A 55861-nucleotide genomic window follows, 5' to 3' on the forward strand; every position below is an offset into this window, starting at 1 on the left:
CACCCGGGAGCAGCTGGCCGTCATGCTCTACCGCTACGCCGGCTCCCCCGCCACTGAGGGCAGCCTGACCGGCTTTGCCGATGCCGCCTCCGTGTCCGCCTGGGCGCAGGACGCCATGGAGTGGGCGGTGGCCGAGGGCATCCTCACCGGCAAGAACGGCTCTGCTCTGGATCCCCAGGGCACTGCCAGCCGCGCCGAGGTAGCCACCATGCTCATGCGCTTTACTCAGGAACAGGCTGAGTAAACAAGTTCCCTTCTCTACCTTTCCTTTTGCCGGACCCCGGAGCAGTGCTCCGGGGTCCGGCTCATTTATGCAAAAAAACTCCGGGGCAATGCATTCGCATTGCCCCGGAGGAAATCCGGCGGCTTACTTGGCGTCATCCACCACTTCGCCGGTAAGGACGGTATTGGCATTGACGGTCAGTTGGCCGTCCGCGCAATCCACCGTGAGGGTATCGCCGCTCTGGACCTCGTCGCCGATGATCTTGCGGCTGATGAGGGTCTCAACCGAGTGCTGCACGAACCGGCGCAAAGGACGGGCACCGAAGGCCGGGTCATAGGCGCTGTCGATAATGAAGTGCTTGGCCGCGTCGGTGAGTACCACTTTGAGCTGCTTTTCGCTCAGGCGGCTGTTGAGCTCGGCCACCAGCAGGTCGATGATGTGGGTGATGTTGTCCTTGGTCAGCGGCTTGTAGAACACGATCTCGTCCAGACGGTTGAGGAACTCCGGCCGGAAGGAGTGGCGCAGCAGCTCCTGGACCTGGCTCTTGGCCTGCTCGGTGATCTCGCCGCTGGGGTCAATGCCATCCAGCAGGTACTGGGAGCCCAGGTTGGAGGTCAGAATGATGATGGTGTTCTTGAAGTCCACGGTGCGGCCTTGACTATCCGTAATACGGCCGTCGTCCAATACTTGTAGTAAAATGTTGAACACATCGGGGTGGGCCTTCTCCACCTCGTCGAACAGCACCACGCAGTAGGGGTGGCGGCGGACGGCCTCGGTGAGCTGGCCGCCCTCCTCATAGCCCACGTATCCCGGAGGCGCGCCGATGAGACGGGACACGGAGAATTTCTCCATATACTCGCTCATGTCGATGCGCACCATGTTCTTCTCGGAGTCGAACAGGGCTTCGGCCAGGGTTTTGGCCAGTTCGGTCTTGCCCACGCCGGTGGGGCCCAGGAAGAGGAAGGAGCCGATGGGCCGGTCGGGGTCGGCAATACCGGCCCGGCTGCGGAGGATGGCTTCGCTGACCAGGCGCACGGCCTCGTCCTGACCCACCACCCGCTGATGGAGGATGTCCTCCAGGTGGAGCAGCTTTTCACGCTCGCCCTCCATCAGCTTGGCCACCGGGATGCCGGTCCAGCGCTCGATGATGCGGGCGATCTCCTCCTCGGTGACCTTGTCCCGCAGCAGGGAACGGGCCTTGCTTTCGTTGGCGATGGCCTCCTCGGCCTCCAGCTGACGGCGCAGCTCGGGGATCTTGCCATACTGGAGCTCAGCGGCCTTGTTCAGGTCGTACTCCCGCTGGGCCTTCTCCAGCTCGGCGTTGGCGGCCTCCAGGTCCTCGCGGAGCTTCTGCACCTTGCCGATGGCGTTCTTCTCATTTTCCCACTGGGCCTTCTTGGCGTTGAACTCGTCCCGCATCTCGGCCAGCTCCTTCTGGATCTCGGCCAGATGCTCGCGGGAGATGGCGTCGTCCTCCTTCTTGAGGGCGGCCTCCTCAATCTCGTGCTGGATGATTTTGCGCTGGATGACGTCCAGCTCGGTGGGCATGGAGTCGATCTCGGTGCGGATCATGGCGCAGGCCTCGTCGATGAGGTCGATGGCCTTGTCGGGCAGGAAGCGGTCGGTGATATAGCGGTCGGAGAGGGTGGCGGCGGCGATGATGGCGCCGTCCTGGATCTTCACGCCGTGGAACACCTCATAGCGCTCCTTCAGGCCGCGGAGGATGGCGATGGTGTCCTCCACCGTGGGCTCGTTGACCATGACGGGCTGGAACCGCCGCTCCAGGGCGGCGTCCTTCTCGATATACTGGCGGTACTCGTTCAGCGTGGTGGCGCCGATGCAGTGCAGCTCGCCCCGGGCCAGCATGGGCTTTAAGAGGTTGCCGGCGTCCATGGCGCCCTCGGTCTTGCCGGCGCCCACGATGGTGTGCAGCTCGTCGATGAAGAGGATGATGCGGCCCTCGGACTTCTTGACCTCGTTGAGGACGGCCTTCAGCCGCTCCTCAAATTCGCCCCGGTACTTGGCGCCCGCGATGAGGGAGCCCATATCCAGAGCAAAGATGGTCTTGTCCTTCAGGCTGGCGGGTACGTCGCCCTTGACGATCCGCTGGGCCAGCCCCTCGGCGATGGCGGTCTTGCCTACGCCGGGCTCGCCGATCAAAACGGGGTTGTTTTTGCTCTTGCGGCTCAGGATGCGGATGACGTTGCGGATCTCATCGTCACGGCCGATGACCGGGTCCAGCTTGTTCTGGCGGGCCCGCTCCACCAGGTCGGAGCCGTACTTCTTCAGGGCGTTGTAGGTCTCCTCCGGGTTGTCGGAGGTCACCCGCTGGTTGCCCCGGACGGCGGTGAGAGCCTGGAGCACGCCCTCCTTGGTGATGTTATAAGTGCGGAACAGCTCTTTCAGGGCGCTGTTTGCCGTGTCGATGAGGGAGAGCAGCAGGTGCTCCACCGAGACATACTCGTCCTTCATGGAGGAAGCGATGGACTCGGCGGTGTTCAGGCACTTGTCCACGTCCTGGGCTACATAGATCTTGCCCTGCTCCCGGCCGGAGCCGGATACCCGGGGCAGCTTTTCCACTTCCGCCTTGGTGGCGGCGGCGAAGGAGGGCACGGTGATGCCCATGTTCCCCAGCAGCTGGGGGATCAGTCCGGCCTCGTCGCTCAGCAGGGCCAGCAGCAGGTGGGGCTGCTCGATCTGCTGGTTGCCGTACTCGGTGGCCAGACTCTGGGCGGTCTGCACCGCCTCCAGGGATTTTTGCGTATATTTCTGCGCGTTCATGTCGCGTCACACTCCCTTGTAAAGAGAATCAGGATTTTTCCCGCCCCAGCAGATAGTCCACGGAGACCTGATAAAAATCGGCCAGCGTAATCAGATGATGGGCAGGGATCTCCTGAATCCCTTTTTCGTACTTATAGTATTGCTGCTGCGTGGTGCCAAGCAGCTTTCCAATGGTTTCCTGGGTCAAATCGCGGTCCTCCCGCAGGTCCCGCAGTCTGGGGTAGCAATACATATCATCACCTCGGGGAAACCATAGCATAAATCTGATTGGGTGTATTGACTTTAAACCTTATCAGATGTATGCTCTCTGCGAGGTGATTTTATGTCATTGCCCCGGAAGTACATGGTGGAGCAGCGAGTCTGCGGAACCTGCGTTCATTACCGCCAGCATTATGTCCGCAGCCGGGAGGGATATTACTTCCCTCTGTGGTACGGTCACTGCGTCCTGCCCTGGTCCAGGCATCCCTCGCCGGAGCAGGGGTGTGACCGCTGGGAGGAAAACGGAAAGGAGCCGGTCAGCCAAGGCTGACCGGCTCCCGCATATCCAGGTCAATCAATGGCGATCCGACGGGTCTCAGGAACCACGGGGACGGCCTTGGGCAGATTCAGCTCCAGAATGCCGTTCTGGTAGGCGGCGGTGATGCCGCTCTCATCAATACCGGTGATGTCGAAGGAACGGGTGAAGGAGCCATATCTCCGCTCTCTGCGGATGTAGTTGCCCTTGTCATCCTTCTGATCCTGATGCTCCTTGTGCTCGGCGGAGATGGTCAGGATACCGTCCTTCACGTCCAGCTTGATGTCCTCTTTGTTAAAGCCGGGCAGCTCCGCTTCTAAAACGAACTTGTCGCCGGCGTCCCGGATATCGGTGCGGAACGCGGGCAGGTTGGCGTTGCTGCTCTGGAAGAAGTTGCGGGTAAAGTTATCAAATGTATCAAACACGTTGTCGTTGTTGCGCTCAAAAGGAAGCATACCAAACATAATGATCTCTCCTTAGTCTATGGAATTTGATGGATGAAATACGTTAGCAGTCAACGGAATAAAATGCTAATCTTTGCGATTTTCCATGGCGCTCATCCTCTTTCCACCCCATTGATCCGGGGCTCATCTCGTTTTCTGAGACAAATTATAGGGCGGATCTATGAACAAATATAGTGCAAGATATGTCTAAATTGTAAACATTAGCACTCTATTATTGAGAGTGCTAAAACGAACGTAACCCTTTACGGAAGGGGGAAAAAGAGGTATAATGCCAGCGTGTGTCTGAAAAGGAGTGTGTTTATGAGAAGGACCAACGACCTTGGCCGGGACCCGGTGTTCCGGCTGGTGTGCCGCCTGGCGATTCCCACCATGCTGGCCCAACTGGTCAGCGTGCTCTACAGCATCGTGGACCGCATCTATATCGGAAACATCCCGGAGATCGGGGACCTGGCTCTGGCGGGGGTGGGGGTGTGCGGCCCCATCGTTACGCTGCTGAGTTCCTTTGCCTCCCTGGTAGGGCTGGGGGGATCCCCCATCCTGGCCATGCGCATGGGGGAGGGGAAGCCCAAAGAGGCGGCCCGGGTGCTGTCCAACAGCTTTTTGATGCTGCTGGTGCTCTCCGGCGCGCTGACCGCCCTGTTCCTGCTGAGCAAGGAGCAGCTGCTCATGTGGTTTGGCGCCAGTGAGGCCACCTTTGGCTACGCCGATACCTATCTCACTATTTATACCGTGGGCACCTTTTTTGCCCTGATGTCCACAGGAATGAACAGTTTCCTCATCGCCCAGGGCTTTTCCGGGCTGGGTATGGCCACGGTGATGCTGGGAGCGGTGCTCAACATCATTCTGGACCCCGTCTTTATTTTCGCTCTGGACATGGGAGTGGCCGGGGCGGCAGTGGCCACGGTGCTCTCCCAGATGGCCTCGTGCGCGTTTGTACTCAGCTCCCTGCTGCGCCGGAAGATGCCGGTGCGCCTGGGCTGGGGCGGGTTTGACTGGGCCGTGATGCGCCGGGTGCTTCTGTTCGGCCTGTCTCCCTTTTTGATCATCGCCAGCGACAGCGTGCTGCTCATCGTGCTCAATACGGTGCTCCAGCGCTACGGCGGGCCTGAGCTGGGAGACACCCTGGTCACCTGCGCTACCATCGTGCAGAGCTATCTGCTGCTCATCACCATGCCCATGGGTGGGCTCACCCTCGGGACCCAGCCGGTGATCAGCTTCAACTATGGCGCGGGCAACGCCGGGCGCATCAAAACCGCCATGAAGTCCATTGTGGGATTGTGCCTGACCTTCTGCGCACTGATGACCGTGGTGACCTACACCCTCTCGCCGGTCTTTGTGCGCCTGTTTACCCAAAACCCGGAGCTGATCGAACGCTCGGTGCGCTACATCAAGGTCTTTACCGCCATGATCCTGCCCCTGGCCGTCCAGTATCCCCTGGTGGACGAGACCACCGCTCTGGGGCATGTGCGCCTGGCCCTGTTTTGTTCCATGTTCCGCAAGGGCATTTTCCTGGCCTGTCTGCTGCTGCTGCCCGCCCTGGTTTCCGCTGAGGCCACCTTCCTGTCCGAGCCGATTGCCGACGCCGTGGCCGCAACTGTTACCACTTGTCTGTTTTGTTATTTTTTTCCAAAGATTTTGGCACGCCGAGCGGCAGAAGATACAAAAAGTACAACACATTTGTGCGAATAAAATGATTTGTTACCAACTTCTCTGTGGAATCTGCAAATACCATGCAGACAGCATACCTCTTTATATTGATTTCTCAGCAGACCGGTGTTACAATAAAGAAAATTGACCCCGGAGGGAAGAAAGGGGAATGTCCATGTGTGAGCATGGGGGAGCATGGGATCTGCTGGAGTGGCTGACACAGGAGACGAACTGTCCGTATTTGTCCGACCTGAAGCAGCAGACGTACTGGCCCGCATTGCTCCGTGCGTTGCACAGGGCGCCCAGGGACAGGTGGCCTCTGCGGGAGTGGCAGGATGCGTGTCAGTATCTGGTGGGCGCCTGCGCCTGCGCGGAGAACGAGGAGCAGGCCCGCGCCTGTTTGGAAGAAAAGCTGAGCCACCCGCGGACATAGCACGATCAAGTCAGTCATATAAAAAACGCCCGGCGCATCTGCGCCGGGCGTTTTTTTATGTTGTCTCAGGGTTCCTTGCGCTGGCACTTCTTGGGCGTTACGCAGGTGCCCTCCGCAATGGCCACCACGATGGGCTCATCCAGGAAATCAGCGGCAGAATCGCTGATGTCGGGCCGGGGAATGGCCACCTTGCGGGCTTCAAAGCGCATCTTGCGGGACGTGTTGCCAATATGGGTGATCTCGCCATACGCCTCGATGAAGTCGCCCGCGTAGACGGGGGCCTTGAACTCGATGTTGTTGTAGGCGCAGAACAGCCCCTCATCCCCGTCGCACTTGATCAGCAGTTCGGTGGCCACATCGCCGAAAAGATGTACCATGTGGGCGCCGTCGACCAGGTTGCCGCCATAGTGGGCGTCCTTGGCGGACATACGCAGGCGGATCATAGAGGTGTACTTTTTCTCTTCCATTTGGATTCACTCCTGTTAAAAATTTGTAGAAGCCAGACAAAAAACGGGCAGAAATCCTGTCATTATTGTACGTCTCTTTCAACAGCTTGTCAACAGGAGAAATAGTGGCGGTGCAAAATGCCCGGTCCCGGCGGTAGAGCGGGACCGGGCATGCCGGAGATCAGGCCAGCTTCAGGTGGGCCCGTTTGAGAGCCGAGCGGATGGCCATGCACAGGATGGGGGCGGCCACCAGAGCCACGGCGGCGTTGAAGATGGAGGCGGGCACCTTCAGAGGCAGCGTGGCCAGGGCTGCGGCAGGCTGCAGGCCCTCCACAAGCAGGCCGTTGTAGAAATAGCTCTTGGTGAAGTAGAGGATGTAGTAGGCAATGCATCCCACCACGGCACCGCTGACGCAGCGGGGATAGGTGGGCTCCTCCCGGTGGGCGGCGTTGTGCATCACCAGACCGGCGGCCAGACCCATGGCGCCCTTGGTCAGGAAGGTGAGCCAGCACTCCGAGGCGAACAGCGGGTTGGTCAGGTCATACAGCGCCGAGCCCAGGCCCGCAGCCAGGCCGCCCACAGGCCCCAGCAGAAGCCCGGAGAGCACACACATGATGTTGGCCAGTGTGAACGAGGTGTTTCCGCCAATGGCGATGGGCATGGTGACGCGCAGATAATTGCTGACGAACACCAGGGCGGTCATCATGGCCAGGACCGCCAGCTGCAGGACGGTAAAGCGATTCTTTTGCATAAAACTCACTTCTTTCTTCCATCTTTGATCTTTGGTGGCTTTATTATAGGACCTATCTGACCCTAATTCAAACATCAGATTTAGAAAATCTAATAAGGTCAGATTGAGGAAAGAACCGCCGCAGACCAACCGGTCTGCGGCGGAGTGGTTACAGCATGCGTTTGAGGTATTGTCCGGTGTAGGAGCCGGGGCATTGCGCGACTTCCTCGGGGGTGCCGGTGACCACGATCTGGCCGCCGCCGTCCCCGCCCTCGGGGCCCAGGTCGATGATATGGTCGGCGGTCTTGATCACATCCAGATTGTGCTCGATGACCACCACCGTGTTGCCCACGTCCACCAGCTTCTGGAGCACTTCGGTAAGCTTGTGCACGTCGGCGGTGTGCAGGCCGGTGGTGGGCTCGTCCAGGATATAAATGGTCTGGCCGGTGGAGCGCTTGGCCAGCTCGGTGGCCAGCTTCACCCGCTGGGCCTCGCCGCCGGAGAGGGTGGTGGAGGGCTGGCCAAGCTTCACATAGCTCAGTCCCACCTCATAAAGGGTCTGGAGCTTGTTGTACAGCTTGGGCAGGTTCTCGAAGAAGGGCAGGGCCTCCTCCACCGTCATGTCCAGCACCTCATAGATGTTCTTGCCCTTGTATTTGACCTCCAGGGTCTCCCGGTTGTAGCGCTTGCCCTTGCACACCTCGCAGGGAACGTAGATGTCGGGCAGGAAGTGCATCTCGATCTTGATGAGGCCGTCTCCCTGGCAGGCCTCGCACCGTCCGCCCCGGACGTTGAAGGAGAACCGGCCGGGCCCGTAGCCCCGGGCCTTGGCGTCCTGGGTGGAGGCGAACAGGTCCCGGATGTCGTTGAACAGCCCCGTGTAGGTGGCCGGGTTGGAGCGGGGCGTGCGGCCGATGGGGGACTGGTCGATGTCGATGACCTTGTCCAGGAATTCCTCCCCCTCGATGCCGGCGTGCTTGCCCGGCCGGGTCTTGGCCCGGTTCAGGTCGGCGGCCAGGCGCTTGTAGAGGATCTCGTTGACCAGGGAGGACTTGCCCGAACCGGACACGCCGGTGACGCAGGTGAAGGTGCCCAGGGGGATGGAGACGTCGATGTTGTGCAGGTTGTTCTCCGTGGCCCCACGGATGGTGAGGAAATGGCCGTTGCCCGTCCGCCGCTGGGCGGGCACGGGGATCTTTTTCCGGCCGGACAGATAGTCGCCGGTGATGGAGCCGGGGGTGTTCATCACCTCTTCCGCGGTGCCCGCGGCCACCACCTGGCCGCCGTGGACTCCGGCGCCGGGGCCGATGTCCACGATGTAGTCGGCCGCGCGCATGGTGTCCTCATCGTGCTCCACCACCAGCAGGGTGTTGCCCAGATCCCGCAGGTGCTTCAGGGTGTCCAGCAGCTTGTCGTTGTCCCGCTGGTGCAGGCCGATGGAGGGCTCGTCCAGAATATAGAGTACCCCCATGAGGGAGGAGCCGATCTGGGTGGCCAGGCGGATGCGCTGGCTCTCGCCGCCGGAGAGGGTGGCGGCTGCCCGGCTCAGGGTCAGGTACTGCAGGCCCACGCTCTGGAGGAAGCCCAGCCGGCTGCGGATCTCCTTGAGGATACGCCCGGCGATGAGCAGCTTCTGCTCCGAGAGCTCCAGATGGTCGATGAAGTCCAGCGCCTCGGTCACCGACTTGCGGCAGAACGCGTCGATGTTGATGCCACCCACGGTGACGGCCAGCGCCTCTTTCCGCAGGCGCTTGCCGCCGCAGTCGGGGCAGGGCCGCTCGCCCATGCACTCCTCCAGGTCCCGGCGCATGGCGTCGCTCTGGGTCTCCCGGTAGCGCCGCTCCAGGTTGTTGATGACCCCTTCAAAGGCCTGCATCAGCGTGCCCTTGCCGTTGGCCCGGTCGTAGGTGAGCTTGAGCTTCTCCCCCTTGGTGCCGTAGAGGATGATGTCCATGACCTCCTCCGGCAGATCCTTCACCGGAGTGGTCAGCTTGAATTTATACTGCTTGGCCAGAGCGTCGAAATACATCCGGGAGATGGAGTCCCCCTTGATGTTGTTCCAGCCGGAGGCGGTGATGGCCCCGTCCAGGATGGACAGCTCCTTGTTGGGGATGATAAGGTCCGGGTCCACCTTCAGCTGGGAGCCCAGACCGGTGCAGGTGGGGCAGGCGCCGAAGGGGTTGTTGAAGGAGAACATGCGGGGGGAGAGCTCCTCAATGGAGATGCCGCAGTCCTCACAGGCGTAGTTCTGAGAGAAGAGGATATCCCGGTCCTCTCCCACGATGTTGATGACCACCAGGCCGCCGGCCAGATTGGAGGCCACCTCCACGCTGTCGGTGAGGCGGCGGGCAATGTCCGGCTTGATGACCAGCCGGTCCACCACGATCTCCACGTTGTGCTTTTTGTTCTTGTCCAGGGGGATCTCCTCGGTCAGATCATAGAGGGAGCCGTCAGCCCGGCAGCGGACGTAGCCCGATTTGCGGGCGTCCTCCAGCAGCTTCTGGTGGGTGCCCTTCTTGCCCCGTACCACCGGGGCCATGACCTGGATGCGGGTGGCCTCGGGCAGGGCCATGACCTGGTCGATGATCTGGTCGATGGTCTGCTGTTTGATCTCCTTGCCGCACTTGGGGCAGTGGGGAGTGCCCACCCGGGCCCACAGCAGGCGCAGATAGTCGTAGATCTCCGTGACAGTGCCCACGGTGGAGCGGGGGTTCTTGGAGGTGGTCTTCTGGTCGATGGAGATGGCGGGGGACAGACCGTCGATATAGTCCACATCGGGCTTTTCCATCTGTCCCAGGAACATCCGGGCATAGGAGGACAGGGACTCCACGTACCGGCGCTGTCCCTCGGCGTAGATGGTATCAAAGGCCAGGGAGGACTTGCCGGAGCCGGACAGGCCGGTCAGTACCACCAGCTTGTCCCGTGGAATATCCACGTCGATGTTTTTCAGGTTGTTCTCCCGGGCGCCTTTGACGAAAATATGGTCGAGCATAGGTCTGTTTTCTCCTTCTTCGGGTTTCAGGGAAGTTCCCCTGGCCGGGGCGGGCGGGTATAGCGGGCGAGATCCTCCCGCACAGCGCCCCATTTCCGGTAGTTTTCCCGCCCCTCCCGCAGGGTCATGCCATGGTTCTCATCACTGGGGTCATCCTCCCCCGGGGCGAATACGTCGTTCTCCCAGAAGCACACCGGGCAGATGGAGGCGATGGCCTCCGCCCTGGGAACAGGAAGGGTAAGATAACCGCAGCAGGGACAGGGGTAGATTCCGGCCGGGGCCTCCGACACCGGAGGCGGGACGGATGCCAGCGGCTCCGGGGTGCACGAGACCGACTCGGCCGGCTCAGCATCATCGGCCGCTTTAGGCAAATAGAGCACTTTTTTTCGTGGATGCATAGCGGTCCCGCCTCCTAACTTCAGATGCAGAGCCGGTGGCGCAACAGGATCAATATCCGAACACCTGGGCCACGCCGGCCAGCATGTCCCGGATGGGCAGGTTGTAGGGGCAGCGCCGCTCGCAGGCGCCGCACTGCACGCAGGAGCCGGCGTGGTACTGCATAGCCTCATACCGGGCCCGGGCCCAGTCGCCCAGGCCGTACTTGCGGGCGTAGTTGGCCAGGGTAAAGGTGGAGGGGATGTCGATGCCGGTGGAGCAGGGGGCGCAGTAGCCGCAGCGGCGGCAGAACTGGGTGCCCAGCTCCTTCCGGATGGCCTGGCAGCGCTCCAGCTCCTCCTCGGTCAGGGGGGAGAAGCCCTCAGCGGCCTCGGCGTTGCGGATCACCTCTTCCACCGAGCCCATGCCGGGGATGGAGATGTCGATGACGCCGGAGGCGGCGATGTACCGCAGGGCCAGGTTCCAGTCGTCCAGGTTGCCGCCGGCCATGGGCTTCATGGCGATGGTGCCGATGCCCTTCTCCCGGGCCTGCGCCAGAATCTCCCGGCCCTGGTCCTCCACGATGTTGTAGGGGAACATGATGGTCTCGAACCGGTCGGCGTACTGCTCCACCAGGATCTTCATGGCGTCGGCGCTGTGGCAGGTGATGCCGATGTGGCCGATCTTGCCGGCGGCCTTGGCCTCGACCAGAGCCTCATAGGCGCCGCCCGGGCCGAAGACCTTCTCGATGTCCTTCTCGGGCAGGTTGTGGATCTGGTAGACGTCGATGTAGTCGGTGCGCAGGTTCTTGAGGCTGGTCTCAATGTCCTTGCACATACCGGCATAGTCACGGGACATGGCTTTGGTGGCCAGGATGAACTTGTCCCGACGGCCCTCCAGGGCGGCACCCAGATACTCCTCGGACACGGTGTAGCCCCGGGCGGTGTCGATGTAGTTCATGCCGTACTCCTCCAGCTTGTCCACCACGGCCACGGTGTTGGCCGCGTCGGCGCGCTGGATGGGGATGCCGCCAAAGGAGACCACGGCGGCCTTGAGACCAGTTTTACCCAGAGTAGCGTATTTCATGACAAATACCTCTTTTTTCTACCCGGCAAGGGCCGGATTTATTATAAAATAAGGGGACGAGAGCTCATCCCTGCCCCCGCAGCTCGATGATGCGGTCGCGGAGGACGGCGGCGTACTCGAACTCCAGCCGCTTGCTGGCCTCCCTCATTGTCCCACACGGCAGGAGCCGTGTGGGAGCCCTGAATGGATTTTACATGCTCGGGCCAAGTGAATTGGCCCTGCGCCAAGGTTTTGCCTGCGGCAAAACGCTTGTACGACGCAGGCGCCGCCCCGCCGTTGGCGGGGCCCCGAAAGAAATGGGGAGGCTATTGGCCCCGCAGCTCGATGATACGGTCCCGCAGCACGGCGGCGTACTCAAACTCCAGCCGCTTGGAGGCCTCCCGCATTTCCTTCTCCAGCTTGGCGATGGCGGCCTCCTTCTCCTTCTTGGACAGAGCCTTTTTGGAGTGGGGCAGCTCGTCCTTGTCGTCGGACAGGTCGATGACGTCCCGCACCGACTTAATGACCGTCTTGGGCACGATGCCGTGGGCCTGGTTGAAGGCGTCCTGCTTGGCCCGGCGGCGCTCGGTCTCGTCGATGGCCCGGCGCATGGAGGGCGTGATGGAGTCGGCGTACATGACCACCAGGCCCTGGGCGTTGCGGGCGGCCCGGCCGATGGTCTGGATGAGGGAGGTCTCCGAGCGGAGGAAGCCCTCCTTGTCGGCGTCCAGAATGGCCACCAGGCTGACCTCCGGCAGGTCCAGGCCCTCACGCAGCAGGTTGATGCCCACCAGCACGTCGAAAATGCCCAGCCGCAGGTCCCGGATGATCTCCATGCGCTCGATGGTGTCGATGTCGTGGTGCATATAGCGCACCTTGATGCCCGCGTTGGTGAGGTAGGCGGTGAGATCCTCCGCCATCTTCTTGGTCAGGGTGGTGACCAGCACCCGCTCTTTCCGGGCGGTGCGCTCGTTGATCTCTCCGATGAGGTCGTCGATCTGGCCCTCTACCGGCCGCACCTCGATCTTGGGGTCCAGCAGGCCGGTGGGGCGGATGACCTGCTCCACGATCTGGCCCGACCGCTCCCGTTCGTACTCGCCGGGGGTGGCGGAGACATACACCACCTGGTTGAGCCGCTTCTGGAATTCCTCGAATTTCAGCGGCCGGTTGTCGAAGGCACAGGGGAGGCGGAAGCCATAGTCCACCAGGCTGGTCTTGCGGGCCCGGTCGCCGTTGTACATGGCCCGCACCTGGGGGAGGGTCACGTGGCTCTCGTCGATGAACAGAACAAAGTCCTTGGGGAAATAGTCCAGCAAGGTGTGAGGGGGCGACCCGGCGGGCCGGCCCTCGATGACCCGGGAATAGTTTTCGATGCCGGTGCAGTAGCCCAGCTCCTGCATCATCTCCACATCGTACATGGTGCGCTGCTTGATGCGCTGGGCCTCAATGAGCTTGCCCTCCTTCTCGAAAAAGGCCACCCGCTCCTCCAGCTCCTTGTAGATCTCCTGGATGGCGGCGTCCATTTTCTCCTTGGGGGTGACGTAGTGGGTGGCGGGCCAGACGGGGATGGTATTGAGTTTGCGGATGACCGTGCCGGTGACCACGTTGATCTCGCTGATGCGGTCGATCTCGTCCCCAAAGAACTCCACCCGGATGGCGGAATCCTTCCAGTAGGCGGGGAAGATCTCCACCGTGTCACCCCGGACCCGGAACATGTTGCGCTCAAAGGCGATGTCGTTGCGCTCGTAGCGGATGGCCACCAGTTTTTTCAGCAGCTCATCCCGCTCCATGACGGCCCCCACCCGCAGGGAGACCATCATCTTGGCAAAGTCCTCCGGCTCACCCAGACCGTAAATGCAGGACACCGAGGACACCACGATCACGTCCCGCCGCTCCATCAGGGAGGCGGTGGCCGCCAGGCGCAGCCGGTCGATCTCCTCGTTGACCGCCGAGTCCTTTTCGATAAAGGTGTCGGTGTGGGGGATATAGGCCTCAGGCTGATAGTAGTCGTAGTAGGACACGAAGTATTCCACCGCGTTGTGGGGAAAAAACTCCTTGAACTCGGCGCACAGCTGGGCGGCCAGAGTCTTGTTGTGGGCCAGCACCAGGGTGGGCCGCTGCACCGCCTCGATGACCTTGGCCATGGTGAAGGTCTTGCCCGAGCCGGTGACCCCCAGCAGGGTCTGCTCGTCCAGCCCGTTCTCAATGCCGGCGGCCAGGGCGGCGATAGCCTCCGGCTGGTCGCCGGCGGGCTGGTAGCTGCTGACTACTTCAAATTTGGGCATACCATCCCCTCCTGCCTGTATCATAACAAAACAAATGTTCTATTGCAAGCCTTTCTTTTGCCGGGCGGTACCCTCAGGGCTGAAAGAAACGGCTGTCCCGCAGGGAGACCATATCGTCGTCCACGAAGATCAGGTGGTCCACCAGCTCCACGCCCATCCGGGCCAGCAGCGGGGCCAGGCTGTTGGTGGTGGCGATGTCGTCCTCCGACGGGAAGGCAATGCCCGAGACATGGTTGTGGGCCAGCACCACCGCTGAGGCGTTGAGGGCCAAAGCGGCCTCCACGATGAGGCGGGTGGTGATGGCCACGGCGTTCACGTTGCCCTCGGTCAGCCTGCGGATACCCAGTACCTTGCGCTTGCCATCCATGCACAGCAGACACAGGATCTCATTGCGGGCGCCGAAGAAATAGGGGCGCAGCAGCTGATAATAGTCCCGGGAGGTGCGGGCAATGTGGTCCATCTGCGTGCGGGAGGTGAGGTAGCGGCCGGAGAACTCCTTCACCGCCTTGAGCAGCACGGCGGCGTGCTCCCCCACGCCCCGGAGCTTCATCAGCTCGTCGGGGATGGCGTCCAGCACCCCGGCCAGGGAGCCGAACTGGTCGATCAGCTCGTGGGCCAGGGGATTGGTGTCGCTGCGGGGGTTGGCGTAGAAGAGCAGCAGCTCCAGCAGCTTGTGGTCGGGAAAGGAGTCCGGCCGGGCCAGAAATTCACTTTTGAGCCGCTGACGGTGCCCGTCGTGAGCGCCCATGCCGGACCCCTCCTCCTATAAGATACCCGCTCAGCGGGCGCCGTACTCAGCCAGATAGGCCTCCATGCGGGCTTTCATGGCGTCGTCAATGTAGACCTTGCCGTCGATCTCCTTGTTGTGCAGGAAGGAGATGATCTCCCGCACGGTGACGATGGGGTACACGGCGATGCCGTAATCCTCCCGCAGCTCGTCCAGGGTGGAGCAGTCCCGGGTGCCCCGCTCCATGCGGTCCACCGAGACGATGAGGGCCTTCATGTTCACCTTGGCCACGTGCTTGAACAGCTCGATGGTCTCCCGCACGGCGGTGCCGGCGGTGACCACGTCCTCCACGATGACCACGTTGTCCCCGTCCTGGGGCTTGTAGCCCACCATGGAACCGCCCTCGCCGTGGTCCTTGACCTCCTTGCGGTTGAAGCAGTAGGGCAGGTCCCGCTCATAGTTGCGGTAGAGGGAGGCGGCGGCGGACACGGCCAGAGGGATGCCCTTGTAGGCCGGCCCGAACAGGCAGTCTACCCCGTCGGGCAGATGGTTCTGGATACAGGCGGCGTAGTAGTCGCCCAGCTTGGCGGCCTGGGCGCCGGTCTTGTAGTTGCCGGTGTTGATGAAGTAGGGGGTCTTGCGGCCGGACTTGGTGACGAAGTCGCCGAAGGTGAGCACGCCGGAGCGCACCATAAAGGTAATGAATTCTTCCTGATAGGTCATGGTTGCAAACCTCTCTTCTTCAAAAATAGTCGAATTATTATACCACCGTTTGAAAGGGGGGGCAAGGGAGACAGTGGGAAAATCCACCGGGGTCCTCTGTGGATTTTTTAGGAAAACTTAATGTGCACAAGGGAAAAGGTATGATAGAATACCAGCATAGAGAAGAAGAGGTGACTCGTTTGGAACTGCTGGACTGGTTGACAAACAACGATATGGGTGAGCTGCTGTTCACCATGCTGGTGTCCATGGTGCCGGTGATCGAGCTGCGGGGGGGCGTGCCCTTCGGCACCGCCCTGGGGCTGGCGCCCGGAGAGGCCCTGGTGGCGGCCATTGTGGGCAATATGCTCCCCATTCCGTTTATCATCGTGTATATCCGCCGCATCTTCAAGTGGATGCGCCGCAAGTCGCCCCGGCTGAACCGCCTGGTGGACCGGCTGGAGAAAAAGGCCCATCTGAAGGGGCGGGTAGTGAACCGCTACAAATATCTGGGGCTGTGGCTGTTTGTGGCCATCCCCCTGCCGGGCACGGGGGCATGGACCGGCGCGCTGGCGGCGGCCTTCCTGGATATGCCCCTGCGCAAAGCCCTGCCTTCCATTTTCCTGGGCGTGGTGACCGCCGGGCTCATCATGACCTTTGCCACCGGGCTGGTGGTGGCCACGGTAGGGGGCTGACGGGGACCAAACACCGCCAAAGGGCATAGGATAGCCCGGAGGTGAGCGGATTTGAACGCGATTTTGCAGGTGATCCTGGCCCTGCTGGCGGCCGTTGGGCTGCTGGCGCTGGGGTGGATGCTCTATGGAAAACTGGTGACTCCGGTGGGGGAGCTGGGGCCGGTATATGCGGTGCTGCCCGCCGACGGAGACGGAGCGCGGCTGGAGCAGGAGGTAAAGGGTCTTCTGTGGCTGCGCAGCGGGGCGCTGGCCCGGGCCATTATCATCATTGCCGACACCGGCCTGACCCCCGAGGGGCGGGCGGTGGCTGCCGCGCTGATGAAGGACGCCACCGGCGTGGTGCTCTGCCCGGCGGAGCGGCTGGGGGAGTATCTAGCCCAGGTCGGGGCGAAAACCATTCGACAAACGCCGCCGGGGGTGATATGATATCTCCCGAAGAAAAGGGAGGGAACAGCACCCATGCAGCAGGAAGAGCTGACTTACATCGAGGGCACCGTGGACGCCGTGATCTATCAGAACGAGGACAACGGCTACACGGTGCTCCGCCTGGACGCGGGAGACGGCAGCGGCCTCACGGTGGTGGGGTGCATGCCCGGCGTGGCCCCGGGGGAGAGCATTTCGGTCCAGGGCAGCTGGGTGCGCCATGCCTCCTACGGAGAGCAGTTCAAGGCAGAGACGGTGGAGCGGCGAATGCCCGCGGGCACCAAAGCCATCTATGAGTACCTGGCCTCGGGCGCGGTGCGGGGCATCGGCGCGGCCACGGCCCGGCGCATGGTGGAGGAGTTCGGGGAGGACGCCCTCACCGTGCTGGAGGAGCACCCCGAGCAGCTCACCCGCATTCGGGGCATCACCCGCAAGCGGGCCCTGTCCATGGGGGAGAACTTCCGCATGCAGATGGGCATGCGCCGGCTGCTGGAGTTTCTGGGGGAGCACGCCGTGCCCCTCCAGCTGGCCATGCCCCTCTACCGCAAATACGGGGACCGGGCCCTGCCGGCCATCCGGAACAACCCTTATCTGCTGGTGGATGAGGAGCTGGGGGTGGAGTTCTCCACCGCTGACGAGCTGGCCCTGTCCATGGGCATGGAGGGGGACGACCCCCAGCGCATCGAGGCGGGGCTGCTCTTTGAGCTGAGCCACAATCTGGACAACGGCCATACCTTTCTGCCCCGGCGCAAGCTGCTGGCCGCCACGGCCCAGCTCATCGGCGTGGAGGGGGAGGCCCTGGAGGACGCGCTGGAGACCCTGCTGGAGCGGGGGGAGGTCATCCAGGAGGCGGTGGCTGGGGAGGAGGCGGTATACCTCCAGGACCTGTGCGAGGCCGAGCAGTATGTGGCCTTCCGCCTGGTGGAGATGGCCCGTGGAGAGCTGACGGCCCCCCACGGACTGGACCGGCTCATCGACGGCATCCAGGCCCGGCAGGGCATCACCTACGCCCCCCAGCAGCGCCAGGCGGTGGAGCTGGCCGCCGTGCGCCAGGTGATGCTGCTCACCGGCGGGCCGGGCACCGGCAAGACCACCTCCCTGCGGGGGGTGCTGGCCCTGTTTGAGGAGCTGGGGCTGGAGACCGCCCTGGCCGCCCCCACCGGCCGGGCGGCCAAGCGGCTGGGGGAGCTGTGCGGCATGGAGGCGGCCACCATCCACCGCCTGCTGGAGACCCAGTATGACCCCCATTCGGGCCGGCTCATCTTCGCCCACGATGAGAGCGAGCCGCTGAAGGCGGACGCCGTCATCGTGGACGAGACCTCCATGGTGGATATTTTGCTGATGCGGGGGCTGCTCTCCGCCCTGCGGGAGGACTGCCGCCTCATTCTGGTGGGGGACCCGGACCAGCTGCCCAGCGTGGGGCCGGGCAACCTGTTTTCCGACCTCATCCGCAGCGGCGTCATCCCCACGGTGCGCCTGACCGAGATTTTCCGCCAGGCCGCCGAGAGCGCCATCATCCGCAACGCCCACGCCGTCAACCGGGGGGAGCTGCCCGAGCTGCGGGACAACAAGAGCGACTTTTTCTTCCTCCGGCGCAAGGACCCGGCCCGGGCGGCCGAGACCATTGTGGAGCTGGTCAAGACCCGCCTGCCCCAGAACATGGGCATTCCGCCCGAGCAGATCCAGGTCCTCTCCCCCACCCGCAAGCGGGGCACCGGCACCGCCGCCCTCAACCGGGCCATTCAGGAGGCGGTCAATCCCTCCGGGGAGGACCGGCCGGAGCGGCGCTTCGGCGAATACGTCTTCCGGCAGGGGGACCGGGTCATGCAGGTGCGCAACAATTACGACGTGGTGTGGAGGGACGGGCTGACCTCCGGCATGGGGGTGTTCAACGGCGATATCGGCCAGATCCGCTCGGTGGACAACCGGGCCGAGGTGATCACGGTGGACTTTGAGGGCCGGGTGGTGGAGTACACCCCCGACATGCTCCTGGAGCTGGAGCCGGCCTATGCCATCACCGTCCACAAGGCCCAGGGCAGCGAGTACCGGGCGGTGATCCTGGCCGTGTGCGACGGCTCGCCCATGCTGCTCACCCGGGGGGTACTCTACACCGCCATCACCCGGGCCCGGGAGCTGCTGATCCTGGTGGGAGACGAGGAAGTGGTGGCCCGCATGACGGCCAACGACCGCCAGCAGCGCCGCTATTCCGGCCTGCGCTGGCGGCTGGTCCAGATCGACCGGGCATAAGGGGACGAGCGGGAAATATCGTGGACTTGACATGCACGCACAAGTGCAAAGTGCGTGTGCGAACCGATACCATCACCCTGAAAGGTGGTGTAAGCATGAAGCGAGACAAACACCTTGGCATCCGCATGGACAGCCAGCTGCACAAAAAGCTGGTCTACATCGCGGAATACGAGGGGCGCTCCCTGAACTGGCAAGTCATCCACCTCATTCAAGAATGCGTGCGCGACTTTGAGCGCAAGCACGGGCCCATCCCGGAGGAGGAGCTGTCATGAGCGGGGCGGCGGGCTGGCTGCTGGATCTGCTTTTCCCGCCCAAGTGCGTCTTTTGCGGGGCGGTGCTGGCCGCCGGCGAGCGGGATCTGTGCGCCCGCTGTCAGCGGGAGCTGCCCTGGCTGGAGGGGGCGGCCGCAGAACAGCAGGGGGAATTTTTCACGCTGTGCGTCTCGCCCCTGGCCTACCGGGACCAGGTGCGCGCGTCCATCCAGCGGTATAAATTCAAGGGGCGGCAGGGCTACCACAAGGCCTATGGCAGGCTGGTGGCCCAGTGTGTCCACGACCATTTGGCCGGGCGGTACGATCTCATCAGCTGGGTGCCTCTGTCCCAGCGGCGAAAGAAGGAGCGGGGGTACGACCAGGCCTTTCTGCTGGCCGGCGCGGCGGCGCTGGAGCTGGGGGAGGTGGCGGTGGAGACCCTGCGCAAGCCCCGCAACACCGACGCCCAGTCCGGGCTGCAGGGAGAGGCCGAGCGCCGGGCCAACGTGCTGGGGGCCTACACTCCGGTGGACCCCGAGCTGGTGGAGGGCAAGCGGGTGCTGCTCATTGACGACGTGGTGACCACCGGCTCCACCCTGTCCGAATGTGCCCGTATCCTGCGCACGGCGGGCGCGAAAGAGGTATTTTGTGCCACTTTAGCCCGGGCAAGAGGGTAAAATACGTCCGTTTTTGTAGAAAATGGTGTTGAAATGCAAGTTACGCTTCTGTATAATATAGAGGATTATCAATGAAACTGATGGATAAAATAAAACAAAAGCTTTCAAGACTTCGAGGTGCGGGTATGTTCAGTAAGGATATCGGAATCGACCTGGGTACGGCTTCTATCCTGGTCTATGTAAAGGGTAAGGGCGTGGTCCTGCGGGAGCCTTCCGTGGTGGCCATCGATAAGAATACGGGCAAGCTGCTGAAGGTGGGCACCGAGGCCCAGCAGATGCTGGGGCGCACCCCCGGCAACATCGTCGCCATCCGTCCGCTGCGGGAGGGCGTCATCTCCGACTACGACATGACCGAGCGGATGCTCAAGGAGTTCATCCGCAAGGTGACCTCGTTCCGGCTGTTCAAGCCCCGCATCGTCATCTGCGTTCCCTCGGGCATCACCGAGGTGGAGGAGCGCGCGGTGATCGACGCGGGCATCCAGGCGGGCGCACGCAAGGTCTACCTCATTGAGGAGCCTGTGGCCGCCGCCATCGGCGCGGGCATCGACATCGCCAAGCCCGACGGCCACATGATCGTGGACATCGGCGGCGGCACCACCGACATCGCCGTCATCTCCCTGTCCGGCATCGTGGAGTCTACCTCCATCAAGATCGCCGGCGACCAGTTTGACGAGGCCATTGTCAAATACATCCGCCGCAAGCACAACGTGCTCATCGGCGAGCGTACTGCTGAGGAGCTGAAGATGCAGATCGGCTGCGTCTTCCCCCGTCCTGAGGAGCAGACGGTGGAGATCAAGGGGCGCTGCCTGATGACCGGCCTGCCCCGTGTGTTCTCCGTGTCCTCCAGCGAGATGATCGAGGCCTTTGAAGAGGTCTCCACCCGCATTCTGGAGGCCATCCACGGCGTGCTGGAGCGTACGCCCCCCGAGCTGGTGGCCGATATCTCTACCAACGGTATCTGCATGACCGGCGGCGGCAGCCTGGTCTGGGGCTTTGACAAGCTCATCGAATCCCACACCGGCATCGAGACCCACGTGGCCGACGATGCCATCTCCTGTGTGGCCTACGGCACCGGCAAGAGCCTGGAGGACGTGGACACCATGCAGGACGGCACCATCAATCTCTCCCGCCGCAAGCAGATGAACTGATCCGACATAAAAAGAGGTCCGGGCGCAGGCCCGGACCTCTTTTTTACCTCTTATTCGCTTTTGACCAGGGCCTCGCCGGCGGTGTAGATGTCGCCGGCACCCACGGTGAGGATCAGATCCCCCGGCCGGGCCAGCTCCCGCAGGCGGGCGGTGACCTCGGGCAGGGTGGCGTAGTATTCGCTGCCGGGGATCCGGTCGGCCAGGTCCTTGGAGGAGATGCCGATGTCGTTGGTCTCCCGGGCGGCGAAGATCTCGGCCAGAAGGGTGATGTCCGGCTCCTTCAGCACCTGCACGAAGTCGTCGAACAGGGCCTTGGTGCGGGAGTAGGTGTGGGGCTGGAAGGCGCAGATGACCCGCTCATACCCCAGCTTCTTCACCGCGTCCATCAGGGCCTGCAGCTCCCCGGGGTGGTGGGCGTAGTCGTCGTAGACCTGGGCCCCGTGGTAGCTGCCCTTGTGCTCAAACCGGCGGCCTGCACCCCGGAAGCCGGCCAGGCCCGTGCGCACCGCCTCGGGCGGAATCGCCAGGGCGATGGAGGCCGCCGCCGCAGCCAGGGCGTTTTTCACGTTGTGGATACCGGGCACGTTGAGCTCCACGTGGGTGAACAACTCCCCGCGCAGGAGCACGTCGAAGCTGGCCAGGCCGTTGTGCCAGGTCAGATTGGCGGCATGGACGTCCCCCTGCTCCAGACCGAAGGTGAGCATAGGACGGCTCTCCCCGGCCAGGGTGTGCATGGTGTTGGCGTCGTCGGCGTTGGCCACGACGAGGCCGTTTTCTGGCACCCGGTCGGCGAAGGCACGGAAGGAGTGCTCCACATCCTCCAGATCCTTGAAGAAGTCCAGGTGGTCGGCCTCGATGTTCAGAATGACCGCCACGGTGGGATAGAAGGAGAGGAAGGAGTTGCAGTACTCGCAGCTCTCCAGAATGATGGTGTCTCCGTGGCCCACCCGGTAGCCCGAGCCCAGCAGGGGCAGCGTGCCGCCGATCATGACGGTGGGGTCCGCTCCGGCGGCCATGGCGATGTGGGTGCACATGGAGGTGGTGGTGGTTTTGCCGTGGGTGCCGGCGATGCACAGGGCGTTTTTGTACCCCCGCATGATGGAGCCCCAGGCCTGGGCCCGCTCAAAGACGGGGATGCCCTGAGCCCGGGCGGCGGCGATCTCGGGGTTATCGTCGTGGGCGGCGGCGGTGCGGATGATGAGCTCGGTGCCCTGGATGTTCTCCGCCCGGTGGCCGATGGCCACGGGGATGCCCAGGGAGCGCAGATGCTCCACCGTGGCGCTCTCATGCATGTCAGAGCCGGTGATGACCATGCCGGCTTTATGAAGGACCTCGGCCAGCGGGGACATGGATACGCCCCCGATGCCCACCAGATGGGCCCGGCGGCCGGGGGCGATGAAGGTATGAATATCGGCGTTTGCCATGGGTTTACACACCCTTTTCTATAGATTATAATCGTTTTACGGTCAATCTATTATAAACCATTATAGGCAAATAGCAAGCAGAAGATACCAAAGGCGGTGGAGAAAAATGGGCGCATGGACCCTTCCGGACGGGGTGTCCGGCTGTCTGAATACCCTGTGGGCGGCGGGGCACGAGGCCTACCCGGTGGGAGGCTGTGTGCGGGATCTGCTGCTGGGGCGGACGCCGGGGGACTTTGATGTGTGCACCTCCGCCCGGCCGGAGCAGACCCTGGCCCTGTTTGCGCAGGCCCGGCCCACCGGCCTGCGCCACGGGACGGTCACCGTGCTCACCGGGGACGGAGCCATAGAGGTGACCACCTTCCGCCGGGAAGGGGGGTACGCCGACGGGCGGCACCCGGACGCGGTGAGTTTTGAGGCGGGGCTGGAGGAGGACCTGGCCCGGCGGGACTTTACCGTCAACGCCATGGCCCTGGCCCCCGACGGGGGTGTGATCGACCGCTTCGGCGGCCGGGCCGACCTGGCGGCGGGGATCATCCGCTGCGTGGGGGAGCCGGAGCGGCGCTTTACCGAGGACGCGCTGCGGATGTTCCGGGCGGTGCGCTTTGCCGCCCAGCTGGGTTTTGCCCTTGCGCCGGAGACCCGGGCGGCCCTGGAGCGGTGCGCCGGACGGGCGGCGCTGTTGTCGGGGGAGCGCATCCGCGCCGAGCTGGAAAAGATCCTGCTCTCACCCCGGCCGGAGGCGGCGGGGGAGCTGATACGCCTGGGCCTTCTGGCCCACCTGTGGCCGGTGCGGGACTGCCCGGCGCTGACGGAGCTGCGGGAGACGCCCAGTGCCCCGGTGCCCCGGTGGCGGGCCTTCTGCGCCGCCACCGGCTTTCCCATCCAGGTCCTGCCGGTGGAGCGGGCGCTGCGCCGGGCGGTGCTCCACCCGGAGGAGGAGGCCCTGCGTACGCTGGCCCTCACCGGGGGCGAGCTGGCGGCGCTGGGTCTGCGGGGCGGGGAGATCGGCGCGGCCCAGCGGCGGTTGGCCGCCCATATCCTGGCCCACCCGGAGGACAACCGGAGGGAGCGTCTGCTGGAGCTGTTGGGCCCGATTTCACATGGACAGGCAAGATTGCCCCACTCGTCTCATAAGCATGGAGGACGAGGAGGGGAACGCCATGGATCGGAACCGGAAACGGGAAACACTGCTGGAAAAGACGGCGGAGGTCTTTGATCTGCCGGGAGACCTGGTGGCGGGCCTGCCTCACATCGAACTGACCGGGGACCGGGAACTGCGGATGGAAAACCATAAGGGGATCCTGGCCTACGGAAGTGAGGAGATCCACATCTCGGGCGGACAGCTGGTGGTGAAGGTGCGGGGCAGCGGTCTGGAGCTGCGCTCCATGAACGCCAGCCAACTGCTCATCACCGGCCGGATCGCGGGCGTGGAGCTGGAATAGGGGGGCGGGCGGAATGCTGAAGCGTGTCATCAACTGCCTGCGGGGGAGCGTCCGGCTGGAGGTATCCGGGGCGTTTCCCGAGCGCTTTCTCAACCTCTGCGCCCAGAACGGGGTGCTCTTCTGGAATGTGGAGTGGCTGGAATCCACCCGCCTGCGCCTCACCCTCACCCGGCAGAGCAGCCGCCGGGTGGAGCCGCTGGCCCAGCGGGTACAGTGTACCGTCACCCCGGCGGGACGCAGCGGTATACCGTTTTTCCTGGCCCGGTTCCGGCGGCGGTACGCGCTGCTGGTGGGGCTGGCCCTGTCGCTGGCGGCGGTGTGTGTGTGCTCCCAGTTCATCCTCACCGTGGAGGTGGAGGGCAACGTCAATGTCTCCACGGCGACCATTCTCTCCGAGCTGCGGCGGCAGGGCCTGCGGCCGGGGGCCTACGGGCCGGGACTCAATGAGTCGGCCATCCGCCATGAGGCCCTCATCCACCTGCCCGAGCTGGCGTGGATGTCGGTCAATCTCCACGGCACCCGGGCCGAGGTGATGGTGCGGGAGGCGGTACAGGCGCCCGAGCTGGTGGATGAGGAACAGCTGGGAGATATCGTGGCCCGCTCCTCGGGGATCATCACCCGCATGGAGGTGCTGGAGGGAGAGGCCCGCTTCCGCACGGGGGACACCGTGGTGGAGGGGGAGGTGCTCATCTCCGGCCAGGTCCAGCTGGACGCACCCCAGTACAGCGAGCTGGAAAATCTGGGATACCTGCAGGTGCGGGCCTCCGGCCAGGTGTGGGCCCGGACCTGGCGCACCCTGACGGCAGTCATCCCACTCCAGGCCCAGGTCAAGACCTACACCGGCGAGCAGACCAGCCGCTGGTCCCTCACCGTGCTGGGGCAGCGGATCGAAATTTTCGGAAAGAGTGGAATTCCATTCCCCGGATATGATAAAATAAATGATACGTGGACGCTGACCCTGCCGGGGGAGCGGGAGATGCCCCTTGCTCTCAACCGGGAGACGTACCGCGCCTATACCACCACCGCCGTGTCCGTGGACCAGGCGGCGGCCCGGCAGCTGCTGGAGCAGCGGCTGCTGGACGCGCTGGAGCAGGAACTGGACGGCGGCGAGGTGGTGAACACGCAATACTCCTCCACCCAGCGGGACGGCCTGCTGGAGGTGACGCTCCAGGCGGAGTGCCGGGAGGAGATCGGGCGGTTCCGGCCAGCCCAATCACAGGAAAAATGAGGCGTACAAATGACGGAACAGACCATCAACATTGAGCGGATCGAAGACGCCATCGACCTCTTCGGGTCCTTTGACGAAAATATCAAGCTCATCGAGCGGGAGCTGGGGGTTTCGGTGGTGAACCGGGACTCCGAGCTCAAGATCAGCGGCGAGGCCGAGCAGGTCCTCTACGCCGTAAAGGCGGTGGAGGGACTGCTGGCCCTGGCCGGGCGGAAGGAGACCATCACCGAGCAGAACGTCCGCTACATCATCAATCTGGTGAAGGCGGGCAATGAGGAGCACATCAACGACATCGCCCGGGACGTTTTGTGCGTCACAGCCAAGGGCAAGCCGATCAAGCCCAAGACCCTGGGGCAGAAGCGGTATGTGGACGCCATCCGCAAGAACACCATCACCCTGGGCATCGGCCCGGCGGGCACCGGCAAGACCTATCTGGCCGTGGCGGCCGCCGTGGCCGCCTTCCGGGACAAGCAGGTCAACCGCATCATCCTCACCCGCCCGGCGGTGGAGGCCGGGGAGCGGCTGGGCTTTCTGCCCGGGGATCTGCAGAGCAAGGTAGACCCCTACCTGCGGCCCCTCTACGACGCCCTCTTCGACATGCTGGGGGCGGAGACCTACAACAAGTATCTGGAGCGGGGCGCCATCGAGGTGGCACCCCTGGCCTATATGCGCGGGCGCACCCTGGACGACAGCTTTATCATCCTGGACGAGGCCCAGAACACCTCCCGGGAGCAGATGAAGATGTTCCTGACCCGCCTGGGCTTCGGCTCCAAGATCGTCATCACCGGCGACATCACCCAGATCGACCTGCCCCGGGACACGGTCTCCGGCCTGAAGGAGGCCATGCGCGTGCTGGACGGGGTGGAGGACATCGCCATCTGCAAGCTGAACGAGACCGACGTGGTGCGCCACGTCATCGTCCAGCGGATCATCAAGGCCTACGAGGCCGATGAGAACCGGAGGGCCAAAAAATGAACCATGAAATTCTCGTTGAGACCGAGGTGGACGGGGCGGAGGAATACGCCGACCTGCTGCGCTGGGTGATCCCCGCCGCCCTGGATGCCCAGGGGGTGGACGTGCCCTGCGAGGTGGACGTGCTGTTCACCGACGACACGGGCATCCACGCCATCAATCTGGAGCAGCGGCAGGTGGACCGGCCCACCGACGTGCTCAGCTTCCCCATGTTCGACCTGCAGCCGGGGGAAAACCCCACCGAGGAGGACGCCGACCCAGGCACCGGTCTGGTGCCCCTGGGGGACATGGTGATCTCCCTGGAGCGGGCGAAGGCCCAGGGGGAGGAGTTCGGCCACGGCACCCGCCGGGAGGTGGCCTATCTGGCCGTCCACTCGGTGCTCCACCTGCTGGGCTACGACCACATGGACGAGGGACCCATGAAGCGGCAGATGAGAGAGCGGGAGGAGGCCATCCTGTCCGCGCTTGGCATCGGCCGGGATTAAAACATAAAACGCTCAAGAAAGTTGAGGATCACCTATGGAAATTAAAAAATCCGGTATGATAAGCATTGTGGGCCGGCCCAACGTGGGCAAGTCCACCCTGACCAACGCTCTGGTGGGGGAGAAGATCGCCATCGTCTCCAACAAGCCCCAGACCACCCGCAACCGCATCTGCGCGGTAGTCAACCGCAACGACTGCCAGTATGTCTTTCTGGACACCCCGGGCCTGCACCGGGCCCGCACCAAGCTGGGGGACTACATGGTGAACGTGGTCAAGCAGAGCGTGGCCGACGTGGACGCCATTCTGCTGCTGGTGGAGCCCATCCCCCACATCGGCGGCCCTGAGGCCGAGCTGATCGGGCGCATCAAGCAGCTGGGTGTGCCCTCGGTGCTGGTCATCAACAAGATCGACACCGTGGAGAAGGAGCAGCTGCTCGCCGTCATGCAGGCCTACGGACAGGCCCACGACTTCAATGCCATCCTGCCCATCTCCGCCAAGAACGGCGAGGGGGTGGACGAGCTGCTGGACCTGCTGGCGGAGTTTTTGCCGGAAGGCCCCCAGCTCTTCCCCGAGGACATGATCACCGACCAGCCCGAGCGGCAGGTGTGCGCCGAGATTATCCGGGAGAAGCTGCTTTTGTGCCTGGACAAGGAGATCCCCCACGGCACCGCCGTGGAGGTCACCCGCTTCTCCGAGCGGGACAACGAGATCATCGACCTGGACGCCACCATTTACTGTGAGAAGGCCAGCCACAAGGGCATCATCATCGGCAAGGGGGGCGCCATGCTGAAAAAGGTCTCCACCCTGGCCCGCACCGATATCGAGGCCTTCATGGGCACCAAGGTATTTTTGCAGACCTGGGTGAAGGTGAAGGAGAACTGGAGAGACAATATCAATCTCATCCACAATTTCGGCTATAAGGACGAATGAGCACATTTTACCGCTGATAAATGACGCCGATCCGGCCAAGCTAAGTCGGGAAGGAGTGGCTGGACGTGGAACGGACGGAACTTCTTTGGCGGCTTTTTGTGCGCACCGGCCTGCCGGAGGTGTACAGCCTGTACCGGCGGCTCGCCCCGGAAGAGCGGGAGAAAAAAGCGGCGGACGGACGCCCGGCGGGCGGTTGACCGCCCGCCTACATATTTGGGAGGAGAGAGCATGCACATCACCACCCAGGGGCTGGTGCTCCGGGAGGTCAACTACAGGGATTCGGACAAGCTGCTCAGCGTACTCACCGCCGAGGGGGGGCTACGCACCGTCCGGGCCAGGGGCTGCCGGAAGCGGAACAGCCCGCTGGCGGCGGCGGCCCAGCTGCTGGTGTATTCCGAGATGACCCTCTTCGAATACCGGGACCACGTGAGCCTGAATGAGGCCGAGTCCCTCCAGCAGTTCCGCCGGGTCCGCTCCGACCCGGAGCTGCTGAGCCTGGGGTCCTATTTCGCCCAGGTGATGGAGACCGTCTCGGTGGAGGGGCGGGCCGATCCGGCGGCCCTGTCGCTCATCCTCAATTCCCTCTACGCCCTGGACAAGCTGAACAAGCCCCAGGCCCTGGTGAAGGCGGCCTATGAGCTGCGCCTGATGTGCGTGGAGGGGTATGAGCCGCTGGTGGACGCCTGCGCCGTCTGCGGCCGGAGCGAGCCCGACCAGCCCCGGCTGAACCTGAGTGCGGGGGTGCTCCACTGCGCCGCCTGCGGGCAGGGCGTGGGGGAGGGGACCGCCCTGCCCCTGACGGAAAGCGCCCTGGCGGCCATGCGGCACATCGTCTACGGGGACCCCAAGCGCCTGTTCTCCTTTTCGGTGGATGAGGCGGGGCTGGCCTGCCTGAGCCAGGTGTGCGAACGCTTTTTGCTGACCCAACTGGACCGGGGGTTTCACACCCTGGACTATTACAAACAATGGAAAGCGGGGATGTAAGATGCAACTGTACGTAGCGGACGCCTTTACCACCGTGCGCTTTTCCGGCAATCAGGCCGGTGTGGCCCTGCTGGGCTCTGGGGATTTTCCGCCGGAAGAGCTCATGCGGGCCCTGGCGGGGGAGCTGAAGCACTCCGAGACCGCCTTTGTGCGGCAGACCGGGGACAAGGCCTTCCACATCCGCTACTTTACCCCGGCGGAGGAGGTGGACCTGTGCGGCCACGCCACCATCGCCGCCTTTACCGTCCTGCGGGATACCGGGGCCATCGCCCCCGGGGATTACGCCCTGCACACCCGCTCCGGTGACCTGGAGATCGGGGTGGGGACGGACGCGGTGTGGATGGACATGGCCGCCCCTCAGGACGGGCGCAGCTTTTCCGAGGGAGAACAGCGGGAGCTCTACGCCGCCTACGGCCTGACCCTGGCCGACCGCCCCGATGGGCTGGAGCCCCAGGCGGTGAGCACCGGGCTCATGGACATCCTGCTGCCGGTCAGAGACCGGGAGACTCTGGACAAGGCGGTGCAGAACGAGGCGGAGGTCACCCGCCTGTCGGAGCACTACGGCGTGGTGGGGGTCCACATGTTCTGCCCCCACACCCCGGATGCCGCCGCCCACTGCCGCAACTTCGCCCCCCTGTACGCCATCCCCGAGGAGGCGGCCACCGGCACCTCCAACGGGGCCCTGACCTACTATCTGTACCGCCGCGGCCTCATTTCGGCCGGGGCGGACAACCGCTTTGTCCAGGGGGAGAAGATGGGCAAGCCCTCCGAGATTTTGAGCCGCATCACCGGGGATGAGGGCGGCGTCAAAGTCCGGGTAGGAGGCCGCGCCCTCCTTACCCTGAAATGTGAATTGATAACGGGAGAACCTACATGACCGATTTGTTTGAAAAATCCATACAGACGCTGGAACTGCCGAAGGTGCTGGAGAAGCTGGCCGACCAGGCGGTGACGGCGGAGGGCAAGGAGCGCTGCCTCCAGCTGCGGCCCTTGACCGACGCTGACGATGTGCAGCGGGCCCTGGACGAGACCACCGCCGCGGTGAATATGACCGCTCTGCGGGGCTCCCCCTCTTTCTCCGGGGTGCGGCCCGTCCGGGCCTCCCTCCAGCGGGCCGACATGGGGGGTGCGCTGAACACGCGGGAGCTGCTGGACATCGCCGCCGTCCTCCGCTCCGCCCGCTCCGCCAAGGAGTACGGCGAGGGGGAGGGAGACCGGAGCAGTACCTGCATCGATCATCTGTTCCGCTCCCTGACGGCCAACCGCTTTCTGGAGGAGAAGATCACCGGGGCCATTGTGGGCGAGGATGAGATCGCCGACGCCGCCAGCCCCGAGCTGGCCGCCATCCGGCGGCACATCCGTGCCACCGCCGCCAAGGTGCGTGACATCCTCAACAAGCTCATCTCCTCCAACCAGGCCAAGTACCTCCAGGACGCCATCATCACCCAGCGCAACGACCGCTTTGTGGTGCCGGTCAAGTCGGAGCACAAGAACGACGTGCCCGGCCTGGTCCACGACGTATCCTCCTCCGGCTCCACCTTCTTCATCGAGCCCATGGGGGTGGTGAAGGCCAACAACGAGCTCAAGGAGCTCCAGTCCCGGGAGGAGAAGGAGATCGAGCGCATTCTGGCGGAGCTGTCCGCCGAGTGCGCCCAGTTCAAGGAGGACATCGCCCAGGACTATGATCTGCTCATCTTCCTGGACGTGATCTTTGCCCGGGCCAAGCTGGCCTACCGCATGCGGGCCTGCGCCCCCCGGCTGGATGCCAAGGGGCTCTATCTCCGAAAAGCCCGCCATCCCCTGCTGGACCCGGACAAGGCGGTGCCCAACGACCTGATGCTGGGGGAGAACTTCGACACCCTGGTCATCACCGGCCCCAACACCGGCGGCAAGACGGTGACCCTCAAGACCATCGGCTTGTTGACCCTGATGGCCCAGTGCGGACTCCACATTCCCGTGGGGGACGGCAGCTGTGTAAAAGTATTCAGCCGGGTGCTCTCCGACATCGGCGACGAGCAGTCCATTGCCCAGAATTTGTCCACATTTTCCTCCCATATGGTGAATATTGTTGGCATTCTGAAAGAGGCGGACGACGAGACCCTGATTTTGTTCGATGAGCTGGGGGCGGGTACCGACCCCGTTGAGGGCGCGGCTCTGGCCGCCGCCATCATCGACTCTGCCCGGGGGATGGGGGCTCTGGTGGCCGCCACCACCCACTATGCCGAGCTGAAGGTGTACGCCATGACCACCCCGGGGGTGGAAAACGCCTCCTGCGAGTTCAATGTGGACTCCCTGGCCCCCACCTACCGGCTGCTCATCGGCATCCCGGGCAAGTCCAACGCCTTTGCCATCTCCCAGCGGCTGGGCCTGCCCAAGACCATCATCCAGAAAGCTGCCGAGCGCATCGACGCGGAGAATGTCCGCTTTGAGGACGTGCTCACCCGGCTGGACGAGCAGCGCCAGGAGATGGAGCGGGAGAAGGAGGCCGCCGCCAGGCTCCGCCGGGAGATGGAGGAGACCGCCAAGGCCTCCCGGGAGTACAAGGCCCAGATGGAGGCCCAGCGGCTCAAAGCGGTGGAGAAGGCCCAGGCGGAGGCCCGGGCCATCCTGGATGAGGCCAGGGACACCGCCGACCAGGTGTTCAAGGAACTCAACGACATGCGCCGCCGCCAGCGTAAGGAAGAGGACTGGCAGAAGATCAACGACGAGCGGGCCGGCCTGCGCCACCGTTTGAATGAGGCCGAGGGCAAGCTGGGGGCACGGCCGGAGGAACCCGCTCCGCCGCCCACCCGGCCCGCAAAGGCGGGGGATACGGTGGAGCTCATCAAGATGGGCACCCAGGCCACCGTTATTTCGGTCAACAAGGATGGCTCCCTCCAGCTCCAGGCGGGCATCCTGAAGATCAACGCCAAGCAGGATGAGGTCCGCGTGGTGGAAGGGGAGAGCGTCAAGTCCGCCAAAAAGGTGGTGGCCCGGGCCGAGCACAAGCTGCGCTCCCTGGGGGCCTCCCCGGAGGTGGACCTGCGGGGCATGATGACCGACGAGGCCATCGGAGCCCTGGACCTGTTCCTGGACAACGCGGTGCTGGGCAAGCTCAATGAGGTGCGCATCATCCACGGCAAGGGCACCGGCGCGGTGCGCAAGGCGGTGCGGGAGCACCTCAAGCGCAGCCGGTATATCAAGTCCTTCCGCCCGGGCCGCTACGGCGAGGGCGAGGATGGCGTGACCATCGCCGAACTGAAGTAAGACAGCCCTGCGTCCCCTCCGAGCGCGGAGGTTTTCCGCAGAAACTCGCCGCGCCGTGACCATTGCGGAGCGGAAAGGGTGGGGCGGTCTGATTCGTCAATCAAACCAGTTTCTTGTTTGGAATTTGTGCATTTTGTCATTGACGGCGTGGGTTAAATTTGGTATCCTAATATACGAAGTATGCGAATGCATCTCTGGGGGGAAACGTTATGTATATGAAAGAGGCAGTCGTGAACAACCAGGTTGGCCTGCATGCCAGACCGGCGACCTTCTTTATTCAGAAGGCCAATGAGTTCAAAAGCTCCATCTGGGTGGAGAAGGATGAGCGGCGCGTCAACGCCAAGAGCCTGCTGGGCGTGCTTTCTCTGGGGATCGTGAAGGGGACTTCCATCAACCTTATCGCCGACGGTCCTGACGAGAAGGAAGCGGTCGAGGCTCTGATTGAGCTGATCTCCTCCAATTTCTCTGAGTAAGTCAAAACCGAGAGAAAAAAGCGCCGCATCCGCGGCGCTTTTTTTGATCATGGGGGTACAATATGGAGACGAAAAAGAGTGCGGGGCTGGAACCATACCTGTTCTGGATCTTGTTGGGCGGCCTGCTGTTTCTGCGGTTTCCGTGGCTGGTCCTTGGAGGCATTTTGGCCCCTGGGAACAATGTGGTGATCGTTGTCTATGAATTGGGTACCTGCCTGCTGACATTTCTTTTGGTTTTTTTGGAGCGGGAGCGGCTGGCGGAATACCACATGGACCGCCTGGCCCTGGTGCTGCTGGTGTGCGCGCCGGTTGCCATACTCATTGGGAGCAAGACCGGGGGCTATGCTCTGCCCGGGCAGGCGGTCAAGGCCGTCCTTGCTGTTGTGCTCCTGGCCGCGCTGTTCATCCGGCGGCCGGTATTGCCCCGGCGGGGAGCGGGCTGGACGGCGGGCTGCATCGGCGCGGCGGTGCTGGCCGGCGCGGTGCTGGCGGTTGTGACAGGCTTCGTGCTGTCCTTTCAGACTTCGGAGGCGATTGACTTGTCGGCGCTTCCTTCTGTGGGGAAGCTGCTGTACGGGTCGCTCTATCAGCTGGATTATGCCGCTGCGGCAGAGGAGCCACTGTTCCGCGGTTTTCTGTGGGGACGGCTGCGCAAGTGCGGCTGGAAGGACCACTGGATCTGGCTGTTCCAGGCGCTTCTGTTTGCGATAGGACACGCCTACTATGTGGGGAGCCGCAACATCTCTGCTTTCCTCGCGGTGCCGCTGGGCGCGCTGGCCCTCGGCCTCATTGCCTGGAAGACCAGAAGTGTGGGCGCCAGCATGATTGCCCACGGGATCACAAACGGATTTGGGTATACCCTGTCCCGGGTGTTTTATACGGTGATGGGATAACAGCCGTGTTTTGTGGAAAGGAGGGCGTGTAGCTCTTACCATGACCTTTGATGAACTGAAAGAAAAAGCCCATGCCCATCCCCCAAAACGCGCAGGGCGCTTTTGGGGCCCCCCAAGGGGATGATTTGACATCCTCGGCGGAAGTGAATTCCGCCTGCGGCGAGGTTTGGCCAATGGCCAAACGCTCGGACGGCGCAGAGCGCCGGGCCGCTGGCGCGCCCAGCGGCAGGGCATGACAAGTCCCGGCAGAAAGGAGGGCGTGTTGCCCCTACTATGACTTTCGACGAGTTAAAAGAAAAAGCCCATGCCCTGCCGCTGAAGCCGGGCGTGTATATCATGCAGGACAAGAAGAACACGGTCATCTATGTGGGCAAGGCCAAGGCCCTGAAAAACCGGGTGAGCCAGTACTTTGCCAACCTGGCCTCCCACACGGAGAAGACCCGGGCCATGGTGAGCCAGATCGACCACTTCGACGTGATCGTGGCCGACTCGGAGTTCGAGGCCCTGGTGTTGGAGAACTCCCTCATCAAGCGCCATCAGCCCCGGTATAACATCCTGCTCAAGGATGACAAGGGCTATCCTTACATCCGCCTGACGGTGAAGGAGGAGTACCCCCGCTTCTCCCTGGCCAACCGGGCGGCGGAGGATGGGGCCCGGTACTTTGGCCCCTACGGCAGCCGGGGGAACACCCAGAACATCATCGACGCCCTGCGCATCGCCCTGAAACTGCCCTCCTGCAACCGGAAGTTCCCCCGGGACATCGGTAGGGAGCGGCCCTGCCTCAATTACCACATGGGCCAGTGCGACGGCTACTGCCGGCGCGAGATGGACCAGAGCCGCTACCGGGAGGCCATTGACCAGGCCGTCCGCCTGCTGGAGGGCAAGTTCCAGGAGGTGGGGGACGAGCTGAAGGCGGAGATGGAGCTGGCGGCGGAGGAGCTGCGGTTCGAGAAGGCCGCCGAGCTGCGGGACCGGTACCGGGCCATCGAGCTGCTGGGCAAGCGGCAGAAGGTGGTGGCGGGCTCCCTGGCGGATACCGACGTGGTGGGCTTCCACAAGGGGGAGGCCACCCGCAGCTGCTTTGTGGTGCTCCACTTTGTGGAGGGAGAGCTGGCCGCCAAGGACTGGGACCTCATCGAGACCCCCATGGAGGAAGACCGGGCGGACATTCTCTCCGCCCTGGTGCGGCAGTATTACGGCGCCCGTGGAAACCTGCCCCGGCACATCCTGTTGCCCTGTGAGCTGGAGGACGAGGTGCCCCTCATGCGGCTGTTCTCTGAGCAGGCGGGGCGGAAAGTGGAGCTGGTGACCCCACAGCGGGGGGCCAAAATGGACCTGATCCGCCTGGCCAACAAGAATGCGGTGGAGGAAGTGGAGCGCTGGACCACCCGGGAGGAGCGGCAGAGCAAACTCATGGAGCTGCTGGGCGGCATGCTGAGTCTGCCGTCGGCGCCCCGGCGGATCGAGTCCTACGACATCTCCAACCAGGGTGCCGACGACATCGTGGCCTCCATGGTGGTGTATGTCAACGCCCGGCCCCTGAAGCGGGACTACCGCCACTTCAAGCTGAAGGACATGGACGGCCCCAACGACTACGCCTCCATGGACCAGGTGCTGCGGCGGCGGTTCCAGCGGTACCTGGACGGGGACGAGAAGTTTGCCGACAAGCCCGATGTGCTGCTCATCGACGGCGGAGAGAACCACGCCAAGGTGGCGGTGAAGGTGCTGGAGGAGCTGGGCCTTTCCATCCCGGTGTTCGGCATGGTGAAGGACGACCGCCACCGCACCCGTGCCCTGGTGACCCCGGAGGGACGGGAGATCGGCATCCAGGGCAACCAGGCCATCTTCTCCCTCATCGGCCAGATCCAGGAGGAGACCCACCGCTTTGCCATCGAGTTCCACCGCCAGCAGCAGAACCAGCGGGTCAAAGGCTCGGTGCTGGACCAGATCCCCGGCGTGGGGGAGAAGCGGCGGAGCGAATTGCTCAAGCACTTCAAGAGCATCAAACATATCAGGGCCGCCACCCTGGAACAGCTCCAGGCTGTGGTACCCAGAAATACCGCCCGGGCGGTGTACGACTTTTTCCGGGAGAAGGAGGGGGAGCCGTCATGAGGACCCGACGACGTCTACTGTCTCTGTTGCTGGCCGCCTGCCTGTTGGCGGCCCTGTGTGCCTGCGGCGCCCCGGCGGAAGGCCCCTCTTCCCCACCGGCGGGCTATGTGAGCGCGGACCAGGTGGCTCAGGCGGTACTGGACAGTCAGGACAATGCGGAAGGGCTGAGCGCCCTCACCGGGGATGGGCTGACCGACTACCTCACCGCCGTGTGCGGTGTGGAGGAAGGGCTGTGGACTGAGGCGGCGGCGTATACCGCTTCGGGTGTGGATGCCCGGGAGATCGTGGTGCTCCGCCTGAGCCAGGAGGACGACGGGGAGACCGTGACCCAGGCTCTGGAGGCGTACCGGCAGGCCCGGCTGGGGGATTTTTATGGCTATGCCCCGGACCAGGCCGCTCTGCTGGAGGAGGCGGTGGTCACCGCCCGGGACGGATATGCCGCTCTGCTGGTGTGTGAAGCGCCCCAGGAGGCTCTGGCGGCCTTTGAGGACGCGCTGGGCGGAGCGGTATCGGAGGTGCTGGCGGCCGATCCTACGCCGGTGTCCACCCTGGATGTCAGCGGCTTTGAGCCCTTCGATCCTCCCAACGAATATGACATGACTCTTTACGATACCTCCGCCATCCTGGCGGCCTGGGAGAGCGGGGAGGAGGACGGCCTGAGCGAAACGGACGCCGCCATCCTGGCCCGCTGCCGGGAGATTTTCGCGGAACATATCACCGAGGACATGACCGACTTTGAGAAGGAGCTGGCCCTCCACGACGCCCTGATCCGGCTGGGGAGCTACGACCAGTCGGTATACGATCCGGACACGCCCCAGGGCCAGCCGGACAGCGGGAATCCCTACGGCCTGCTGGTGGAGGGACAGGGCATCTGCCTTGGGTATGCCACCAGCTTCCAGCTGCTGATGGACCTGGCCGGGGTGGAGTGCATCACGGTGGTGGGGGCCTCCTTCGGCTCCACCAGCGACCACGCCTGGAACCTGGTGAAGCTGGAGGGGGAGTGGTACTGTGTGGACCCCACCTGGAACGACCCCACCGGCTGGGAATCGCTGCCGCGGAAGGACCAGTGGCAGCGTATCCACCACGCTTATTTCAATGTGACCAGCGATTACATGCGCCAGAGCGACCACCAGTGGGACTATGCCGCTGTGCCGGAGGCCACCGCCACCCGGTTTTTCTGGAACGGCGACGGCGCGCTGCCGCAGTGACGGCGAATTTACAACAGGAAAGCGAGGAAGCGCCATGCGCGTGATTACCGGAACCGCCCGTGGGCGGAAGCTGAAGGAACTGCCGGGTCTGGAGACCCGGCCCACCACCGACAAGGTGAAGGAGTCGGTGTTCAACATCATCCAGTTCGATATCGAGGGCCGGCGGGCGCTGGACCTGTTCGGCGGCACGGGCCAGATGGGCATCGAGGCCCTGTCCCGGGGCGCGGCCCACTGCACCTTTGTGGACCTGCGGAAGGAGGCCGCCGCCGTCATCCGGGAGAACCTGGCCCACACCCGGCTGGACGGGCAGGGCACGGTGGTGCAGGGGGATTATCTGGCCTTCCTCACCGGCTGCCGGGAGAAGTTCGATCTCATTTTTCTGGACCCGCCCTACGGCAAGGGACTGCTGGAAAAGGCCCTGGAGACCATCGCCAAGATTGACATCGTGACGGAAAATGGTATAATAATCTGCGAAAGTGCGGCCGAGAGCATGTTGCCGGAGCTGCCCGCGCCCTATGTGAAGGGGCGGGACTACCGCTATGGCAAGATCAAGGTCACGCTGTACCACCGCGCGGTCTGAGGGACCGCGTGGCCGTAAAGGATGTGACTGCGGATGAAGACCGCCATTTACCCCGGCAGCTTTGACCCCATCACCCTGGGACACCTGAATATCATCAAGCGGGCGGCGGTTTGCTTTGACAAGCTGATTGTCTGCGTCATGGTCAACTCGGAAAAGGTCAACCGGGGCCTGTTTACCCCGGAGGAGCGGGCAGAGCTCATCCGCAAGGTGGTGTGCAAGCTGCCCAATGTGGAGGTGGACTGTTCCTCCACGCTGCTGGCGGAATACGCCCGGCAGAAGCGGGCCTGCACCCTGGTGAAGGGCCTGCGGGCCGTATCCGACTATGAAAATGAGCTTCAGATGGCTCTGATCAACCGTAAGCTCAATCCCCGGCTGGAGACGATGTTTCTGCCTTCCAGCGCGAAATATACCTATGTGAGCTCCAGCGTGGTCAAGGAGATGGCCCGCTATGGGGCGGACCTGTCGGACTTTGTTCCGCGGGAGATCATTGCCGACATTCAGCAAAAAATGGACAGCAGGAGGGATGGCTGATGGCCACCGGCGTGGAAGAATTACTGGACATGCTCTTTGAGATGATCGATGAGGCCAAGAGCATGCCTCTGAGCAGTGACAAGTGCATTCTGGAGCGGGACAAGGCGCTGGACCTGCTGGACGAGATCCGGGGCCAGTTCCCCATGGAGCTGGCGGAGGCCAAAAAGCTCATCGCCGCCCGGGCGGACTATATCGCTTCGGCCAAGCGGGAAGGGGAGCTCATCCGCAAGCAGGCGGAGGAGAAGGCCAAGCAGATGCTCTCCGAGGATGAGCTTCTGGCTCAGACCAAGCAGAAGGCCAACGAGATGCTGCGTACCGCGGAGGAGCGCAGCCGGGACCTGCGCAAGGCAGCCAACGACTACTGTGAGGATGCCCTGCGCCGCACGGAAGAGGCTGTGGCTGAGGCCTATGATGAGATCAAGAAGTCCCGGGCCCGGTTCCGGGCTCTGACGGGGGCCGCCAGCTCGTCCTCCGGCAGCCGGCAGCCCTACGATGTGGAGGCGGAAGACTGACTCCGGTCACACAAATCAAGCGCCCTGCGTGCGTATGCGCGCAGGGCGCTTTGTTTACGTAACATAGGTTAATAGTAGGTTAATAGGGGGACTTTTTTTGCGCCAAATCCGGGAGGATGGCGCTTTTTTGTTGCCATTTGTAACAAAAAGAAATCGAACATATGTTTTTTGTACTGAAAAGGATCGATTTTGGCGGAAATATTGGCATTTTTCCCGCCAAAAAAGGTAAAAAAACTATTGCAATTCTGTTACAGACCATTTATACTGAAAAAGAAAGTGGAGCAAAGTGGAGCAAAAGACCGCTCTTAAGAAGCTGAGTGGAGGGAAGTGAACGGAATGACCGGCACCTACGAGCACAGCATTGATGCCAAGGGCCGCCTGTTCATTCCGGCCAAACTCCGGGAGGAGCTGGGCGTTACGTTCTATCTGGCCATGGGGGTGGACGCCTGCCTGGCCATCTATCCTCAGTCCACCTGGGACCGGTTTACAGAAAAATTTTCCTCTTTGCCCATGAGTCAGTCCAAGGCCATGCGCCCATTGTTTGCCAACGCCGCAAAATGCGAGTTGGACAGCCAGGGACGGATCGTGATCCCCCAGAAGCTGCGCAAGTATGCCGGGCTGGACAAGGATGTGGTGATCCTTGGCGTCAACGACCGGGCGGAGATCTGGAGCGCCGACGCATGGCGCGCCCAGGAGGAAGAGGAAATGACTCCGGAGAAAATGTCCGCCTGCATGGAGGCTTTGGGGTTCTGATATGAGCGAGACGACATTTATCCACAAACCGGTGCTGCTGGAGGAATGCATCCAGGCTCTGGCCATCCGGCCGGACGGGATCTATCTGGACGGCACCTTGGGCCGGGCAGGGCACAGCCGGGAGATCGCCCGGCGGCTGACCACCGGACGGCTCATCTGCGTGGACCGGGACCAGGCGGCCCTGGACGCGGCGCAGGAGCGGCTGGCTCCCTGGAAAGACAAGGTGAGCCTGGTACACAGCAATTTCTGCGAGCTGGACGCCATTCTGGACGGGCTGGGTCTGTCCGGAGTGGACGGGATGCTCTTTGATCTTGGGGTATCCTCGCCCCAGTTGGACGATGCGACCCGGGGCTTTTCCTATATGGCAGACGCACCGCTGGACATGCGTATGGACAAGAGCGACGCGCTGACCGCCCGGGCGGTGGTCAACGAGTGGCCGCAGGAGGAACTGCGGCGCATCCTCTGGCAGTATGGGGAGGAGCGCTACGCCCCCGCCATCGCCGCAGCCATCGTCCGCACCCGGGAAAAGCGGCCCATTGAGACCACGCTGGAGCTGGTGGAGGTCATCAAGGCCGCCATGCCTCCCGCGGCCCTGCGGGAAAAGCAGCACCCGGCCAAGCGGACCTTCCAGGCCATCCGCATCGCGGTCAACGATGAACTGGGCTCGGTGGACAAGATGGTCCAGCGGGCGGTCCCCCGGCTCAATCCAGGCGGACGGCTGGCGGTGATCTCCTTCCATTCGCTGGAGGACCGGATCGTGAAAAACGGCCTAGCGGCCTTTGCAAAAGGGTGTACCTGCCCGCCGGATTTCCCCGTCTGTGTGTGCGGGAAGAAGCCGGTGGTACGCCTGGTAAATCGAAAACCAATTGTCTCCGGCCCACAGGAGCTGGCGGAAAATCCGCGGGCGCGCAGCGCCAAACTGCGGGTGGCGGAGAAGCTGAATACCTAAGAGAATGGAGTGGACGGACTCATGGCAACTGCCGTCAAGCGCAGAAGCAGCAGATCTTCCCAATACGACCGTATCCCTTATGACGCATATGATGGTTCTGCGGCCCGGCAGCTGCAGCGGGAGGAAGTCCTGCGCCCCCGCCCCATGGTCCGTCCCAGAGAGCGGGCGGTGGTCCGGCCGCGGGTGCGGGTCCGGGAGGCTGGAAGTGTATCTCCCTTTGCGGTGGTTGGCTTTCTGGCCATCGGTGTGTTTGCGGTATTGCTGCTGTTCAGCTACGTGCAGCTGACCGTGATCTCTGAGCAGGTGGTGGAGCTCAAGGAGGAGATGACCACCCTTCAGACCGAAGAGGCCAAACTGCGGGCCCAATATGAGCTGGCCTACGACCTGGGGACCATTGAGGAGTCGGTGACCGCCGCAGGTACGATGGTCAAGCCCCAGAATGGACAGATCGTCTACGTGGATCTGTCGGAGCCGGATACGGTGACGTTCTTTGACGAGGATGCCCCAACTGCCGGACTGGAGGGCGCATTCCAGAGCGTCAAATCCATTGTCACGGAGATCGTGGAATATTTCCAGTGAGCAGGGCCATATATTGATTTGCAGACCCCAAAGAAATAGAACGGGCTGTCTTGTGCAGCCCGAAGAGAAGCGAGAGGGCGTAAGAAAAGTGATTTTCTTACGCCCTCCTGCGGTATTTGAAATTTTTGTGAGGTGAGCCGGTCATGGCATATCGGAAGCAAAAGAGAATGGCACAGCAGCAGCCGGATCGCCGGGCCAACCGTACGATCCTGGTGCGCACTTTATTTTTGCTGGGACTGTTCGGTGTGGCGGTTTTTATCCCCCTGTTTGTCAAGCTGTGGTCCATCCAAATCACGAACCATGACAAGTATGAACAGATGGCCATCGAGCAGCAGACGATGGACAGTAAGGTGGAGGCCAGCCGCGGCACCATCTATGACAGCAAGGGCGCAGTGCTGGCTATGAGCGCTACGGTCTACAACATCCAGCTTTCTCCCAAAGGGGTGGAGGAGGCCCAGGAGAACTACGCCAAAGCGGTGGAAGAGGCCAATGGCGATGCGGATAAGATGCCGGACTACCCCGAGCCCACCGACAGCTACATCGCCTCCGAACTGGCCCGGATCCTGGACCTGGAGGAAGAGGACATCCTGAAACGTCTGGAGAAGACCTGGTCTCAGTACGAGATCCTCAAGTGGCGGGTGGAGACCGAGCAGGCCGATGCCGTGCGGCAGTTCATTGTGGACAGTCATCTCACCGGCGGACTGTTTGTCATGCCCACGACCAAGCGTTATTACCCGGGCAATAGTTTGGCGGCTCAGGTCATCGGCTGGGTGAACCCCAACTTGGACAACACCGGCGCCTACGGCATGGAGGCGGTATATGACGATGAGCTCTCCGGCGAAACGGGGCGCGTGGTGACCGCCAAAAACGGCAAGGGTACCGAGATGCTCTACAGCTTTGAGGAATATTATGACGCCACCGACGGTAACGATATTACGCTGACGCTGGACAGTACCATCCAGTATTTCTGTGAGAGCATTCTGGAAAAAGGGGTGGAGCAGTTTGAGGTCCAGGACGGCGGTTTCTGCATCGCCATGGATCCCAATACCGGGGAGATCCTGGCCTGGGCCAATTCACCGACCTACGACCTGAACGACCCATGGGGAATTACCGATCCGGTGCTGAACCAATATCTGGAGACCGTCAAGAACGACCCCAATGCCAGCGAGGAAGCCTATTCCGAGGCCCTGGGCCAGCTGCAGAACCAGCAGTGGCGCAACAAGGCCATCAACGACACCTATGAGCCAGGCTCCACCTTTAAATCCGTGGTGCTGGCTGCCGCGCTGGAGGAGGGTGTGGTCAGTGAGAGCGATCACTTCTATTGCTCCGGCAGCGTGCAGGTAGCCGACCACACCATCCACTGTTCCAAGCGTGAGGGTCACGGTGACCAGACGCTGGAAAAGGCGGTGGCCAACTCCTGTAACCCGGCCTTTATCGCCATCGGTCAGAAGCTGGGGGCGGACAAATTCTATGACTATCTGGAAAGTTTCGGTTTCCTGGAGCCCACCGGCATCGATATGCAGGGCGAGCCAAAGAACGATCCGGTGAGCGCGGGATTGATCTGGAGCCGGGAGTATTTTACCAGTGCCGAAGGTATCTCCTCCCTGGCCACAGCCTCCTTCGGCCAGCGCTTGAAGATCACCCCCATCCAGATGATCACCGCCGCGTCCGCCGTCATCAACGGCGGTCACCTGATGAAGCCCTATGTGGTCTCCCAGATCACGGACCCCGATGGTAACGTGATCCAGCATACAGAACCCACCGAAGTGCGCCAGGTGGTCAGCGAGCAGACCAGCGAGCGCTGCCGGTCCATCCTGGAGAAGGTGGTGGACGGCGGTACGGGTAAAAATGCCGCGGTGGAGGGCTACCGTATCGGCGGCAAGACCGGTTCCTCCGAGACCGGCGAGACCGACCATACCATCGTCTCCTTCCTGGGATTCGCCCCCGCGGACGATCCCCAGGTGGTCATCCTGCTGGCCTACGATAACCCCAAGCCCGCCTTCCCCGGTGCCAACACCACCGCCGGCGGCTGGTACATCAGCGGCGGCAATATGGCGGCCTTGATGGCCAGCGAACTGCTGGAGAACATCCTGGACTACATGGGCGTGGAAAAGACCTACTCTGCCACTGCCGATACCCTGGTGCCCAACCTGGCCGGGACCACCCTGGCCGATGCCACCAGTAAGCTCCAGAAGGCCAACCTGACCCTGCGCACCGTGGGCGACGGCGAGACCGTGACCGGACAGATCCCGGCGGCGGGCGCTTCCATCCCCGGCGGCAGCGAGGTGGTGCTCTACATGGGCACCGAGGTGCCTACCGACCAGGTCCAGGTGCCCAACCTCATCGGCCTGACCGCCGAGCAGGCTAAGCAGAAGCTCAGCAGCGTGGGCCTGTATCTGAAAGCTTCGGGCGCCACCGAATATGGCAGCAGCGTAGTGGCCTATGAGCAGTCCATAGCGGCTGGTACCAGCGTGGACCGCGGCACCATCGTGGAGGTCCGCTTTACCGACAGCACCGCCAGCGGCGGCGGCGGCACCGGCCTGTAACAGGCGGTATCATTGAGGAGAACGGGGGGAGTGCATGTATCTGAATGCTCTGCTGGACGGCGTGGCGCTGACACAGCGGCAGGTTGGAGATGTGGAAATTTCAGGAATTTGCTATGATACCCGAACGATGACGCCCGGTTGCCTGTTTGTGGCCCTGACGGGCTATCAGACCGATGGACACCAGTACATCCGCCGGGCGCTGGAACAGGGGGCGGCGGCGGTGCTCTGCCAGCGGCCGCCCCGGGAGGAAGGCCCCTGGCTGGTGACGCCGGATACCCGTGGGGCCCTGGCAACGGTCTCGGCCAACTGGTTCGGCCATCCCGCCCGGGAGCTGACCGTGCTGGCCGTCACCGGCACAAACGGAAAGACCACCACCACCTATCTGCTCAAAGCCATGCTGGAGGGGGTGCTGGGGGCCAAGGTGGGCCTCATCGGAACCAACCAGAACCTGATCGGGGAGGAGATCCTCCCCGCCCACCGTACCACGCCGGAATCCTGGGAAGTACAAAAGCTGCTGCGGGAGATGGCCGACGCCGGCTGCACCCACGTGGTGATGGAGGCCTCCTCCCACGCGCTGGTGCTCCACCGGCTGGACGGCATTCGCTTCCGGGCGGGGATCTTCACCAACCTGACCCAGGACCACCTGGATTTTCACGGCACCATGGAGGCCTACCGCCAGGCAAAGGGCCTGCTGTTCCGCCAGAGCGACACCGCGGTGCTCAATCTGGACGACGAGGCCGGACGCTACTATGCTTCCAATGTGGAAGGGGAAAAGATCACCTATTCTGAGTGCCGGGACGAGGCCGACCTGACGGCCAAAAATCTGCGTCTGTTTCCCGACCGGGTGGAGTTCGAGGCGGTGAGCGTGGGGGAGATCGCCCGCGTCCGCCTGCCCATCCCCGGGGGCTTTACCATCTACAACGCCCTGGGCGTCATTGCCTGCGGACTGGCGCTGGGGCTGCATCTGGCGGATATTGCCCGTGCGCTGGCCGGAGCCAGGGGTGTCCGGGGACGCATCGAGGTGGTACCTGTGCCGGCGGACTATACCGTACTCATCGACTATGCCCATACCCCTGACGCGCTGGAGAACATCCTGACCACGGTCCGGGACTTTACCTCCGGACGGGTGATCTGCCTGTTCGGCTGCGGGGGTGACCGGGACCGGTCCAAGCGCCCTCAGATGGGAGCCATTGCCGGTACCCTGGCCGATGTGGCGGTGGTCACCTCCGACAACCCCAGGACAGAGGAGCCCGAGGCCATCCTCCGGGACATCCTGGGCGGGATGGAGGGCACTCCGGCCCAACGGTATGTGGAGCCAGACCGGAGAGCCGCCATCCGCCTGGCACTGGACCAGGCCCGGCCCGGCGACACGGTGGTGCTGGCCGGGAAAGGACACGAGACTTACCAGGAGATCGGCGGCGTACGGCAGCATCTGGATGAGCGGGAAGAAATTGCCGCCTATTTTCAGAAATAGACGGGGAAGTTTGTTGGAAATGGGAGTAGAAACACCGGGAACGATGTGATAAAATACCTATCCGGTCTCATTGTGTGTGAAATCGAAAATCAAACCATATCCGGTTTTGGAGGGTGCAAAAGAGATGTTGAGAGTCGTCATGGGTTTTGTCGTGGCTTTTGTGGTGGCCGCTGCGGTGGGAAAGATCCTGATTCCGGTCCTGCGGGCCATGAAGGCCGGGCAGTCCATCAAGGAGATCGGTCCCACCTGGCACATGTCCAAGCAGGGAACGCCCACCATGGGCGGTCTGATGTTCATCATCGGCATCGGGGTGGCGGTGGCCGCCCTGGGCTGGCAGGATTTTGCCGCCGGCCGTTTTGGCGGAGCGTTTGTGTTCCTGTTTGCGCTGGTCTTCGGCGTCATTGGGTACATTGACGACTTCTTTAAGGTAAAGAAGCACGAGAACACCGGCCTGACTGCCCCGCAGAAGTTTCTGCTCCAGCTGGCGGCGGCCATCCTGTTCACAGTGCTCATGCGCAACCACAACTATCTGACGCCGGATCTTTACGTACCCTTTTTCAACGTGACCTTTAACCTCCCCTGGCCGGTCTATATGGTGTTTGCCGCCTTTGTCATGGTGGGATGTGTCAACGCCGTCAACATCACCGACGGCATTGACGGCCTGGCCACCGGCGTGACCATGCCCGTGGCCCTGTTTTTCACCGCCGTGGCCTGCTGGTGGGGCTATTACGAGCTGGGGCTGTTTGCCGCGGCCCTCTTTGGCGGGCTGTGCGGATTTTTGATCTACAACTTCCACCCCGCCAAGGTGTTCATGGGAGATACCGGCTCACTGTTTCTGGGGGGCGCGGTGTGCGGCATGGCATTTGCCCTGGATGTGCCCCTGATCCTCATCTTGGTGGGCATCATCTACATCGCCGAGACCCTGTCTGACATCATTCAGGTGGGCTACTTTAAGCTGACCCACGGCAAGCGGATCTTCCGCATGGCGCCCCTGCACCACCATCTGGAGATGGGGGGCTGGAGCGAGGTAAAGCTTTTCTGCGTCTTCAGCTGCATCACGCTGGCCGCCTGTGTGCTGGCCTTCTGGGGCGTGATGAACCGTTACCTGTAAACCCAGTCTTGCCAACGCGCATCCAAGGAGGTGAGGGACTCTGGCAAAGCGTAAACGTGACCTGACCATGGAGGAGCAGCTGGCCCGGGGCCCTATGGATCTGCCCTTTCTCATGCTGGTGCTGCTGCTGACCGGCATCGGTGTCATCATGGTGTTTTCTGCGTCCTTCGCCACGGCCTACTACGATTCCAGCGTGGCCCAGAACGATCCCACCTATTACTTCATCCGGCAGGGAGCCTTTGCTCTGGCTGGTCTGGCCATCATGTATTTTGTCTCCAAGATCAATTACCAGACCTTCCGCTGGATGTCGGTCTTTGTGCTGGGCATCTCGTTTCTCTTGCTGCTCATGGTGCTGATACCCGGCATCGGCGTTACCCGCAACAACGCCACCCGCTGGATCAAGCTGCCCGGCATCCCTCAGTTCCAGCCGTCGGAAATCGCCAAGATCGGCGTCATCATGTACTTTGCCGCCCGGTTGTCCAAGCGCAACACGGAAAAGACCCGGCGGTTGTCGCCCCGCCACCCCCTCAGCGGAGTGGCCGGCGTTCTGGAACGCATCGGCTTTCTGGAACTGGTGCCCTATGGGGCCATCCTGCTGGCGGTAGCCGGACTGATGCTGATGGAGCCCCACATGTCGGGCACCATCCTCATCATGGCCGGCGGCGCGGCGGTGCTGTTCGCCGCAGGCATCAAGCTCTACTGGTTCATCGGCGGCGGCTCGCTGATGGCGGCTGGACTGTGGTTTATCATGACCCAGACCCCCTACATGGCCAGCCGCATCAGCCTCTGGCGCAACCCGTGGGACGACGGGATGAACGGCCTGGGCAAAGGATACCAGACCATTCAGTCTCTGTACGCCATCGGCTCGGGCGGCCTTTTGGGCCTGGGCCTGGGCAAGAGCCGCCAGAAATTCCTCTACATCCCCGAGCCGGAAAACGACTACATTTTCGCCATCGTCTGTGAGGAGCTGGGCTACATCGGCGCGGCGGTGGTGCTGATTTTGTTCGCGCTGCTCATCATCCGGGGGTTCTGGATCGCCATCCACGCCCGGGACCGCTTCGGCGCGCTGCTGGTGGTGGGCATCACCACCCTGACGGCGGTACAGGTCTTTCTGAACATCGCCGTGGTGACCAACCTGATCCCCGTCACCGGTATCTCTCTGCCGTTTTTCAGCTACGGCGGCACGGCACTTATCATTCAGCTGGCCGAGATGGGCATGATCCTGTCGGTCTCCCGCCAGATCCCGGCACCCAAACAGGAATAGGAATGTCCAGGGGGCATCCCATGCCCCCTGGATACGGGTCTGCGTGCCGGCGAAGCCGGCGACTTGACCCGATACCCCCGGTTTCGCGCCCTGTGGCGCGGGTCAGGGTGTCGTTCCGGAAAGTGAATTCCCGAAACGACGGATTTCCAATTACAAGGAGGAACGAACAGACATGAATATCCTCTTTACCTGCGGCGGTACGGCGGGGCATGTCAACCCGGCCGTGGCCCTGGCCCAGATGTTTCAGGCCCGCAATCCGGGCTGCAAGGTACTCTTTGTGGGGGCTGACGGCGGGATGGAAACCCGTCTGGTCCCCAAGGAGGGCTATGAGATCGAGACGGTGACCATCACCAATTTCCGCCGTTCCCTCTCTCCCGCCGCCATTGGGCACAATATCCGCACCCTGCTGAACATGAACAAGTCCAAAAAGCAGGCCAACGCCATCCTGGACCGGTTCAAGCCCGATCTGGTGGTAGGTACCGGGGGTTATGCCTCCTACCCGGTGGTGAATGCCGCCGCGGCCCGGGGCATCCCCACCGCCGTCCACGAGTCCAACGCCGTCCCCGGTTTGACCACCAAGGCTCTGGCCAAGGTGGTGGACCAGGTGATGGTGGGCTTTGAGGAGAGCCGCAGCCACTATGACGACCCGTCCAAGGTGGTGGTCACCGGCACTCCGGTGCGGGAGGACTTTTTCCGCTATACCCGCCGGGAGGCCCGGGAGCGGCTGGGCCTGCACGACGATAAGCCCCTGGTGCTCTCGGTCTGGGGCAGCCTGGGGGCGGAGGTGATGAACCGGCAGATGGCCGAGTGCATCGCTCTGGAGTACCGGGCGGGCGCGCCCTACCACCACGTCCACGGCGCCGGCCGGGACTATGCCGCCGTACAGGAGCAGCTGCGGCAGGCGGGTGTGGAGCCGTGCCCGGAACTGGATGTGCGGGAGTACATCTATGACATGCCCCTGGTGATGGCGGCTGCCGATCTGGTGCTGTGCCGGGCGGGAGCGTCCACCATCGCCGAGATTGCCGCCATTGCCCGGCCGGCGGTGCTGGTGCCCTCACCCAATGTGGTGGCGGACCACCAGACCAAGAACGCCCGGGTGCTGGCCAATGCCGGCGGCGCGGTACTGCTGCCTGAGAGTGAGTCCAGCGGGGAGAAGCTCTATGAGCTCATCCGCACACTGCTGGACGACGCCCCCCGGCGGGAGAACATGAGCCGCGCCCTGCGGGAAATGGCAGTGCCCGACGCGGCCGAGCAGATCTATCACACTCTGACGGGCCTGATGGAGAAAGGGAAGAAATGAACCCGCCGTCCATCCTGCGCATAGGATAGCGTACCCAACATAGATGCATGCGGAGGATGGACCATATGAGTACTTATATCGTGGAGGGTGGCCGCCCTCTGGAGGGCGCCGTGCGGGTGCACGGGGCCAAGAACAGTGTGCTGCCCATTTTGGCGGCCTGTCTTCTGGCACCGGGGGAGTGTGTCATCCATAACTGCCCGGAACTGTCCGATGTGACGGCCTCCCTGGATATCCTGCGCCACCTGGGCTGCCGGGCATGGCGGCAGGATGGAGAGTGTGTGGTGGTGGATGCCTCCGCCCCCACGGGCTGGGATGTACCCGACGCTCTGATGCGGGAGATGCGCTCCTCGGTGATCTTCCTGGGGGCCATCCTGGGCCGGATGGGACAGGCGAAGCTGTGCGCGCCGGGAGGCTGTGAGCTGGGCCCCCGGCCCATCGATCTGCACCTTGCGGCCATTCGGGCCCTGGGTGGGACCATTACCGAGAGCGAAGGAGGGCTCCGCTGTGCCGGGGCGCTGCGGGGGGCGGATATTGTGCTGTCCCTGCCCAGCGTGGGGGCCACCGAGAATGCCATGCTGGCGGCGGTGTGCGCACAGGGGACCACGACGATCACCAACGCGGCCCGGGAGCCGGAGATCGTGGATCTGCAGCAATTTCTCTGCACGCTGGGCGCCAGGGTCCGGGGAGCGGGCAGCTCGGTGATCACGGTGGAGGGCGGGCATGCGCTCCACGGCGGGGAATATACCGTCATGGGCGACCGGATCGTGGCCGCCACCTATCTGGCGGCCGCTGCGGCGGCCGGAGGAGAAGTCGAGGTGTCCGGAGTGGATTACCGCCATCTCTCCACGGTGACAGCGGTCCTGAATGAGGCCGGCTGTACAGTGCAGAGTGACGGAACGCGTGTCAGCCTGCGCAGCGGCGGTATGCTCCGGGGGGTCCGGCCCATCCGTACCGCGCCCTATCCGGGCTTTCCCACGGATGCCCAGGCGCCTTTGATGGCGGCGCTGGTCCGGGGCGAGGGATGTACCGTATTTGTGGAGAATATGTTTGAGAGCCGGTACCGCCACGTGGATGAGCTGGCCCGCATGGGGGCGGATATCCGGGTGGAGGGCCGTGTGGCGGTGGTATACGGCGTGCCCCGGCTCCACGGCGCCCGGGTCCGGGCCGCCGACTTGCGGGGCGGGGCTGCCCTGGTGGTGGCTGCCCTGGCGGCCGACGGGATCAGCCGGATCGAGGGGCTGCACCACATCGACCGGGGCTATCAGTCGCTGGAACGGGACCTGCGGGCCCTTGGAGCGCAGATCGTCCGCAGCTGAGGCGGAGATACAACGATAACAGACAGGAGACCGGTAAGAATGGCGGCGAGAAGGAACAGACGTGGACGGCGGCGAAATCGGGGGCGCTTCGGCGCGCTCTATAAAGTGCTGTCTGCACTGGTCATCGTCGCCGCCATTTTGGCCGGCTGCGTGGTGTTTTTCCGGGTGAACACCGTGCTGGTGGACGGGCAGTGCCCCTATACCAAGGAAGAGATCATTGCAGCTTCCGGCGTGGAGCAGGGGGACAACCTGTTCGGGCTGGATAAAGGCCGGATCAGCAGCCGGATCTATACCCAGCTGCCCTATATTGACGAGGTCTCCATCAATTGCAAACTGCCCGACACACTGGTGTTCCGGGTGAGCCAGAGCATTCCGGTGGCCTGCCTGAAAAGCGGCGGCAGCTACTGGCTGCTGGATACCAAGTGCAAGATCCTGGAGAGCGGGGACGCCTCTCTGGCGGAGGGACGGGCCCTGCTCTACGGTTTGGAAGCGGTAAATCCGACGGTGGGCAGTGTGCTCACCGTGGCGCCGGAGCAGCAGGAAAAACTGGACCGGCTGCGGGCGTTTCTGGCGGCCATCCGGGAGCGGCAGATGACCGGGAGCATTACCAGCTTCATCGATCTGACCTCAGACAATGAGATCCGGTTCGGATACGGGGAGAACCTCACTGTGGTGATGCCGCTCAACGGAGATTTTACAGAAAAGACCTACGATCTCAAGCGGGCGCTGGAGACCATGGATGAGCGGGGCATTACCCGCACCGGCACGCTGGATCTGAACTACGAGACCCGGGAAGGACATCTGCTGCCCGAGCGATGGCTGCCCACCACGTCGGCGGACTCGGTTCCGGCCACGCAGAGCAGTCCCGCGCCGGACGCGGAAGGGAAAGAAGAAGGCGAAACGAATGAAGCGAATCAAACGCAATAAGGGAGAACTGGCTGTGGTGGTGGTGTGCGCCGTGGTGGGCTTCCTGCTGGCGGCCCAGCTGCGCAGTGTTAAGCTGTCCGGTGCGGCAGACGCCACCAATGCCACCCGCCTGGAGACCCTTCAGAATCTCTACAATGAGCTCAACGACCAGAAAGAAGGGCTGGAGAGCCAGGTCAAACAGCTGGAGAGTGAGTTGGCCCTCTACCGGGAGCAGGCAGCCTCCGGCGAGACGGGCAGCGAGGCTCTGAAGACCGAGCTGGAGCAGCTGGAGATCACCGCCGGGCTTACCGATGTGGAAGGACCGGGGGTGAGCATCATCCTGGAGGACTCCAGCTCCGTCAATGTCACCGGAGATGAAGCCGATTACCTGATCCATGACAATGACATTCTTTCCGTCATCAACGAGCTGCGCTCCGCCGGGGCGGAGGCCATCTCCCTCAACGGGGAGCGCATCCTGGCCACCAGTGAGGTGCGCTGTACCGGAGCGGTGGTGACGGTGAACGGCAGACGGTATGCCGCGCCCTATGTGATCTTTGCCATCGGGGACCCGGACACGCTCTACAGCGCGCTCACCATGCGCAACGGCGTGGTGGATGTGCTCAGCCAGTGGGGCATCACCGTCAAGGTGAGCACCAGCGATCAGCTGCTCATCCCCAAGTATAACGGCACGGTGGAATACCGCTACGCCAAGCCCGCATCCACCGATGAGGGCGAAGAGGAGGTGGGCTGATGTTGGAGATCGTCGGTCTGATCGTGGGACTGGTCATCGGGATCTTCTTCCCCTGGACCATCCCCAGCCAGTGGACCCTCTATGTAGCCACCGGACTGCTGGCGGCGCTGGACTCCGCCCTGGGCGGACTGCGCGCCCGGCTCAAGGGGGAGTTCAAACTGGATGTGTTCCTTTCCGGTACAGTGGGGAACGCCGCCATCGCGGTGTTTCTGGCCTGGCTGGGCCAAAAGCTGGGGATTCCCCTCTACCTGGCTGCCGTGGTGGTCTTTGGAACGAGAATGTTCCAAAACTTTGCGGAAATCCGGCGGGAACTATTGACCTCTAAGCAAAAGAGAGCTAAAATAAATCAAGATATTGTCTTTCAGGAGAAAGAGAGCACAAAATAACTCCCTTTTTGACAGGATCCGTGCGTATCTCACGAAATTCGTTTCACATAGGAGGAGCAGTTATGGCGTTTGGACTGGACACCGGTCCCGATAATGTCGTTACCATTAAGGTCATCGGCGTCGGAGGGGGCGGCAACAATGTGGTTAACCGGATGGTAAAATCCGGGACCAAGGGTGTGGATTTCATCGCAGTCAATACGGACAAGCAGGCGCTTGCCGTTTCCAGCGCAACATTCAAGATCCAGATCGGTGAGAAGCTCACCGGCGGACAGGGTGCGGGCAGCGACCCGGAGGTGGGACGCAAGTCCGCCGAGGAGAGCCGCAGCGCCGTGTCCAAGGCCCTGGAGGACGCGGACATGGTGTTTATCACCGCCGGCATGGGCGGCGGTACCGGCACCGGCGCGGCCCCCATCGTGGCTGATATCGCCAAGGAGATGGGCATCCTTACCGTGGGCGTGGTGACCAAGCCCTTTAACTTTGAGGGCCGCCGGCGTATGCTCCAGGCCGAGAAAGGCATTGAGGAGCTGCGTACCCGGGTGGACAGCCTGGTGATCATCCCCAATGAGCGGCTGAAGTTTGCCACCGATCAGAAGATCACCTTTGCCAACGCCTTTGAGATCGCCGACGATGTGCTGCGCCAGGCGGTGCAGTCCATCTCCGACCTCATCAAGAACACTGGCTTCATCAACCTGGACTTTGCCGACGTCACCGCCGTCATGAAGAACGCGGGCATGGCCCACATGGGCGTGGGCCGGGCCGGCGGCAAGAACAAGGCCGAGGAGGCGGCCAAGATGGCCATTTCCAGCCCCCTGCTGGAGACCTCCATCAACGGTGCCAAGGGCGTGCTGGTCAACGTCACCGGTTCCATGGATATCGGACTGGAAGAGGTGGAGACCGCTGCCAACTTGGTGCAGCAGGCCGCCCATCCCGACGCGCTCATCATCTTCGGCGCTGCCTTCGACGATACGCTGGAGGACGAGATCCGCGTTACGGTCATTTCCACCGGCTTTGAAGAGCGGGAGGACAACATGCCCAGCAAGCCCTTCACCGCTGCCGGCGAGCGGAAAAACGACGGTAAGTCGCACCTTTCCGCGGAGACAAAGCCCGCCGCACCGGAGGAGCCCGATCCTCTGGATCTGGACGATATCTTCAAGATCTTCAACAACCGCGGCCGATGAACATACGCGCCCCGCAGAGAATCCTTCTCTGCGGGGCGTTTTTCGTGCACAATCCGTTCTTGCAATTTGGCCGTGCGGGGCTTATAATAACAATGTATCTGTAAATCATAAAGGAGTGATATGCGCCGTGAGCGGTGACCCTCTGAGTCGAAAATGCAGTAGTTTCTCCAGCGCGGCGCATGGGCTTGGTGACTGATCGGAGCAGACGGTCGGACCCGCATGCCTTTGTCGCCGCTTGGTCTGTGTCGGGACATTCCCCGGCAGACGGCAAAGACAATATGGCGCGCGGGGATTTTTATGCCTATTTTCCCCGCCGGGAAAGGCGTGATTCATTTGCTCTCCATCCATAAGACGATCAATGGAAAAATGACCCGGCTGGACTCCGTCCAGGACGGCTGCTGGGTCAATCTGACTTACCCCAGCGAGGATGAACTCAATACAGTGGCGGTGACCTTGGGGGTGGAGCCCTCTTTCCTGCGGGCCGCGCTGGATGAGGAGGAGACCTCCCGCATCGACACCGAGGATGGCCAGACGCTCATTATCATCGATGTGCCCGCGGTGGAGAAGGACGACGCGGTGGTCTACTCCACCCTGCCCCTGGGCATCATCGTGACAGAAAAGCACATCATCACCGTCTGTCTGAAGGAAACTTCTATCCTCAAGGATTTTCAAGACGGCCTGGTCCGCTATGCCGAGACTCAGAAGCGCACCAGCTTTATTCTCTATATGCTCCTGCAGGTGGCCAAGCGCTTTCTGCAATACCTGAAGCAGATCGATAAGATCTACAACTATATGGAGCGCCAGCTCTACAAGTCCCAGCGGAACAAGGAGCTCATCCAGCTGCTGGATCTGGAAAAGTCGCTGGTTTACTTCAACACCTCCCTGAAGGCCAATGAGGTTACCCTGGAGAAGATCCTCCGGGGCCGCATCATTACCCTTTATGAGGAGGACCACGACCTGCTGGAGGACGTGCTCATCGAGGTGCGCCAGGCCATCGAGATGGCCAACATTTACTCCTCCATTATCTCTGGCATGATGGACGCCTTTGCCAGCGTCATCTCCAACAACCTGAACGTGATCATGAAGGTGCTCACGTCCATCACCATCCTGCTTACCATCCCCAATATTTTCTTCAGCTTCTATGGTATGAACGTGCATGGGCTGCCGCTGGATCAGTTCTGGTGGTTCCCGCTGGCACTGTCCGGACTGGTGATCCTGGTGACGGCCATCATTCTGAAAAAGCGCGATCTGTTTTGAACGGGCGGCGGACGTTGGTCCGCCGCTCCTTTTTTGCCTGAAGACCTTCTGACAAGCTTCATATTTTGGTAACAATTTCATGTTAAACTAGATGAAATCAACTTAGCAAGGCATACGCGCAAGAGAAGAAGGAGGGTTTCCATGGCGAGCAATCCCAATTATTGTGACATCACACCGGAGATCGAAGACCTGGCGCAGCAGGCGCTGCGGAACAACGGGATCGATCCGGACGATTATGTGAGATATGATGTAAAACGCGGTCTCCGGGATCTGAACGGTAAGGGTGTTCTGGCCGGATTGACCGAAATTTCGGATATTGTGGCCAAGAAGGTGGTAGACGGGGTGGAGGTACCCTGCGACGGCAAGCTTTACTACCGCGGGATCGATGTGGAGCAGCTGGTGGAAGGGGCCCTGAAAGAGGGACGCTTCGGGTTTGAGGAGACCGCCTATCTGCTGCTGCTGGGGCATCTGCCTGACCGGGAGGAACTGGACAGCTTTACCCGGCAGCTGTCCTATTACCGCTCCCTGCCCAACAACTTTGTGCGGGATGTGGTGCTGAAAGCCCCCAGCCAGGACATCATGAATTCTCTGGCCCGCAGTGTGCTCAACCTGGCCTCCTACGATGACCGCTGCGACGATATCACCCTGCCCAATGTCATGCGTCAGTGTGTGCAGCTTATCGCCCTGTTCCCCATGCTCAGTGTGTATGGCTATCAGGCCTATACCTACAAAAGCGGCAACAGCCTGTACATCCATGCGCCCCGGGCCGAGCTGTCCACGGCGGAGAACATCCTCTCCCTGCTGCGGCCGGACTCCTCCTATTCCTTCTGGGAGGCCCACGTGCTGGACATCTGCCTGACCCTCCACGCCGAGCACGGCGGCGGCAACAACTCCACCTTTACCACCCACGTGGTCACCTCCTCGGGTACCGACACCTATTCCTGCATGGCGGCGGCTCTGGCCTCCCTGAAGGGGCCCAGGCACGGCGGTGCCAACATCAAGGTGGTGCGCATGTTTGAGGACATGAAGGAGCAGGTGCGGGACTGGAAGGATGAGGACGAGGTGCGCCATTACCTCCGGGCCCTGCTGGACAAGAAAGCCTTCGACAAGGCAGGCCTCATCTACGGCATGGGCCACGCGGTCTACTCCCTGTCCGATCCCCGGGCCAACCTGCTGCGTTCCTTCGTGGAGAAGTTGTCCCGGGAAAAGGGCCGCAATGAGGAGTACGAACTCTATTCCCTGGTGGAACGGCTGGGCCCCGAGGTCATCGCCGGAGAGCGGAAGATGTATAAGGGCGTGTCTGCCAACGTGGACTTCTATTCCGGCTTTGTCTACCACATGCTGGATTTGCCTCTGGAGCTCTATACTCCCATTTTCGCCATGGCCCGTATCGCGGGCTGGAGCGCCCACCGCATCGAAGAGCTCATCAACATGGGCAAAATCATCCGTCCCGCCTATAAATATGTGGGGACCCATACGGATTATGTACCCATGCAGCAGCGCTGAAGCAAAGAAAAAGCGCCGCCCCTCGGGGCGGCGCTTTTTTGTCTATTCTGTGAGGCGTCTGACCTCCAAGTAGTACCGGTCTTCCGACGAGTCCAGCGTGACGGTGTTCACGCCGGTTTCCAGGTCAAAACCGAAGTTCTGCCGGACGATCTTGATGAGCCCACGGTCCTCCAGCGTGGCACTCTGCGATGTGCAGGCCAGGTTGGAGCCCAGCTTTGGCACCAGATCGTAGCCGTACACCCCATGGTTTCTGGTGTTGGCGCAGGCGTAGTCGAAGCTGCCCGCCTTGGCAAAGGAGGCCTCCACCGTGACGCTTCCCCCGGCGGGGACGGTGACCTGGGCCGATACCCAGCTTACCCGGTCCATGTAGAAGCTCTCGCTGATAAAGTCCTCCATGCAGCCGGTGCCGTTCCACTCCGACCGGTTTTCCGGCAGACCGCTCTGGTAGAACCGGTCCAGGATGGCCCGGTAGCAGGTCTCGAAGTCCAGGCCCACATATCGCTCGTCGTTCTCATCCATGCGCCGGGCCAGGGCGTCGGTCAGAATGGTGCGGAATATGGTGTCCAGATCGCTCTCATACCGCGTCACGGTAACTCCGCAGTTTTCCAGGGTGGGAGTGTCCGCGTCAAAGCCGCCGGTGACGTATCCGCCGGTGGTCAGGTCGGTCACATCCGCTCCGAGGACCAGCAGATAGCGGCTGTCTCCGTACTCGGGGTCTTCCGGACCCGGAATGGAGAAGTCCTGC

The 55861-nt window shown here is 62.6% G+C and carries 56 protein-coding genes (1 of these 56 cut by a window edge); 42 read left to right on the forward strand and 14 right to left on the reverse strand.

Translation table 11 applies throughout. The annotated features are described in order from the left end of the window. The coding region (locus tag WMO45_RS12445) for an S-layer homology domain-containing protein (RefSeq protein WP_349141125.1) at positions 1-244 on the forward strand (244 nt) is incomplete at its 5' end. 123 nt (positions 245-367) lie between these two features. Here WMO45_RS12445 and clpB read toward each other — a convergent pair. Further along, positions 368-3004, reverse strand: coding sequence for an ATP-dependent chaperone ClpB (clpB, locus tag WMO45_RS12450; protein ID WP_349141126.1), 2637 nt, complete (start codon positions 3002-3004; stop codon positions 368-370). Positions 3005-3032: 28 nt separating this feature from the next. Further along, the gene (locus WMO45_RS12455; protein WP_196033349.1) at positions 3033-3236 is read right to left on the reverse strand and encodes a helix-turn-helix domain-containing protein; all 204 of its coding nucleotides are present in this window, start codon (positions 3234-3236) and stop codon (positions 3033-3035) included. 90 nt (positions 3237-3326) lie between these two features. Here WMO45_RS12455 and WMO45_RS12460 point away from each other — a divergent pair, with 90 nt between their 5' ends. Continuing rightward, a complete protein-coding gene (locus tag WMO45_RS12460; RefSeq protein ID WP_349141127.1) occupies positions 3327-3533 on the forward strand; it encodes a hypothetical protein in 207 nt (68 codons plus the stop codon). Between the two features lie 20 nt (positions 3534-3553). On the opposite strand, the gene WMO45_RS12465 is transcribed toward WMO45_RS12460, so the two are convergent. Beyond that, positions 3554-3982, reverse strand: coding sequence for an Hsp20/alpha crystallin family protein (locus WMO45_RS12465; RefSeq protein ID WP_349141128.1), 429 nt, complete (start codon positions 3980-3982; stop codon positions 3554-3556). A gap of 300 nt (positions 3983-4282) precedes the next feature. Here WMO45_RS12465 and WMO45_RS12470 point away from each other — a divergent pair, with 300 nt between their 5' ends. Continuing rightward, the gene (locus WMO45_RS12470; RefSeq protein ID WP_349141130.1) at positions 4283-5671 is read left to right on the forward strand and encodes an MATE family efflux transporter; all 1389 of its coding nucleotides are present in this window, start codon (positions 4283-4285) and stop codon (positions 5669-5671) included. 127 nt (positions 5672-5798) lie between these two features. Then, the gene (locus tag WMO45_RS12475; protein ID WP_349141132.1) at positions 5799-6062 is read left to right on the forward strand and encodes a hypothetical protein; all 264 of its coding nucleotides are present in this window, start codon (positions 5799-5801) and stop codon (positions 6060-6062) included. A 65-nt stretch (positions 6063-6127) separates the two neighbouring features. On the opposite strand, the gene kal is transcribed toward WMO45_RS12475, so the two are convergent. The 9 genes from kal to pyrE form a co-directional block, all read right to left on the reverse strand. After that, entirely contained in the window at positions 6128-6529 is a 402-nt protein-coding gene (gene kal / locus WMO45_RS12480) for a 3-aminobutyryl-CoA ammonia lyase (protein ID WP_349141134.1), read from the reverse strand. 160 nt (positions 6530-6689) lie between these two features. Further along, positions 6690-7259 (reverse strand): ECF transporter S component, encoded by a 570-nt coding sequence (locus WMO45_RS12485; RefSeq protein ID WP_349141136.1) that lies wholly within the window; start codon positions 7257-7259, stop codon positions 6690-6692. A gap of 148 nt (positions 7260-7407) precedes the next feature. Then, positions 7408-10230: an excinuclease ABC subunit UvrA gene (gene uvrA / locus WMO45_RS12490; RefSeq protein WP_349141138.1), complete on the reverse strand. Its 2823-nt coding sequence runs from the start codon at positions 10228-10230 to the stop codon at positions 7408-7410. 26 nt (positions 10231-10256) lie between these two features. After that, on the reverse strand, positions 10257-10628 hold the full coding sequence (locus WMO45_RS12495) for a CPCC family cysteine-rich protein (RefSeq protein WP_349141140.1): 372 nt from the start codon (positions 10626-10628) through the stop codon (positions 10257-10259). 49 nt (positions 10629-10677) lie between these two features. Further along, positions 10678-11691: an aldo/keto reductase gene (locus WMO45_RS12500; protein ID WP_349141142.1), complete on the reverse strand. Its 1014-nt coding sequence runs from the start codon at positions 11689-11691 to the stop codon at positions 10678-10680. Between the two features lie 64 nt (positions 11692-11755). Then, the gene (locus WMO45_RS13685) at positions 11756-11839 is read right to left on the reverse strand and encodes a UvrB/UvrC motif-containing protein (protein ID WP_353963437.1); all 84 of its coding nucleotides are present in this window, start codon (positions 11837-11839) and stop codon (positions 11756-11758) included. Positions 11840-11996: 157 nt separating this feature from the next. Continuing rightward, complete coding sequence (gene uvrB, locus WMO45_RS12505; protein WP_349141144.1) at positions 11997-13955, reverse strand: excinuclease ABC subunit UvrB; 1959 nt, start codon at positions 13953-13955, stop codon at positions 11997-11999. Positions 13956-14028: 73 nt separating this feature from the next. Then, complete coding sequence (locus WMO45_RS12510; protein ID WP_349141146.1) at positions 14029-14703, reverse strand: JAB domain-containing protein; 675 nt, start codon at positions 14701-14703, stop codon at positions 14029-14031. Positions 14704-14733: 30 nt separating this feature from the next. Then, on the reverse strand, positions 14734-15405 hold the full coding sequence (pyrE, locus tag WMO45_RS12515; RefSeq protein WP_349141148.1) for an orotate phosphoribosyltransferase: 672 nt from the start codon (positions 15403-15405) through the stop codon (positions 14734-14736). Between the two features lie 140 nt (positions 15406-15545). Between pyrE and WMO45_RS12520 the strand changes: the two genes are divergently transcribed. The 6 genes from WMO45_RS12520 to WMO45_RS12545 all read left to right on the forward strand — a co-directional run bounded on the left by WMO45_RS12520 (position 15546) and on the right by WMO45_RS12545 (position 20822). Next, entirely contained in the window at positions 15546-16076 is a 531-nt protein-coding gene (locus WMO45_RS12520) for a COG2426 family protein (RefSeq protein WP_349141150.1), read from the forward strand. Positions 16077-16127: 51 nt separating this feature from the next. After that, positions 16128-16502, forward strand: a complete 375-nt coding sequence (locus WMO45_RS12525) for a hypothetical protein (RefSeq protein WP_349141152.1) — start codon at positions 16128-16130, stop codon at positions 16500-16502. A gap of 33 nt (positions 16503-16535) precedes the next feature. Beyond that, entirely contained in the window at positions 16536-18746 is a 2211-nt protein-coding gene (recD2, locus tag WMO45_RS12530; RefSeq protein ID WP_349141154.1) for an SF1B family DNA helicase RecD2, read from the forward strand. A 95-nt stretch (positions 18747-18841) separates the two neighbouring features. After that, entirely contained in the window at positions 18842-19018 is a 177-nt protein-coding gene (locus WMO45_RS12535) for a type II toxin-antitoxin system antitoxin (protein WP_349141156.1), read from the forward strand. Then, positions 19015-19674: a ComF family protein gene (locus tag WMO45_RS12540; RefSeq protein ID WP_349141158.1), complete on the forward strand. Its 660-nt coding sequence runs from the start codon at positions 19015-19017 to the stop codon at positions 19672-19674. The genes WMO45_RS12535 and WMO45_RS12540 overlap by 4 nt, the downstream gene beginning before the upstream one ends. A 125-nt stretch (positions 19675-19799) precedes the next feature. Beyond that, entirely contained in the window at positions 19800-20822 is a 1023-nt protein-coding gene (locus tag WMO45_RS12545) for a rod shape-determining protein (RefSeq protein WP_349141160.1), read from the forward strand. 50 nt (positions 20823-20872) lie between these two features. Here WMO45_RS12545 and murC read toward each other — a convergent pair whose 3' ends face one another. Continuing rightward, on the reverse strand, positions 20873-22246 hold the full coding sequence (murC, locus tag WMO45_RS12550; RefSeq protein ID WP_349141162.1) for a UDP-N-acetylmuramate--L-alanine ligase: 1374 nt from the start codon (positions 22244-22246) through the stop codon (positions 20873-20875). A 106-nt stretch (positions 22247-22352) separates the two neighbouring features. Between murC and WMO45_RS12555 the strand changes: the two genes are divergently transcribed. The 32 genes from WMO45_RS12555 (at position 22353) to WMO45_RS12710 (ending at position 55116) form a co-directional block, all read left to right on the forward strand. Continuing rightward, positions 22353-23462, forward strand: a complete 1110-nt coding sequence (locus WMO45_RS12555; RefSeq protein WP_349141164.1) for a CCA tRNA nucleotidyltransferase — start codon at positions 22353-22355, stop codon at positions 23460-23462. After that, positions 23407-23688, forward strand: a complete 282-nt coding sequence (locus tag WMO45_RS12560; RefSeq protein ID WP_349141166.1) for a YabP/YqfC family sporulation protein — start codon at positions 23407-23409, stop codon at positions 23686-23688. The genes WMO45_RS12555 and WMO45_RS12560 overlap by 56 nt, the downstream gene beginning before the upstream one ends. Positions 23689-23701: 13 nt before the next feature. Beyond that, positions 23702-24916 (forward strand): sporulation protein YqfD, encoded by a 1215-nt coding sequence (gene yqfD, locus WMO45_RS12565; RefSeq protein WP_349141168.1) that lies wholly within the window; start codon positions 23702-23704, stop codon positions 24914-24916. Between the two features lie 9 nt (positions 24917-24925). Then, a complete protein-coding gene (locus WMO45_RS12570) occupies positions 24926-25891 on the forward strand; it encodes a PhoH family protein (protein WP_349141170.1) in 966 nt (321 codons plus the stop codon). Further along, entirely contained in the window at positions 25888-26373 is a 486-nt protein-coding gene (ybeY, locus tag WMO45_RS12575; RefSeq protein ID WP_349141172.1) for an rRNA maturation RNase YbeY, read from the forward strand. Before WMO45_RS12570 ends, ybeY begins: the two co-directional genes overlap by 4 nt. 34 nt (positions 26374-26407) lie before the next feature. Beyond that, positions 26408-27301, forward strand: coding sequence for a GTPase Era (era, locus tag WMO45_RS12580; protein ID WP_349141174.1), 894 nt, complete (start codon positions 26408-26410; stop codon positions 27299-27301). Between the two features lie 65 nt (positions 27302-27366). Then, positions 27367-27498: a hypothetical protein gene (locus WMO45_RS12585; protein ID WP_349141176.1), complete on the forward strand. Its 132-nt coding sequence runs from the start codon at positions 27367-27369 to the stop codon at positions 27496-27498. A 31-nt stretch (positions 27499-27529) separates the two neighbouring features. Next, positions 27530-28285, forward strand: coding sequence for a DNA repair protein RecO (gene recO, locus WMO45_RS12590; protein ID WP_349141178.1), 756 nt, complete (start codon positions 27530-27532; stop codon positions 28283-28285). 1 nt (position 28286) lies between these two features. Beyond that, positions 28287-29162 carry a PhzF family phenazine biosynthesis protein gene (locus tag WMO45_RS12595; RefSeq protein WP_349141180.1) on the forward strand — a complete coding sequence of 292 codons (876 nt, stop codon included), beginning with the start codon at positions 28287-28289 and terminating at the stop codon, positions 29160-29162. Further along, on the forward strand, positions 29159-31531 hold the full coding sequence (locus tag WMO45_RS12600) for an endonuclease MutS2 (protein ID WP_349141182.1): 2373 nt from the start codon (positions 29159-29161) through the stop codon (positions 31529-31531). Before WMO45_RS12595 ends, WMO45_RS12600 begins: the two co-directional genes overlap by 4 nt. A gap of 209 nt (positions 31532-31740) precedes the next feature. Further along, positions 31741-32004 carry an HPr family phosphocarrier protein gene (locus WMO45_RS12605; protein ID WP_007495691.1) on the forward strand — a complete coding sequence of 88 codons (264 nt, stop codon included), beginning with the start codon at positions 31741-31743 and terminating at the stop codon, positions 32002-32004. A 62-nt stretch (positions 32005-32066) separates the two neighbouring features. Beyond that, the gene (locus tag WMO45_RS12610; protein ID WP_349141185.1) at positions 32067-32897 is read left to right on the forward strand and encodes a CPBP family intramembrane glutamic endopeptidase; all 831 of its coding nucleotides are present in this window, start codon (positions 32067-32069) and stop codon (positions 32895-32897) included. Between the two features lie 273 nt (positions 32898-33170). Further along, the gene (uvrC, locus tag WMO45_RS12615) at positions 33171-35009 is read left to right on the forward strand and encodes an excinuclease ABC subunit UvrC (RefSeq protein WP_349141187.1); all 1839 of its coding nucleotides are present in this window, start codon (positions 33171-33173) and stop codon (positions 35007-35009) included. Beyond that, positions 35006-36217, forward strand: a complete 1212-nt coding sequence (locus WMO45_RS12620) for a transglutaminase domain-containing protein (RefSeq protein WP_349141189.1) — start codon at positions 35006-35008, stop codon at positions 36215-36217. Before uvrC ends, WMO45_RS12620 begins: the two co-directional genes overlap by 4 nt. Positions 36218-36251: 34 nt before the next feature. Then, entirely contained in the window at positions 36252-36797 is a 546-nt protein-coding gene (rsmD, locus tag WMO45_RS12625; RefSeq protein ID WP_349141191.1) for a 16S rRNA (guanine(966)-N(2))-methyltransferase RsmD, read from the forward strand. Positions 36798-36830: 33 nt separating this feature from the next. Then, complete coding sequence (gene coaD, locus WMO45_RS12630) at positions 36831-37328, forward strand: pantetheine-phosphate adenylyltransferase (protein ID WP_349141193.1); 498 nt, start codon at positions 36831-36833, stop codon at positions 37326-37328. Further along, positions 37328-37840, forward strand: coding sequence for a hypothetical protein (locus WMO45_RS12635; protein ID WP_349141195.1), 513 nt, complete (start codon positions 37328-37330; stop codon positions 37838-37840). The genes coaD and WMO45_RS12635 overlap by 1 nt, the downstream gene beginning before the upstream one ends. 336 nt (positions 37841-38176) lie before the next feature. Further along, on the forward strand, positions 38177-38593 hold the full coding sequence (gene mraZ / locus WMO45_RS12640) for a division/cell wall cluster transcriptional repressor MraZ (RefSeq protein ID WP_349141197.1): 417 nt from the start codon (positions 38177-38179) through the stop codon (positions 38591-38593). Position 38594: 1 nt separating this feature from the next. Further along, positions 38595-39542 carry a 16S rRNA (cytosine(1402)-N(4))-methyltransferase RsmH gene (gene rsmH, locus WMO45_RS12645; RefSeq protein ID WP_349141199.1) on the forward strand — a complete coding sequence of 316 codons (948 nt, stop codon included), beginning with the start codon at positions 38595-38597 and terminating at the stop codon, positions 39540-39542. A gap of 21 nt (positions 39543-39563) precedes the next feature. After that, on the forward strand, positions 39564-40121 hold the full coding sequence (locus WMO45_RS12650) for a hypothetical protein (RefSeq protein WP_349141201.1): 558 nt from the start codon (positions 39564-39566) through the stop codon (positions 40119-40121). Positions 40122-40288: 167 nt separating this feature from the next. After that, complete coding sequence (locus WMO45_RS12655) at positions 40289-42667, forward strand: penicillin-binding transpeptidase domain-containing protein (protein WP_349141203.1); 2379 nt, start codon at positions 40289-40291, stop codon at positions 42665-42667. Between the two features lie 34 nt (positions 42668-42701). After that, positions 42702-44141 carry a UDP-N-acetylmuramoyl-L-alanyl-D-glutamate--2,6-diaminopimelate ligase gene (locus tag WMO45_RS12660; protein WP_349141206.1) on the forward strand — a complete coding sequence of 480 codons (1440 nt, stop codon included), beginning with the start codon at positions 42702-42704 and terminating at the stop codon, positions 44139-44141. A gap of 124 nt (positions 44142-44265) precedes the next feature. Continuing rightward, positions 44266-45252, forward strand: a complete 987-nt coding sequence (gene mraY, locus WMO45_RS12665) for a phospho-N-acetylmuramoyl-pentapeptide-transferase (protein WP_349141208.1) — start codon at positions 44266-44268, stop codon at positions 45250-45252. Between the two features lie 67 nt (positions 45253-45319). Next, complete coding sequence (gene ftsW / locus WMO45_RS12670; RefSeq protein ID WP_349141210.1) at positions 45320-46516, forward strand: putative lipid II flippase FtsW; 1197 nt, start codon at positions 45320-45322, stop codon at positions 46514-46516. Between the two features lie 172 nt (positions 46517-46688). Further along, positions 46689-47816 carry an undecaprenyldiphospho-muramoylpentapeptide beta-N-acetylglucosaminyltransferase gene (gene murG / locus WMO45_RS12675; RefSeq protein ID WP_349141212.1) on the forward strand — a complete coding sequence of 376 codons (1128 nt, stop codon included), beginning with the start codon at positions 46689-46691 and terminating at the stop codon, positions 47814-47816. Between the two features lie 65 nt (positions 47817-47881). After that, the gene (gene murA, locus WMO45_RS12680; protein ID WP_349141214.1) at positions 47882-49132 is read left to right on the forward strand and encodes a UDP-N-acetylglucosamine 1-carboxyvinyltransferase; all 1251 of its coding nucleotides are present in this window, start codon (positions 47882-47884) and stop codon (positions 49130-49132) included. 39 nt (positions 49133-49171) lie between these two features. Next, positions 49172-50059, forward strand: coding sequence for a cell division protein FtsQ/DivIB (locus tag WMO45_RS12685; RefSeq protein WP_349141216.1), 888 nt, complete (start codon positions 49172-49174; stop codon positions 50057-50059). Further along, entirely contained in the window at positions 50037-50789 is a 753-nt protein-coding gene (locus WMO45_RS12690; protein WP_349141218.1) for a DUF881 domain-containing protein, read from the forward strand. Before WMO45_RS12685 ends, WMO45_RS12690 begins: the two co-directional genes overlap by 23 nt. Continuing rightward, on the forward strand, positions 50789-51175 hold the full coding sequence (locus tag WMO45_RS12695; RefSeq protein WP_349141220.1) for a small basic family protein: 387 nt from the start codon (positions 50789-50791) through the stop codon (positions 51173-51175). The genes WMO45_RS12690 and WMO45_RS12695 overlap by 1 nt, the downstream gene beginning before the upstream one ends. 62 nt (positions 51176-51237) lie before the next feature. Next, the gene (ftsZ, locus tag WMO45_RS12700; protein WP_349141221.1) at positions 51238-52353 is read left to right on the forward strand and encodes a cell division protein FtsZ; all 1116 of its coding nucleotides are present in this window, start codon (positions 51238-51240) and stop codon (positions 52351-52353) included. Between the two features lie 333 nt (positions 52354-52686). After that, positions 52687-53610, forward strand: coding sequence for a magnesium transporter CorA family protein (locus WMO45_RS12705; protein ID WP_349141233.1), 924 nt, complete (start codon positions 52687-52689; stop codon positions 53608-53610). 141 nt (positions 53611-53751) lie between these two features. Beyond that, complete coding sequence (locus WMO45_RS12710) at positions 53752-55116, forward strand: citrate/2-methylcitrate synthase (RefSeq protein WP_349141222.1); 1365 nt, start codon at positions 53752-53754, stop codon at positions 55114-55116. A gap of 42 nt (positions 55117-55158) precedes the next feature. On the opposite strand, the gene WMO45_RS12715 is transcribed toward WMO45_RS12710, so the two are convergent. Next, a protein-coding gene (locus WMO45_RS12715) for a hypothetical protein (protein ID WP_349141223.1) crosses the window boundary here: on the reverse strand, positions 55159-55861 show its 3' portion. The gene runs 842 nt beyond the window's last position; only the last 703 of its 1545 coding nucleotides appear in the window; its start codon lies off the right edge, out of view — the gene reads right to left on this strand; its stop codon occupies positions 55159-55161.

Origin of the sequence: Flavonifractor hominis, assembly GCF_040095835.1 — a bacterium.
In the GTDB taxonomy this organism is placed as follows: domain Bacteria; phylum Bacillota; class Clostridia; order Oscillospirales; family Oscillospiraceae; genus Flavonifractor; species Flavonifractor hominis.

What these genes read in the sequence shown, in the direction of transcription:
- clpB (WP_349141126.1), bottom strand. Translation starts at nt 3,004, where the DNA reads ATGAACGCGCAGAAATATACGCAAAAATCCCTGGAGGCGGTGCAGACC.
- WMO45_RS12455 (WP_196033349.1), bottom strand. Translation starts at nt 3,236, where the DNA reads ATGTATTGCTACCCCAGACTGCGGGACCTGCGGGAGGACCGCGATTTG.
- WMO45_RS12460 (WP_349141127.1), top strand. Translation starts at nt 3,327, where the DNA reads ATGTCATTGCCCCGGAAGTACATGGTGGAGCAGCGAGTCTGCGGAACC.
- WMO45_RS12465 (WP_349141128.1), bottom strand. Translation starts at nt 3,982, where the DNA reads ATGTTTGGTATGCTTCCTTTTGAGCGCAACAACGACAACGTGTTTGAT.
- WMO45_RS12470 (WP_349141130.1), top strand. Translation starts at nt 4,283, where the DNA reads ATGAGAAGGACCAACGACCTTGGCCGGGACCCGGTGTTCCGGCTGGTG.
- WMO45_RS12475 (WP_349141132.1), top strand. Translation starts at nt 5,799, where the DNA reads ATGTCCATGTGTGAGCATGGGGGAGCATGGGATCTGCTGGAGTGGCTG.
- kal (WP_349141134.1), bottom strand. Translation starts at nt 6,529, where the DNA reads ATGGAAGAGAAAAAGTACACCTCTATGATCCGCCTGCGTATGTCCGCC.
- WMO45_RS12485 (WP_349141136.1), bottom strand. Translation starts at nt 7,259, where the DNA reads ATGCAAAAGAATCGCTTTACCGTCCTGCAGCTGGCGGTCCTGGCCATG.
- uvrA (WP_349141138.1), bottom strand. Translation starts at nt 10,230, where the DNA reads ATGCTCGACCATATTTTCGTCAAAGGCGCCCGGGAGAACAACCTGAAA.
- WMO45_RS12495 (WP_349141140.1), bottom strand. Translation starts at nt 10,628, where the DNA reads ATGCATCCACGAAAAAAAGTGCTCTATTTGCCTAAAGCGGCCGATGAT.
- WMO45_RS12500 (WP_349141142.1), bottom strand. Translation starts at nt 11,691, where the DNA reads ATGAAATACGCTACTCTGGGTAAAACTGGTCTCAAGGCCGCCGTGGTC.
- WMO45_RS13685 (WP_353963437.1), bottom strand. Translation starts at nt 11,839, where the DNA reads ATGAGGGAGGCCAGCAAGCGGCTGGAGTTCGAGTACGCCGCCGTCCTC.
- uvrB (WP_349141144.1), bottom strand. Translation starts at nt 13,955, where the DNA reads ATGCCCAAATTTGAAGTAGTCAGCAGCTACCAGCCCGCCGGCGACCAG.
- WMO45_RS12510 (WP_349141146.1), bottom strand. Translation starts at nt 14,703, where the DNA reads ATGGGCGCTCACGACGGGCACCGTCAGCGGCTCAAAAGTGAATTTCTG.
- pyrE (WP_349141148.1), bottom strand. Translation starts at nt 15,405, where the DNA reads ATGACCTATCAGGAAGAATTCATTACCTTTATGGTGCGCTCCGGCGTG.
- WMO45_RS12520 (WP_349141150.1), top strand. Translation starts at nt 15,546, where the DNA reads ATGATAGAATACCAGCATAGAGAAGAAGAGGTGACTCGTTTGGAACTG.
- recD2 (WP_349141154.1), top strand. Translation starts at nt 16,536, where the DNA reads ATGCAGCAGGAAGAGCTGACTTACATCGAGGGCACCGTGGACGCCGTG.
- WMO45_RS12535 (WP_349141156.1), top strand. Translation starts at nt 18,842, where the DNA reads ATGAAGCGAGACAAACACCTTGGCATCCGCATGGACAGCCAGCTGCAC.
- WMO45_RS12540 (WP_349141158.1), top strand. Translation starts at nt 19,015, where the DNA reads ATGAGCGGGGCGGCGGGCTGGCTGCTGGATCTGCTTTTCCCGCCCAAG.
- WMO45_RS12545 (WP_349141160.1), top strand. Translation starts at nt 19,800, where the DNA reads ATGTTCAGTAAGGATATCGGAATCGACCTGGGTACGGCTTCTATCCTG.
- murC (WP_349141162.1), bottom strand. Translation starts at nt 22,246, where the DNA reads ATGGCAAACGCCGATATTCATACCTTCATCGCCCCCGGCCGCCGGGCC.
- WMO45_RS12555 (WP_349141164.1), top strand. Translation starts at nt 22,353, where the DNA reads ATGGGCGCATGGACCCTTCCGGACGGGGTGTCCGGCTGTCTGAATACC.
- WMO45_RS12560 (WP_349141166.1), top strand. Translation starts at nt 23,407, where the DNA reads ATGGATCGGAACCGGAAACGGGAAACACTGCTGGAAAAGACGGCGGAG.
- yqfD (WP_349141168.1), top strand. Translation starts at nt 23,702, where the DNA reads ATGCTGAAGCGTGTCATCAACTGCCTGCGGGGGAGCGTCCGGCTGGAG.
- WMO45_RS12570 (WP_349141170.1), top strand. Translation starts at nt 24,926, where the DNA reads ATGACGGAACAGACCATCAACATTGAGCGGATCGAAGACGCCATCGAC.
- ybeY (WP_349141172.1), top strand. Translation starts at nt 25,888, where the DNA reads ATGAACCATGAAATTCTCGTTGAGACCGAGGTGGACGGGGCGGAGGAA.
- era (WP_349141174.1), top strand. Translation starts at nt 26,408, where the DNA reads ATGGAAATTAAAAAATCCGGTATGATAAGCATTGTGGGCCGGCCCAAC.
- recO (WP_349141178.1), top strand. Translation starts at nt 27,530, where the DNA reads ATGCACATCACCACCCAGGGGCTGGTGCTCCGGGAGGTCAACTACAGG.
- WMO45_RS12595 (WP_349141180.1), top strand. Translation starts at nt 28,287, where the DNA reads ATGCAACTGTACGTAGCGGACGCCTTTACCACCGTGCGCTTTTCCGGC.
- WMO45_RS12600 (WP_349141182.1), top strand. Translation starts at nt 29,159, where the DNA reads ATGACCGATTTGTTTGAAAAATCCATACAGACGCTGGAACTGCCGAAG.
- WMO45_RS12605 (WP_007495691.1), top strand. Translation starts at nt 31,741, where the DNA reads ATGTATATGAAAGAGGCAGTCGTGAACAACCAGGTTGGCCTGCATGCC.
- WMO45_RS12610 (WP_349141185.1), top strand. Translation starts at nt 32,067, where the DNA reads ATGGAGACGAAAAAGAGTGCGGGGCTGGAACCATACCTGTTCTGGATC.
- uvrC (WP_349141187.1), top strand. Translation starts at nt 33,171, where the DNA reads ATGACTTTCGACGAGTTAAAAGAAAAAGCCCATGCCCTGCCGCTGAAG.
- WMO45_RS12620 (WP_349141189.1), top strand. Translation starts at nt 35,006, where the DNA reads ATGAGGACCCGACGACGTCTACTGTCTCTGTTGCTGGCCGCCTGCCTG.
- rsmD (WP_349141191.1), top strand. Translation starts at nt 36,252, where the DNA reads ATGCGCGTGATTACCGGAACCGCCCGTGGGCGGAAGCTGAAGGAACTG.
- coaD (WP_349141193.1), top strand. Translation starts at nt 36,831, where the DNA reads ATGAAGACCGCCATTTACCCCGGCAGCTTTGACCCCATCACCCTGGGA.
- WMO45_RS12635 (WP_349141195.1), top strand. Translation starts at nt 37,328, where the DNA reads ATGGCCACCGGCGTGGAAGAATTACTGGACATGCTCTTTGAGATGATC.
- mraZ (WP_349141197.1), top strand. Translation starts at nt 38,177, where the DNA reads ATGACCGGCACCTACGAGCACAGCATTGATGCCAAGGGCCGCCTGTTC.
- rsmH (WP_349141199.1), top strand. Translation starts at nt 38,595, where the DNA reads ATGAGCGAGACGACATTTATCCACAAACCGGTGCTGCTGGAGGAATGC.
- WMO45_RS12650 (WP_349141201.1), top strand. Translation starts at nt 39,564, where the DNA reads ATGGCAACTGCCGTCAAGCGCAGAAGCAGCAGATCTTCCCAATACGAC.
- WMO45_RS12655 (WP_349141203.1), top strand. Translation starts at nt 40,289, where the DNA reads ATGGCACAGCAGCAGCCGGATCGCCGGGCCAACCGTACGATCCTGGTG.
- WMO45_RS12660 (WP_349141206.1), top strand. Translation starts at nt 42,702, where the DNA reads ATGTATCTGAATGCTCTGCTGGACGGCGTGGCGCTGACACAGCGGCAG.
- mraY (WP_349141208.1), top strand. Translation starts at nt 44,266, where the DNA reads ATGTTGAGAGTCGTCATGGGTTTTGTCGTGGCTTTTGTGGTGGCCGCT.
- ftsW (WP_349141210.1), top strand. Translation starts at nt 45,320, where the DNA reads ATGGAGGAGCAGCTGGCCCGGGGCCCTATGGATCTGCCCTTTCTCATG.
- murG (WP_349141212.1), top strand. Translation starts at nt 46,689, where the DNA reads ATGAATATCCTCTTTACCTGCGGCGGTACGGCGGGGCATGTCAACCCG.
- murA (WP_349141214.1), top strand. Translation starts at nt 47,882, where the DNA reads ATGAGTACTTATATCGTGGAGGGTGGCCGCCCTCTGGAGGGCGCCGTG.
- WMO45_RS12685 (WP_349141216.1), top strand. Translation starts at nt 49,172, where the DNA reads ATGGCGGCGAGAAGGAACAGACGTGGACGGCGGCGAAATCGGGGGCGC.
- WMO45_RS12690 (WP_349141218.1), top strand. Translation starts at nt 50,037, where the DNA reads ATGAAGCGAATCAAACGCAATAAGGGAGAACTGGCTGTGGTGGTGGTG.
- WMO45_RS12695 (WP_349141220.1), top strand. Translation starts at nt 50,789, where the DNA reads ATGTTGGAGATCGTCGGTCTGATCGTGGGACTGGTCATCGGGATCTTC.
- ftsZ (WP_349141221.1), top strand. Translation starts at nt 51,238, where the DNA reads ATGGCGTTTGGACTGGACACCGGTCCCGATAATGTCGTTACCATTAAG.
- WMO45_RS12710 (WP_349141222.1), top strand. Translation starts at nt 53,752, where the DNA reads ATGGCGAGCAATCCCAATTATTGTGACATCACACCGGAGATCGAAGAC.